The sequence below is a fragment of the Chitinophaga oryziterrae genome, from assembly GCF_009758125.1.
Classification (GTDB): Bacteria; Bacteroidota; Bacteroidia; order Chitinophagales; family Chitinophagaceae; genus Chitinophaga; species Chitinophaga oryziterrae.
The window spans coordinates 1,787,818-1,836,206 of sequence record NZ_WRXO01000001.1 but is presented as its reverse complement, the minus strand read 5'-3'; the positions used below and the strand labels follow the sequence as shown (position 1 = coordinate 1,836,206).

Below are 48,389 nucleotides of genomic sequence, written 5' to 3'. Positions count from 1 at the left end.
GCATTGATGAAGAGGATTTTAAGTTCAGGTATAACATCGTCTCTCCGCAACAGATAGATTATAAAATATTCTTAAAATCGAAGTGGCCGGAAGAAAAAATCCTGGCTATTCTTGCTGATTTCGGAGAAGATGAACCTAAAAAAGTAATAGAAGCTATCATGGATGGTGTAAAGATTACAGCGGAAGGAGAAGAGACAGAAAATAAATACTTAACTCAGTTGCGCATTTTATTACAATTACGTAGTTTAGACAAAAAATATACAGAGATGATATCAGTAGCTAGTTTTTTCAAAGAAGAAAAAGATTTCCTTTATATCAGAGGAAAGGAGATAGGTGAAGCCGAAGGAGAAAAAAAAGGAAAAAAGAAGGGCGAAAAGAAAAATAAAAAGAAAACTGCGTTAAAAATGAAGGAAAGAGGACTTGAGTTAAGTCTGATTTCAGATATTACGGAACTACCTATTAAAGCAATAGAAAAGCTTTAGATCACTATATCAATTGCTTTCTCCTACCCTTCGAAGCCATAGAAACACTTTAGCATCCGTATCTTTTTACGTCTCTTTCCTCCCCCTTGTAACAATTCCCCCTTTAATTGTTTAAATTCACTAAAAATACCCTGCTGGTATAATATTTGGTCCATGTTATAACTTATTAAACTACAACAAAATGAAGGCAATCTGGCACAATGAAGTAATAGCGGAAAGCGATAAAACAATTGTGGTCGAGAACAATCATTACTTTCCACAGGAAGCAGTAAACATGTCTCTGCTAACTCCTTCCAGTACCCATACTCATTGCCCCTGGAAAGGAGATGCATCTTATTACAATGTTACGATAGACGGTAAAGTAAACAAAGACGCTGCCTGGTACTACCCGGACCCTAAAGCAGCAGCAGCCGAAATAAAAGACCGCATCGCCTTCTGGAAAGGTGTGGAAGTAACCAGATAAACTACTAAGTATGAAAAAATTTGATGCGATTGTCATTGGCTCTGGCCAGGGCGGAACCCCGCTTGCTAAAAAACTGGCCAAAGCCGGCTGGAATACAGCACTGGTGGAGAAAAGATTTATCGGTGGTACCTGTGTGAATGATGGCTGTACCCCTACCAAATCAATGATTGCCTGCGCCAAAACAGCATATACCATCTCTCATAGCCAGGAATGGGGCATTACCGTCAGCGATTACAAAGTCAATCTCGAAAAGATCATAGAACGTAAAAACGAGGTGGTCAACAGCTTCAGGTCCGGCGCTGAAAGAGGATTGCAGAAAACTGAAGGATTGACAATTTTATACGGAGAAGCTGCCTTCACAGGTGATAAAACGCTGTCCGTAAAATTAAAGGATGGCAGCCAGGAAGAAATCAGTGCAGATTATGTGCTGATTAACACCGGCGCTCTACCAAAAATTCCGGATATAACTGGGATAGACACCATTCCATATCTCACCAGTACAACACTGCTGGACAATAAAACACTCCCCTCTCACCTGCTGATAATAGGTGGCAGCTATATCGCGCTGGAATTCGGACAAATGTTCCGCCGTTTCGGCAGTCAGGTGACCATCATAGAAACCAGCTCTCAATTGCTATCAAGAGAAGATGACGACGTGGCCGCCGAAGTAAAAAAGATCCTGGAAGCAGGCGGCATCACCGTACATACCAGCGCTAACATCAAAAAGATAGAACAGGCCGGCAATGACGTCATACGCATGGAACTAACTTCCGGCGGACAATCGCACATCCTCACCGGTTCTCACCTGCTGGTTGCTACAGGAAGAGATCCACAGACAAAAGCCCTGCAACTGGATAAAACTGGTGTCAGTACTGACGATAATGGATATATCAAAGTGAATGATAAACTGGAAACCGGCGTCCCTGGTATTTATGCTTTCGGAGATGTAAAAGGCGGTCCCGCATTCACACATATCGCTTACAATGATCACCTGATCCTGCTCAAAATCCTTGTGGATAAAAAAGAAGCTTCTATCAAAGACAGACCCGTTCCCTATTGCATGTTCACAGATCCGCAATTAGGAAGAATAGGCTTAACAGAAAAAGAAGCCCGCGATAAAGGCCTCAATATAAAGGTAGCATGCCTAAGTATGGAAAAAGTAGCAAGAGCCATAGAAACAGGCCATACTCAGGGCTTTATGAAAGCCATCGTAGATGCCGGCACAGATAAAATACTGGGCGCGGCCATTTTATGTGAAGAAGGCGGAGACGTCATGTCCGTACTCCAGATGGCCATTATGGCCGGCTTCACTGCCACCCAGCTAAGAGAAATGGTTTTTGCACATCCACTTTATACAGAATCTCTGAATAACTTATTTGCCACTATAGTAGATTAAGTTATTAATTTACTTCCGGGTAACAATCTGAGTATATAAATACCCAATAGCTTGCCTATGATACAACTTGATAATGTAAGTAAGTCGTTCGGTAGCGGCAAGACCGTAGTAAGCAATGTCTCTTTTACGGTAAATGAGGGTGAAATCATGGTATTACTGGGTACCAGCGGTAGTGGAAAAACCACAACATTGAGAATGATCAACCGCCTGACAGATCCCAGCAGTGGTAGCATTTATGTGAATGGTACGTCCGTCACCACACAGCAACCTGAAACCTTACGCAGAGGCATAGGGTATGTATTACAGAACAACGGACTATTTCCGCACTACACAGTAGCGGAAAATATCGCCATTGTTCCGGAGCTGTCCAACTGGGATAAAAAGAGAATCACTGACAGGACAGCTGTTCTTATGGAAAAGCTGCACCTAGCGGCTGATGAATACCTGCATGTCTATCCTCATCAGCTGAGTGGCGGGCAGCAACAGCGTGTGGGCCTGGCACGGGCACTCGCTGCTGATCCACCGGTATTACTGATGGATGAACCATTCGGGGCATTAGATCCGGTGACAAGGGCCAGTATAAGAAAAGAGTTCCGTAACCTGGATGAACTACGCAGCAAAACAGTGATCATCGTTACGCATGATGTACAGGAAGCATTTGAACTGGGCACATACATCTGCCTGATGGATAAAGGCATTGTACAACAGGTAGGCACACCTGCGGAATTATTATTTTCTCCGGCCAACGATTTTGTACATGCCTTTTTCGAAGAGCAACGTTTACTGCTGGAATTAAAAGCATTAAAGCTGACAACCATCCGTCAGTGGTTAAATAATACAACACATGAAAATGCCACATTAAATGGTAATAACTCCTGCTGGGAAGCTCTTGAACAAACTACAGAACACGATATCGTAACGGTGCAATTTGAAGATAAAATATCAACCATAAACACAAACGCATTGATGGATGCAGTAAAACAATATAAGCATGGGCTTCTTTGACTTTGTACAACAGCAATCAGGTAAGTTGCTGGAACAAACACTGCAGCATATCGGCCTTACATTTATCTCATTGCTACTGGCAGTACTGATTGGTGTACCATCAGGTATTCTCATCACCCGCAGGCAAAAGCTGGCGGGAACAATACTCGGTATCGCCGGTGTACTGCAAACCATCCCCAGCATCGCCCTGCTCGGTTTTATGATACCACTGCTTGGCATAGGCGCACAGCCTGCCATTGTTGCGCTCTTCCTCTACGCATTGTTACCAATTATCCGCAATACCTATACAGGCATTCAACAGGTGGACCCTACCGTGACAGACGCTGCCGTAGGCATGGGGATGAGCAAACGCCAGCTCCTGTATAAAGTACAACTTCCGCTTGCCATGCCGGTACTGCTGGCAGGCATCCGTACCGCTACCGTCATCAATGTAGGCGTAGCCACATTGGCAGCCTACATCGCTGCCGGAGGCCTGGGCGAATTCATTTTCGGGGGTATAGCGCTGAACAATACCAACATGATACTGGCAGGAGCTATTCCTGCTGCCTTATTGGCGATCATTTTCGACTGGCTGTTGTCGCTACTCCAAAAGCAGAACCTCCGTAAAGCGAAAAAAGGCCTGTACATCTTACCTTTTCTATTAGTTGGATTATCAGCTTTCTATTTATTACCCGCTGCATTCGGAACCAAGCTACAGGCGGGCTTTACACCGGAATTCATGGGTAGAAAAGACGGCAATCTGGGATTGAAAAAAACCTATGGATTAAATATCAGGACCGTCGTTATCAGCGACATGATCATGTACAAGGCTATTTACGAAAAGAAACTGGACGTCATCAGCGGAAGCAGCACGGACGGACGTGTAAAGGCCTATGACCTGATAGTACTGAAAGATGATAAACACATCTTTCCCCCTTATTATGCTGCCCCGATCATCCGCCAGGAAACACTCGATAAGTATCCGGAACTGACAAGTGTGCTGAATAAATTGTCTGGTATAATTAATGATAGTATCATGACGGAGCTCAACTACCGGGTAGATTACCTGAAGCAGGACCCGGCAGTGGTAGCGAAAGATTTCCTGGTAACCAACCACTTATGGCAACCGGAGAAACATGGCACTAAAGGAACTATTCATATAGGGGCTAAAATATTCGGAGACGGATATATACTGGCAAACATGTACAAGATGCTTGTGAATGGGTATACTGACATAGAGGCTATCACAAAAACGGGCCTGGGGGGTACAAAGATCGCTTTTGAAGCCCTTAGCAACGGTCAGATAGATCTTTACCCGGAATATACAGGCACCGGCCTGCTGGTCTTGTTACAGGCCAGTCAGCCCACTATAGATTCGCTCATCACCGATAATCAGAAAGTATATGACTATGTAGCTGAAGAGTTCTCCCGTAAATTTAATATCAGGTGGCTGGCGCCCATCGGGTTTAATAACACATATGCCTTAATGATGCGCAGGCAACAGGCCGCAACATTGAATATTACATCAATATCAGATCTTAAAAACTATTTAGTGCATCACTAACCACCAGGTATATGCAACTGAAAAATAATTTTGAAACAGTGAGGAAGCGCTCCATTCATATATGCGCCCCACTAAAAACGGAAGATTACGTAGTACAGCCAATAGTGGATGTAAGTCCGCCGAAATGGCATCTGGGACATACAACCTGGTTCTTTGAAACCTTTCTGCTAAAACCGCACCTTCCCGGTTATACAGAATTCGATCCTGATTACAACTTTGTATTCAACAGTTATTATGAATCCGTAGGTACCCGCGTAGTACGTACAGACCGTGGTAATCTCAGTCGCCCGGCGGTTGAAGATGTGATGCGCTACCGCGAATACGTGGATGAGGCCATGCATACTTTGCTCGACAATCCCGTTTCAAAAGAACTGGAAACACTGATCGTACTTGGATTGAATCATGAAGAACAACACCAGGAATTATTATATACAGATATCAAATACATTCTTGGACATAATCCGCTTTTGCCAGCTTACGATAAAAACAAGGCAGGTATTAAAACGGTTGAAGATAAGCGTGAAGATTTTCTGATCATGCCGGCAGGTATTTACCAGATAGGTCATGCAGGAGAAGGATTCTGTTTTGATAATGAGTTGTCCAGGCATTCTGTATACCTGCAGGATTATGCCATCAGCACACAACTGGTGACCAACGCCGAATACCTTGCTTTCATGGAAGCAGGTGGTTACAGCGACTTCCGTCACTGGCATGCAGAAGGCTGGGACTGGGTAAAAACGAACCAGGTAAAAGCCCCGTTGTACTGGTATCACGTGGATGGCCAATGGCAGCATTACACCTGGCAGGGCTTACAACCCATTACACCGGATGCGCCTGTTTGTCATATCAGCTACTATGAAGCAGCAGCCTATGCCGCCTGGAAAGGAATGCGTCTGCCAACAGAATTCGAATGGGAAGCAGCCGCGCCTGAACTATCGTGGGGACAACGGTGGGAATGGACAGAAAGCGCTTACCTGCCCTACCCCGGCTTTACAAAAGCACCCGGTGCTATCGGAGAATATAATGGTAAATTTATGATTAGCCAGATGGTATTGCGTGGAGGTTCAGAGGTCACTCCTCCCAATCACAGCCGTATCACCTACCGGAACTTCTTCCATCCTCCTTTAAGATGGCAGTTTACCGGTATCAGGCTGGCAAAACAAAACTTATTCATCTAATACAAAATTGTTATGGCAACCACCACCGTAATGAATCCGTTATTATGTAAGCGAGTTGCAGCACTACAGGACCCGCAGGAAGTCTTTTATCAGGATGTAGTACGCGGCCTTACAGCTACCAACAAGTATCTCGATTCAAAATACTTTTACGATACAAAAGGAGATGCTCTCTTTCAGCAGATCATGAATTGCCATGAATATTATCCAACTAATTGCGAGATGGAAATATTACGTGAGCAGTCTGCTCAGATCATTCAGCTTGTGCAGTCTTACGGCCGCCAGTTTGATGTGGTGGAGCTGGGTGCCGGTGACGCTACCAAATCAATACACCTGTTAGAACAGTTGTTACAGATTGATCCTGACTTCACATATTACCCTGTTGATATATCCGGTAACGTTATTCATCAACTGGAAAGATCATTGCCGGAGAAATTACCTTCCCTGCAATTACACGGATTAAATGGTGAATATTTCGAGATGCTGCATCAGGCGAATATACTTTCATCCAGAAGTAAGCTGGTACTGTGTATGGGCGGCAATATCGGCAATTTCACGCCTGCTGAAACGAAGAAATTCTGCAGGCAGCTGCGCAATTATCTGCAACCGGGAGATATCCTGCTAACAGGTTTTGATTTAAAGAAACATCCGCAGATAATACTGAATGCATATAATGATTCGGAAGGTATTACCCGCAATTTCAATCTGAATCTGTTACACAGGATGAACAATGAATTAGGAGCAGATTTTGACATCAGTAAATTCGATCACTACCCTACTTATGATCCCGGAACAGGTGCTTGTAAAAGCTACCTGGTAAGCCTGGAAAATCAGCAGGTCCATATCGGTACGCATACTTTCGACTTCGCCGTACATGAACCCATTTATATGGAGATCTCTCAGAAATATAGTCTGGCCGAAACAGAAACACTGGCATTACAGACAGGTTTTAAACCGGTCGCTAATTTCTTTGATGAGAAGAGATGGTTTGTAGATTGTGTGTGGTTATGCAGCTGATTAAAAAAGCCTCTTTTCACAAAGAGGCTTTTTTGTTATTTCCATGCTCCCAGCAATCTTCTTATCACTATGATCTCCCCGGTATGATAACTGGTATGATCCCCTATCAGTAAGGCCTCTCTCAGTAAATGCTGACCATCCCCATGCGGAAAAGGCGCAAACAGATCTGCATCCGGTGCTTCCAGTAAATGAATAAATGCTTTATTATCCTTTTTGATCTGATCAACCGCATGTTTCCAGGCAGCTTCATCCGGTGGCTCCGGGTCCTTTGGCCAGTATCCTTCCGGCCAGGAAGGTGATTTGTGCTTGGGATCACGGGAAAACTCCAGGATATCCCATTGGGTAATACGGATATGATCTACCAGTTGCCAGATGCTGTACGGCATCCCTTCCCGCACTACGCCACGTAATTTTGCAGGCAGCCCTTTTATTGCATCGTCGAAGGTAGCATGCGCATTCCCTCCGGCCAGTAATTCCTTCAATGATTTTACCAGTTCCTTGGTATTGTTTGACATGGAGATTTTTTTTCCTACCACGCTCAAGAAAGGTGCCAATGGAATTTAATTTGCTTACTTACCTACAAGTAAGTAATTTTACGCTTTATATATGCAGGATACAAAAGAAAGAATTATTGAGCTGGCCGACCGCCTGATCAGGACCAGGGGGTTTAACGCTTTCAGTTACAAGGACATCTCTGATCCCCTGGAGATCAGGAATGCTGCTATACATTACTATTTTCCATCAAAAACCGACCTGGGAATTGCTGTTATTAACCAGGAAATAGAAAAATTGGCAATCAATAAGCTATATTGGGCTACTTTTCCGGAAAATGAACAACTGCGACTCTTTTTTGATGTGTTCTATCAACGAAGTAAGCAGGGTTTTATATGCCTGATGGGCTCTCTTTCCCCCGATTATGAAACTTTACCGGCAGCAATGCAGGAAAAAGTGCAGCATATGAGTGAAGATGTGCTGGAATGGGTCACTTTGTGCCTGGAAAACGGGCGCAAAAAGCAACTTTTTCATTTTAAAGGAGATGCATATGACCGGGCATTACTGGTGGTATCCAACATGCTTTCCTCCCTGCTTTTAGCCAGGGTAATGGGAAAAGAAGTATTTGAAAAAATGAGTAATCAATTATTAAACGACCTTTTATAAATATTATATAGAATCAATGGAAACATACGCGTTAAAACGAGCGGTAATAACCGGTTTAGGAGCACTTACTCCAATAGGCAACAACGTCGCTGACTACTGGAATAATCTTATAACCGGTATCAGTGGGGCTGCCCGTATCACCAGGTTTAATCCTGAACGTTTCAGAACACAATTTGCCTGTGAATTAAAAGATTATGATCCAACCTTATGGCTGGACAGAAACGATATCCGCAAAACCGATCCGTTCACACAATATGCACTGATCGCAGCTCAACAGGCTGTTGATGATGCTAAACTGGATTTCTCCACAATGGACCCTTTTGATACAGGGGTGATATGGGGGTCTGGTCAGGGTGGTATGCAAACCTTCGAAGAACAGGTAAAGGAATATACATTAGGCGGATTCAATCCCCGCTTCAATCCGTTCTTTGTACCTAAGTTCATTACCAATATGGCTTCCGGTATGATCTCCATCCGTTTTGGACTGATGGGTATCAATTATACCACCGTTTCTGCCTGTGCTACTTCCAATACGGCCATTATGGACGCTTTGAACTATATCCGTCTGGGAAAAGCAAAAGTGATCATCACCGGTGGATCAGAAGCGCCTGTAACAGAGGCTTCTATTGGCGGTTTCTGTGCTATGAAGGCCATGTCTTCCAGGAATGATGATCCCGCTACTGCATCCAGGCCATTTGATGTGAGCAGGGACGGTTTTATCATGGGAGAAGGAGCCGGTGCGCTGGTGCTGGAAGAATACGAACACGCTATCGCAAGAGGCGCACATATCTATGCTGAAGTAGTAGGCGCTTCCATGACGGCTGATGCGTATCATATGACAGCGACCCATCCGGAAGGACTGGGTGCTTTAAGGGCGATGCAGAATGCATTAGGTGAAGCAGGATTGAAACCGGAAGATGTTGATTATCTGAATGGTCATGCTACTTCTACTCCGGTGGGCGATCTCAGCGAGATAGCAGCTATTACCAAATTGTTCGGGGAAGATCCTAAGCATTTGTCTATCAGCGCTACCAAATCCATGACAGGTCACCTGTTAGGTGCTGCCGGTGCGATAGAAGCGATTGCTGCCGTACTGAGTATCAAAAACGGCATCATACCCCCTACTATTAATACAAAAGAACTGGATAAAGCGATTCCGGCTACGATGCCTATCGTATTAGGAAAAGCTATAGAGAAGAAAGTGCGTGTGGCCATGAGCAATACCTTCGGGTTTGGCGGGCATAATGGTATTGTGCTGTTCAGAGAAGTAAACTGATTTTAGACAGATAGAAAAAGCCTGCTTAAAGCAGGCTTTTTTATTTCCCTTTTAAAGGCGTCAACAAGCCGGTTAGCCCGTTTATCTTAATCTCATATATCGTATTCAATAACATCCCCAGTTTGCCCTGTGGCATACCCTTCCGTTGAAACCATTCCAGGTAAGACACCGGCAGGTCGCAGAGCAGTACATCCTTATACTTGCCAAAAGGCATTTTCATGGTAACCAGTTGTTTGAAGATCTCAGGATCGGGTTGTGCTAATTCCATCGGACAAATATCCCAAAAAAAATCCCTACTTTTTTCCCCTTTTTAAAATCCGGAAAGTACAGCATTACGTATGTACCTAGGTTATTAGTATTTATCTATATCTGTTAAAGTATAGGCTAAAGAGACACAAGGGACAGTAAGCATTCATAATCAGCAAATTAGAAAAATAAAATAAATAATTGTGACTGCCTTGTTTTCAAGTAAGAAAACGAACAATTGTGATATGTTTATACCTGTACCTATTGCAAATAAGAGAATGTATTTCGTTTTGCAGTTTTGTAAACTTTTTGATTTAAACATCCCCCCAGAAGAGTGGTAATTCTAGAATGCCCGGTTACAACCCATTGTGGTTGTAACCGTTTTTTGTTTTACCTGTCGGGTATCGGAAATTAAACAGCGGTGTATGGAATACGGGGATACTGCCAACCCTAGAGAGCTATTAGACATAGTACAACAATATGTCAACACAGAAAAGCAACTGGTAACCAATGATATGGAACTGGCTGCCGGGATTCATATTCTCGGCAGAAAACTGGAGGAAGCGGAACTCTCACTAAAAGCAGCAGAACAACAACTGTTAAGATCCAGGCAACGCTACAATAATACGGTAGCAGAAGTAAAGGATTATGCCATAGTGATGCTGGACATCGAAGGCAATATCCTCAACTGGAACAAAGGCGCTGAAGTGATTAAAGGATATACTGCCAGCGAAATACTAGGCAGGAACATCAGATTATTCTACACAAAAAAGGACAGGGAAGAATATTTACCGGAAAAGCTGATTTCCATTGCTTTCAAAGAAGGGCGAGCGAAACACCGAGGCTGGAACGTACGTAAAGACGGCACTACTTTCTGGGGTACCGTTACCATCACTGCCATACGTAACGATGACGGTGATATCAGCGGATTTATAAAGATCACACATGATCTGACAGAGAAAAAACTGGCGGAAGAAAACAAGCGTTTATATATTGAACAACTGGAACTCAGGAACATAGAGCTGGAGCAATTCACTTACATTGCTTCTCATGATCTGCAGGAACCATTACGTTCCATTACCAGTCTTGTTGAAATACTCACAGAAGAATACACCGGCCAGCTGGATGAAAATGCCGGCAAATACCTGCGGTTCATTACCCAATCGTCCAATCGCATGAGCCAACTGATCATAGCCTTGCTTGATCATTCCCGTATAGGAAGAGAAAGAGTCCCGGAAAAGGTCGACTGTAATGAATTGATAGAAGCGGTAAAAGCCGACCTGCGCAAGGCTATAGAAGAAAGTAACGCAAGAGTGACCGTGAAAGACCTTCCGGTATTAAATGCATACCCTGTAGAACTGAAACTATTGTTTCAGAACCTGCTCAGTAACGCTATCAAGTTTAAAAAAGCTGATCAGTCACCCAGAATCCATATTGCAGCCTGCAAAATTGATTCCGGATGGCTTTTCTCCTGTTGTGATAATGGCATAGGAATGGAAGACCGCTACAAAGAAAAAATATTTGAGATCTTCCAGCGACTGCATAGTAAACAGTTGTATGAGGGCACGGGTATAGGTCTTGCACATTGCAAGAAAATCGTAACCCTGCATAATGGAAAAATCTGGGTGGAATCGGCCCCCGGGAAAGGCAGTCAATTTTATTTTACTATTTCAGCATAGATCGTATGAAGAAACTAAATTCTATCCTGCTTGTGGAAGACGATGAAGCTACTAACTTTATCAGTCAGATGGTCATTAAAAAATTAGATTGTGCTAACCATGTAAAGGTAGCCTGGAACGGGACCGATGCACTGGATTACCTTAAACAATGCGCCAATGCTGCCTGTCAGCAACCCGAATTAATTCTGCTGGATATCAATATGCCAGGACTTAATGGCTGGGAATTCCTGGATGAATATTCCAAACTGAAAGAGGACGAAAAAGGTAAGGTAGTAGTCGTAATGCTGACAACTTCACTGAATCCTGATGATAAAAAACGTGCCGCCAACAACCCGGCCATAGCTGGTTTCAGAAGTAAACCGTTAACGCCCGCCATGATGGAAGAAATACTTTCCCAGTATTTTTTCTCCCGATGATGATCACAGCCATCCCCTGTCCTTCCAGGCGGCTATAACAGAACCGGCTACACCACATTCTCCGAGGATATCCTCGAACTCCTCCATATCTGATTCCCAGTCAATCGCATAAGCGGCAAATTCATCACTGACAGGAATACGGTTGTACATTTTACCCGTGGTTAACAGATAAGCCACTTTCCTGAGCATTGCAGTGCCCATATCCCACTTTTCTTCCCGTTCAATGATCTGAACGAACTGACGGAACACGCGTTCAAATTTGCCGGCATTCAGGTGCAAATAAGCATGTGATACTTCTGTAGATAAAAAGATAAGATCGAAAATATCCTCATCCATATGCTCCCTGGTAATCCCGTCTGTAAAGGCAAGAGAACGGGGAGTCAGCAATGGCATGTATTCCGTGACGAACTTATAGTTAATTTCCAGTAGTGATAGCGGCACTTCTATTTTAGCTTCCAGCAGCGTGTCAATGATAGCCTGCGCCATGCTTTCAGAAACTTCGTCGGATAACTGGTTTATATTGACAACGTTATTCAACTGCACATAGGCCAGTGATGTTTTCCCATCTTCGTATACGGTGCGTATTTCATCCAGCTTACCTGTTTCATCATACCTGTAAATCTCTTCATACCTGTATTCTCCCGCACCTGGTGCAATCGCGATACAATCAGCCTTCAGGATCTTTCCATTTTCTGTTGTGTACTTTTCTATTGCACAAAACAGTGAATGCTGATCTTCTATGATACCTGTGATCATCTGCTCTTTAGGTAACCCTTTGTAAACAGGGATATTTCCCCTGCTGTTTACCGACAAGGACTGATAGATCATTTTTTCTCCGTTATTGTAAATAAAACGTTTGATGGCAGAAGGAATGCCAGTTTCCATACAGAACTCAACATACTCCACCACGTTATCACTATAGCTGTAATAACCTTCCCAGCTTACTTTACTTATCCGTTGACCAAAAGAAGTGTAACAGGGTAATCCATCTGCTGCAAAACCATAAAAATGATAATCACTGATTTCGCGGGAACGTGCTTCCGGAAAGAGTTTTTCTTCTGGTTTGAGGAAAAGAGGGGTACCATAATCTTTCAGATCGTATCTGAAACCGGGGATATATCTTTCAGTCTCTATTTTATCCTTGTATTGCTGGATGTGCTCAATTTCGTTAAATGCATGCTTCCATCTTGAGAGTAAGTCTTGCTTCTGTAGTTCCAGGTCCATCGTCGGCATTTTGAATAAAAATAATATTTTATATCATAAAATAAAACATTGGTGAGAATGTAATAATCATATTATAACTTTACTTAAACTAAGAGCAACCAAGTACACCACACTATACCTATGTCCCTAAAGAACCTTCGATTACTAACGTTGTCATATCTCCTTGTTATTTATAACATTGCGAATGCTCAAATGCCACTGCCCCGTCAAACGGGACAACTTTCCAGGGCTTCCATATGGGAGGCAGGACATCCCCGTTCCTGTGGAACGGACGTGATGCTGAAGACCTGGAGACAGGATGCCACCTTTGTAAAAAAGGAAATCGACATGAACAAAGCGTTGCGGCAACAGGCTGCAAGAGCCGCGGTTTATACGCTGCCCGTTGTGTTTCATATCATTAAGGATGATCCGACTACCATTACGGACCTTGATGTGACGAATGCACTGGACATGTTGAACCAGGCATACGGCAAAACCGGTGCATTTGCAGGCGGCAGGTCCGATACGCAGATCAGCTTCTGCCTCGCTAAAACAGATCCTTCCGGTGGATTAACGACTGGCATTCTGCGCACCAAATCGTACCTGACTGATTTTGATGCGGATATGGAAGGTGGTGACCTTACAGCGCTGGGTACATGGGACCCTGCCCGTTACATCAACATATGGGTAGTATCAGATATCAAGTCGGAGTTTATGCAGTCGTTTGAATGCGGGACCTGGACACGATTGAAAATGGCAGGCTATGCCAGTGCAGGAGGAGAAGTGGTGGTATCTGGACTAGGCGTGGATCTCCTTGCACATGAAATGGGACATTATCTCAGTCTGATTCACACCTTTGCCGCACAGGATTGTAAAAACGATGATTGTACCACGGATGGGGATATGGTGTGCGATACGCCTCCCGACAGATCTATTGCCGGTGGTTTTGCCTGCAGTAGCCCTGAAAACTCCTGCAGTACAGATACGCTCTCCGGATTTGCAACAGATGTACCAGACCTTCCGGATAATTTCATGGACTACGGTGGTGGTGTAGGTTGTATACTTTCCTTTACAGACGGACAGGGAACACGTATGCGCAATTTTATAGCGGGCAGTCTTCCGGGAATGGTGAGCAGTACCGTATGCACGCCACCGTGTGTTTCTGCGGCTGTAGCTACCTTTACAAAAGATATCGATTATCCCTTTATAAATGACATCGTTAACTTCACCAATACTTCTACCGGCGCTACCAGTTATGAATGGCTGGTAGACGATGTAGTTACCGCGACCACTACAAATTTCAGTTACCAGGTAACTGCAAAGAAGACCTATAAAATCACACTGAGGGCATACGCTGCACCAGGTTGTTATACAATGACACAGGATATGCTGGTAGTAAGCTGCGGCGTAGTATCGAGATTTTATCCTGATAAAAGAAAGATCGCTTCAAAACAAGGGATAGAACTGGATAGTGTACTCTTCACGAACCGCTCTATGAATGCCAGCAACTACCGCTGGTTAATGAGCAGTAATACCGGTATGGCAGAGCAGGTAGTAAGCACCAATACAGACCTGACATATGTATTCAAGACACCGGGTACTTACCAGGTACGCCTTATTGCTGATAACGGCAGCTGTTTTGATACTACCAATCCTGTAAATATCGTGGTAGATGATCCTACCGCAGATGGGGTGGTATATGTTACGAAAGTGGAATGTTATGATCAGAATCAATTGAAGATCTCTTTGTTCTTTAATAACTTCGGATATAAAACCATTCCAAAGAATACACCTGTTAGCTTTTATAACCGCGATCCAAGAACTGGTAGCGCCACCAAACTGGGCGCCTCATATTTACTACCATACGATATCAAAGGAAAATGTGCGTCCTATCTTGAGACGTATATCCTGAATGCGGGCAGTGCCGGACTGGATACGTTAGTAGCTGTGTTCAATGATGATGGTACTTCCAGTCCATTTGTATTACCCAATCCTTTAGATACGTTGATAGAAAGCAACTATGGTAACAATTACGCCTCTACTGTAAGTTTCAAATTCAAGGTACAGTTCTCTCCATCGGATTTGTACCTGGTACCTGATCAGATCGTAGCATTGACCCCCACAGCGAATGGTAATATGCTGGACGGCGAATGGTGGCCTATATCTCATGTAGATTGCGACCACTGTACATCTGCCAACTTTATCGCTCCTTACAGGAAAGACACCCTGTTTGTACAACAGGTGAAAATATATACTGATAATAATTGTTACGATAGTGCTTTTGTGACGATACATACTGCAACTGTAGATGATTATACCGTGAAAGTACTGACGACTGAATGCGCGAAAGGTGATAGTATCTACCTCACATATAACATCTGTAACAGTTATGCAAAAGGGAATATCCCACAAGGATTATCCCTGAATTTTTATGATGCTTCTTCTCAACAGCTGGATACTACCGTTGTAACAGCCGCGTATAGTTCAGGGTCTTGTGAGACTTTCTCACAAACCATTAAGAACAGTTCAAATGGCGGATTCTTTGCAGCAGTGAACAGTACTGCGGCATGGGCAGAAACAAACACCACGAATAATACGAATGCGGGTGTGTATATTTTCCCATCTGCATCTGTAGTACCTGCTGATACGGTTGTTTACAGAGGCGCAACATTCCCTGTGACTTTCCAGACGAATGCATTTGATCCTGTTACCATTGCATGGGAAACAGCGGATACATATACCATAAGTTGCACAGACTGCCTGATACCTGCTATTAAAATGCTGGACAGCGCTATTGTACCCGTAACACTTACCAGTCTGTATGGCTGTGTGTTAAAGCCTGAAGGTATTATTAAGTTAGTACCCCCGGATTATACTGTAGACATTACAGATGTGAAATGTTATGACAATACACATTCTATCGTCTCCTTTAAAATCTGTACCGCTAACGGATATGATAGCATTTACAAAGCGTTACCGGTCGCTTTTTATGACGGCGATCCGTTAAGTGATACGGCTCACCTGTTAAAACCGGTGTTTGTTACTGTGTTAACTGCGGATGCTGTTTGTAAGGACTATACACATATTGTCGGCTCTCCTGCCACAGGGCAGTTATATGCGGTAGTAAATGATCAGCATGTAGTAAAAGAAACACTGTATGATAATGATACGGATAATGCGGAAGACCTTCCTTTCACGGTCAACTTTGAACCATCCGTACAAGTGGTGAACAGACCGGGAGCCACGGTTAAATTATCTCCTGTAATTATGGGAGGCACTGGTAAGGTGTATACCTGGATGCCTATTGAAGGCTTATCCTGTGGTAATTGCCCTAATCCTACAGCGACCGTTACTACTTCCATAAAGTACCTGGTAGAAGTGAAGAACGAGTATTTCTGTACCGATACAGCGGATATTTCTCTACAGATGTTCACCACCAGCCGTTTTGTAGTGCCTTCTGCATTTACGCCTAACGGAGATGGCGTGAATGATGTGTTCTATATTATTGGCAGTAAGGATATCAGGAATATCAAGAGCTTTATAGTATTTAACCGTTGGGGAAATAAGATGTTTGAAACAAGTAACATTCCGGCAAATGACAGGAGCTATGGATGGAAAGGGACTGACGCAGCTACAGGCCCTTATATCTACTTTGCAAATGTGGAGTTCTCTGATGGAACGACGGAAATTATAAAAGGGTCGGTGATGCTGATAAAATAACTTAGAAAAGGCTCCTTCACGGAGCCTTTTCTTTACAGGAAGTTTTTTAATTCACATCCCAGAAGATTTTCGTGTCTCTTGTATCCTTAGCAGAGACAGCAGAATAATTGGCACTGTTGTATAATTGTTCTGTAGAAGGATAGAGCAGGCGCACCGGTGGCGTTGTAGCGCCGGAAGCAGATGCTGCAGCATACTGCAACACAGGATAACCGGTTCTTCTTAATTCTGCCCATGATTGTCCGGCCTGCAGGATGAAAAAATGGATCCACTTCTGGGTATAGATCTTCGCCAGTTTTTCGGTAGCAGTACCGGTATAAGCGATAGCCGGTTTTTCCAGGTAGCTGGTAACCGTGGCCGAAGATGGTGTTGTTAATACGGACCAGGTCCCGCCACCGGATCTCAGGATACGGGACTGATTGATACCGTAGTAAAAATCAACCGACTGTGTAACACCGGTTTCATAATCTGTCTGTGCGGTCCCTATCCCCCATCTCTCATCTGCTTCTGCTTTCAGGAAACTTACTTCGGAAGCAGTGAACATAACACCGGGTAAGTTATAATTATAGTAGAAAGTAGCGGAGTCGTAGGTAGCATATCCCCCACCCTCATAGTCCGCTGTTGTTCCGTTATAAGGGAAACCTTTGTATTCGCCGGAAGCATTGGTGTCCCAGTATACTGCTGTACGGGGATCATCATTAGCTACCATCAGCGTATCCATCAGGTAGGCAGGACCGAAGCTAAAGTCTTTGAATACATCATACAGATCACTTTTCAGACCACTGGGACTTTCCTGTAATTCTACATTGTAGGTATTATCGGAAATAAGTGGGTATATAGATGGATTATTGAGCATGGTCGTCACTTCTGTTTTTGCGGTAGCTTCATCATAATTTGAAATACGCATCAGCAGGCGAAGACGAAGTGAGTTCGCGTAACGTTGCCATTTGGAAAGGTCTCCACCGAGGACGATGTCCTGCGTCTGTAATTCTTTTGTTGTTACAGTCGACAAAGTAGCAGTATCGAAATAAGTATTCAGGTCTTTGAGTCCTGTGATGAGTGTATCATATACACTGGCGGCATCCTGGAAAGGAGAATTGCTGATATCGCGGGTAGCCGTATTCTGAGAACCTGCCTGGGAAAAAGGAATATCTCCCCAGAGATCTATCATCTGTGCCGTCTGATCATATAATACTACCTGTGCACATTTCAGGAACACCAGGTTGGCGGCTTGTTCTGAAGCAGACAATGCGGCGTAGGTAGTTTGCATTTCACGATAATTGCTCATGATACCAGGGCCGTTATAGTTATAATCCGTACCACTGGAACCGGCGTAGAAGTCTGTCCAGCGACCCTCAGAATAAGTCAGCGAAGGGATATACATTTCTGTAGAGGGAGCCGTAGCAACGGTTTGAGTATATAGTCCCAGCGTAGGCATGATGAAAGTATAGTAATCCCAGTAAGAAGGGTGGATCCTTTTATTCAGGTACATACCCGAAAGCAGTTTACCCAGGGAGCCAGCCGCTGTTTTTTCCGGGTTAAGGTAATCAGCATCTACCTTTTTTTTGCAGGAACTGAAAGTACCCGCCAATAAAAAGAGGGCGGTTATATTGATCAAAAGTCTTTTCATTTTTTTTGTTTTGTTGTTGATTAAAAACGTGCCCGCAGGCTTGCACCCAAACTCCTGGCAGGACCAGCAGTACCACCATCTATCCCCTGACTCAGCCAGGAAGAACCAACAGCTACTTCAGGATCCAAACCATGAGGTAATGTTTTATAGATGTAGAACAGGTTACGTCCAATCAGCGCTAATTGTAATCCCTGGAAATGCAGTTTTGAAACGATGCTTTTAGGCATGTTATAAGTGAGTGCTACTTCACGTACTTTGATGTAGCTGTTATTGAATACTGCCGCAGCGTAATCACCATTTGTTTCCCAGTCGAAATTATTCTCATAATACATGGCCGCGGTAATTACTTTGGTATTGGCAGTACCTGCGCTTGTTACTCCTTTGAGTATCACACCGTCGTTACGGGAGCCACCGGTAGTAGCTGTATATTCAGCATTTGCATCGCTCACTACGTTGTAGGCAATACCACCATGTGCTGCATCTCTGTATTGCAGGGTACTTTCATACATACCAGCGCCAATCTGGTAATAGGTAGGAATAGATACCAGTTTACCACCAAAGCGATAATCCAGTGTTACATCCAAAGCAAAGCTTTTGTACGTAAATGTGTTCGAGAAACCACCCACTATTTTCGGCATAATGTTACCCGCGTATTCGTAGGCATTTTTATTAGTGGTATAAATACCGTTATCATTCACCAGGACATTCCCATTTGCATCTTTTGTTCTTGGGTGTACATAGATATTACCTAAAGCATCTCCAACCTCAGAACGAACGATCAGGTAACCACCATCATAAGAAGCGCTGGTTAAGCTGGTAGCGTTATAAGAGAGGGCCGTCAGTTTATTCCTGTTGATGGCAAAATTGAAACGGGTATTCCAGGAGAAGTTTTTAGCGGTGACCGGTGTGGCACTGATAGCTGCTTCATAGCCATAGTTGGAGATATCACCTGCATTCACCAGTTTGGAAGTTGATCCTGTAGATGCTGCAGTACTGAGGGTCAGGATCTGGTCCATTACCTTGTTGTTATAATAGCTGAAATCTACTGTGATCCTGTTATGCAGTAATCTTGTTTCCAGGCCGAACTCCATTTCACGCTTCTTCTCAGACTTTAGTTTCTCATTTCCGAAATCACTGCTGTTTGACTGTTGATACAACAGGTTGGATTCGTTATAAGATACGGTAGACTGTGTATACATTACATTCGACTGGTAAAGGTTGGGGTGGTTACCTACAAAACCGTAGGAAGCCCTTAGTTTAGCATAGTCTACATACTTCGGCATTTTCACCACATCAGACAGGATGAAACCTGCATTGAAAGATGGGTAGAAATAGCTGTTAGCACCGGATGGCAATGTTGAAGTAGATTCGTAACGGGCAGTACCTTCCAGGTATAAGAAGCTCTTATAGTTGAGGTCCAGGGTACCAAAGCCGGCTACATCCAGTTGTTCTGCGCGGGCAGAAGAAGCGGACAATGCGCTGGCGGAGTTGGCCAGTGAGAACCAGTTCTCTGATACAAGACCATCCACTGTAGATATTTTATTGTAGGTATATTTTTGTCTGCGTGCGGTAAAACCACCTGTCGCAGAAAGACCTAAGTCTTTCGTTATTTTAGGGCTGTACACTAACAATGCATCGCCGTAGGTCACGTTGTTCGCTCTTGATTCCACACCATATGCACCGGTGTAACCCAGAGAGGCGGGTTGTGAGTTATATTCTTTATCGGTAGCATTCCAGCCGGTATAATCGCTCCCCACTCTACCCCTGAATTTCAGGTTATCCAGCAGACCCACATTTAAAGTAGCGCTGTTGATGAAGCGGTTCTGATTTTCATCGTAACTGTTTGTGAGGTTAGTCCATAAGTAGTCCAGCACGTTTGTCGCGCGGATATTATAGGCCAGTTTTTCGTCCTGATCATAACTGCTGTTATTGTAAGCAACATATTTATATCCATCGGAAGTTTTATATTTATTCTTATAGGTATTCATGTCATCGAAACGACTGAAGAATCCGCCATAAGAGCCGAAGATAGTATTCATGACATAAGCACGGTTATGGGTAAAGTTATTGTTGTAGGTAGATACGAGGTCTACGCTGACATTGTTACTTAACTTTAGTGTACCGTTGAAGTTGAAGTTGTTTTTATTCAGGTTCGTTCCCGGCATGATACCTTTGTAATCGGTGCGGGTATATGAGAAACGGAAACTTCCTTTATCGCCGGCATTGGATACGGCAACGTTCAGTGCAGAGTTGTAACCGGTTTCGTAGAAGTCCTTGTAGTTGTTCTTTTGAGCAGCGTAAGTTCTGCTGCTACCATCCCAGTACTTTACTGTACTGTTATCGAATTTAGGGCCGAACTGGTCGTAGGCGCGGTAGTAAGGATGTCTGGAACCGTCTGCATCTGTTATCCATCCCGTTGCGTCTGCGATACCGTTGGTAATGTTTGTCTGTGCATCATAACCAGGGCCGTATTCATTTTGATAATCCGGACTGGAAGCCAGTTTCTCCCGGCTGATGATATAATTCAATTCAACGCCCAATCCTTTTCCTTTCACACCTTTCTTTGTAGTGATCACCACCACCCCGTTCGTAGCTTCTGAGCCATAGAGCGCACTGGCGCTCGCGCCTTTTAATATAGTGAGTGTTTCAATATCTTCCGGGTTAATGTCTAAAGCACCGTTACCATCAATCCTTGAATTAGTAGTACCAAAAGAGCCGGAGGTGAGATCACTGTAATTCCTGATGGGCACACCGTCTACGACGTATAAAGGTTGTGTGCTCAATCCCACAGAAGACACACCTCTCACCTGTACAGAAACCGCGCTGGAAGCACCACCCGGAGCAGACACAATTTTCACACCAGCAGCTTTACCATATAAAGCGGATGCGAAATTCGAACTGCCTGTCTGGGTAAGTTCCTTTGCACTGATAGTGCTGACAGCATAACCCAATGCACGCACTTCTTTTTTAATACCCATTGCGGTCACGACCACTTCATTTAATCCTTTACTGTCCGCCGCGAGTTTAACAGTAATATTGTCTGAAGCAGGTTGTTCCTGCTTCAGGAATCCGATGTAAGAAAAAATCAGTATCGCATTTGATTTTGCCTGTAAATGAAACTTACCGGCAGCGTCTGTGGTAGCACCGTTCGTGCTGCCTTTCTCCTGAACATTTACGCCAATTAATGGCATTCCTTTTTCATCCTGAACAGTTCCCGAAATGGATCTCTTTTCCTGGGCTATGGCGGCATAGGTGCATAGCAGTGCCAGGACCGTACATACAATTAACGATCTTTGCATTTTGTTTGTTTGTGTTTAAGGCAATAGTTATCCCCCCGGCCTTATTGACCAGATCTTGATTTCAGTTCACTAAATAAATTACATGGGTAATTGGAAGAAAGTTACGTTTCTCTTAGATGTTATATCATAAGCTTATTGGTTGCATGTTCACTTGCAAAAAACCGTTGTTGTGTGCTAAAATTACAGGTAAGATTAATTGGCAGGATTCTGAGGTTAAACTTAGATAAAGTTTTTAGAATTAACAAAGTGTTAAGTTGAAAAATCCATTAATGGGAGGATTTTATCGGCGAGTGTTGGTATGAACAGGGCTAAGAATACTGTAGTATCCTTAGCCCTGTCTTTTTATAAAGCTATGGTCAATTCATACTGTTAATCAGCGCTACCAATGCAGTCGCTGAAACAGGAACAGGATTAAAGCTAACGGTGGTATAATTTAAGCTGCCTACGGGGGCTGCTATTGTTACAGCTTTCTTCTCGGCATAGAATACACCGCCGATGGAGGAAATTGCCAGGAAGGTACCCGACTGGCCAACAGGGATGGTATTCTGATAGCTGAGGAATCCTTCAAAACCTGCCGGAGGTGTAAAGATAGTATTGTAGAACTTAATGATCGTATTCTGACCTGTAGGTTTGAAATACAGCATAGAAGGCTCTTCCCCGCTATAGCTGGTCCCGGTTGCAGGATTGTAATTGGTCGTAAAATAAGCCAGTACGGTTGTTTTAGAACTCGAACTGCTGGCCAGGGCATCGCAGTTCCTCCATTTAATCAGGCTATCGAGGCGGAAATTGAGCGTACTGGTAGTACCGTCAAATAAGGCATATGCGGAACCGGGAGTAGTCACCTGCTGCCAGTCTATTCCTTTATTGGCACTCACCTGGGTAGTAACGGTTATAAACTGATTGATGTAGTCATACCCGGAAGTCGAAACGGTTACGGTGGTATCGCCGTCCCACATTGGAATTTGTTTGATGTCTACCTTGGCAGGAACCTGTACTTTTATGGCGCTGTCTGCTCTTAGCTTCAATGTGGTGGTACCTTGTTGGGCACGGACAAAGAATTCCCCGTAAGATACCAGGGCCTCTCCTTTGTTAGTCCCGGTTTGTCTGTCAGCAAAAATCATGTTGGCAGGGGTACTGATTTCCTTAATAGAAATCTGTACGCTACCAGATACAGGGCTGCCATCAGGTTTTGTCAGAGAGTTCTTTGAGATCGTATAAGTGCTACCGGATCTCGTTCTAATCACACTCTGGTCCTGTGTGCTGATGGTAAATGTTTCAAATGCAGGACCGTTTTCCCTCAGGAACTTGTGCAAGATCGCCCCGTCAGGATTGGGAGCTGCTGCGGCAATGCCACTTTTAAGGGATAGTGGATCGTTTTTCATCTGTTTGGAGCATGCGGCAAACAGTAGGGGCATAGCAATACAGCATGCAGCTACATACATGGATTTAGTTCTCATAGATTTTATTTAAAGATTAATAATGGGGAAACAGATTTTGGGTAATCACAATTATAGGTTTAAACACGAAATTAATTCCTTATGCAGCAATAATACGGCAGTCATGAAATGAATTTCAGGAATCAGGTCACTTTTAAAGATGCCCGTAAAGTATGTTTTGCTGTTTGCGAATATTAATCCATTATTTTCCAAATTCAAACCTGGAGGCAGGAGTTATCCTGATCCTTTATTCCGGCAGCAATAGCATTCAGGTTATGGTTTCATCCACACTAATTTCCAGCCACCATCATTCCCATTCTGTTGCTGCTTTACTACCACGTATACTTTTTTGTCAGCATTGTAATCACATGCTTTAAATAGCGCTTTATTGTAATTTCTCTTTTCAGTTGGTTTACCAAAGAGAAAGTCGCTGGGAGGTGTATCCTTTTCACCTTTGAGGGTATAATAAAACGCATCACAGTCATCCAGTGACTTTACTTTACGTGGATTTTTTCCTGCCTGTATTCTTTCGATATTATCAGCATCGTCGTTCAGGAGGAGGTAGTTATTTCCACCGGCACTCAGGTAGTTAAATGATTCCATTGGTGAAGGTTGATCCACCGCGTTCTCAAAATTTGTATAAGCATTATTGAAGGCTAAACTTCTCATCATATTCTTCCTGACATGATTTCTTGGTATTACATAATGCTGTAACTCTTCCTGCCCATCCGCGGCAATCACTGTAACAGTATAGTCCTCCATTTCAATTGAAGTATAGTAACCATAAGTATGTCCAAGGTCCGTTGACAGACCGGGGATGTGGGGGACGTTAGAACTGACTGACAATTTCTCATATACAATTGAAAAACTGCCATCTTCATTCGTAAATAAATTCTGTGGCATATCTGATCTGCTTTTGCCATTTGACCCTATATCAATTTTTCCTGATACAGATTTTTTGAAAGGATCTACAATCGACACGGATGCCGTTCTATCCTCTAACTCAAGCAACATCATCTTCTTAGAAACCGGGTTGTATCTGGCAACAGCTACTTCTGAAGGTTTTTTTGAGGTACCCAGACTTTCTGTTTCCAGTAAAGTATCTCCTTTTGTTAAAGTAGCCAGTAACAACTGACATTCCTTTCCTCCGGACGATTTGGTATTATACCCATATGCCAGCACGCTCAGTTTGTTTTTATCCAAAGCCATCATACCCTGATATTCCATGTATTTATATTTCTCTTCTGGCGACTTATAATATGCATGGCTAATCTCCTTGTTATCAGTATCAAATATTGAAACGACAATACGCTTGTTCCTGTCAGAGACGAAGCTGTTCATTGCTACTACCGCATAACCATTCCCTTCCGGCAATGCTTCTGAGAAAAAATCCGGTTCCGGTATATTTGCAAAGGCAACACCACCGAGCTTAAAGTAAGACACCTTTTCCAGCTCCCCGATTTTATCTACACTCTTTAATGCTCCTGTAACACCATCAATGATCAGTCGTTGCAGCACTACCTGATGGTTCTCAACAGCACTGACCAGAACCACCACTTCACCATTAATGTCAAACAACCCTTTGACTTTAAAACTGCTCCCCTTGCCTAATTCCGGATGCAGCTGTTTAGTCGCTTTAGCTTTGTATTTATCACTAAATACCCTGACTGTCAGGTTTTTTTTGGTCAGACTCAGATAAAACGTATTACCGTTCTTCATGAGTAATACACGCTGAATTCCAACGGATTCATCCTCAGCAAATACAGGGCTCTGAGAGATTGTTTTTAACTGTGCACTCGAGAATAGGCTCAGTAACAGTAAAATAGGTACGAAAAAACACTTCATAGTGGGGAAATTTGAATGGCGAAGCTACAAATAATTATGATTATTTGTCGTAATTAGCTGAGGATGATCACATTAGTTATTTTATCTATTTAACCGTTAGATACTAAAATAATCATTCTTAAAAAACAGAGACTCCTCTACTGTTGGCAATTGTATCAGGGACAGATGCTACTCTCAGGAGAAAGATTCAACTGATTTTCTAGAATCTCATGATCATTTAACCCGAAAAGTATTACTGTCGGGTAATACCCTTTGCGTAATTCCGGCTGATAAATGATGTAACCATATTCATGCAGTTGTTTAAGCGTTTTGGCAAACGTATTCTTGTTGCCTATATGACTGCCATTCATTAACGGGTCACGTGAGATTTCGAATAGTGGCGGAAAATGGTACTTATCCCAGGTGTTGAACAGTGCGATGTACAATGTAATGTGCCAGGGTTTCAGACGCTTATCCTTTTCTACGAGGCTGTAAAAATTCCGCATGTGACGAATATAATTCATCGCTTAGTTTTTTATGCAAATCAAGAACAGGTGCATGGGGTTCGGCCCCCCATAATGCTTCTACCTTTTATAATTGTCCCAATCAGGAGACCGGTTTTGCCTGAAAAGCCACCGAATGGTCCTTTTAATTGTATTCCCATTATTTTTTGTTTTTAAATTTTGAGTAATTATGCTACGCGGGTTAAATCAGAGTTAACTGTAGCTAATTGAGACAAAGTGGAGGTGTTTTTCAACAACTGGTAAGAGCCCTTTCCTTCCTTCAGTTCGTGTAACGAAATTAAGACCAATCTGTGTAAATTATCTACACAGACCCAACATTTAACAGAATTTTTAGTTCAAGTAGTATAGGACATCGGGAAGTCTCTATATGTAGAACATGGGTTGGATATAGGTTGAACATTCTTTGGTCATTTCCGAACCGACCAAAGAATGTTCAACCTATATCCAACGTATGTTCAAAGTATGTTCTACATATAGAGACTCCCCGGACACTCTCCGGACGAGACACTAATTACAAGCAAATGAAGATTCACTTCTATTTGTACTCTGAATAAAAAGAAGATCTATCCATCAACCGACACCTTTTAAGGCTATACTTTATCATGTCCGAATATTTTGACTCACTTCCGTTTTTTATCATCTTTAGTCACAAGGACATATTTTCTGAAAGCATGCTTCCAAGGCATCGCGATAATCGGCAGAGGCACTAATGCAAATACGAACGCCATCCCTTCTGCCGGTGAACCGGCCAGCTGGTTTGACATCCACAATGGATAAGCAACCAGTATTAACCATATGGTTTTATAAAGTATTTCCAGCATCACAATAGGAAGCATCCTGAGCGGATACAAGATGCCTAATAATGCCAAAACAGAATAAGATGCCCAAACGGCGAAGTTCATAGCTTCAGCAGGATCCCATGCCCCTTTGTGCGTAAAAATAAAGGTCCAGACATCCTTTCCCAGAAAAAGAGCCATCAGTACATATAATGATCTTAAAAGGTAAATCTTAATTCTGGGAACCCCTTCCCAACGGTCGTAATCGGGTCTGAAAATGTTTATCACGATGATGATTTATTTACGTTAATGGTATAAGATAAATATTATCAGTACCTTGTTTCATAGGGCGCCATCTTTTGCGCCAGGTCCTGTTTAGTCTTCTATTCGGAGATAGTTTACTTTTGTTGAACTATTGTATATCTTTTTCAGACGATTTATTCTCTTTCACGCCCATAATCAGAAGCCATAAGCTAACTGAAAATTCTCCGACAAAAGAAGGAATCATAATGTAAGGAAAAAGTGCGCTTGCAAAATTTGGTGAAAGAAACATGGCATAGCTGTTAATTATATAACATAAACCGGCGAGACCATAGAGTACTCCTAATATCCGGGGTAAAAATGTAGACTCAATAATAAGATAGCCAATTATTAAACAATAAAATCCAAAGAATACTAACCCTATAGCATAACCTTCCGCCTGAAGGTCAAGCGCATGATTTGACAACATTGCCAATTGATCAGGTTGAAATGATTTCAGGTATTGTCCTCCTCCTAAAAAAAGCAAAGGAGAAGCCTGATTCAGTAAGTTAACTGCTATAATTGCTGTTTGTATAATTACAAAAAAGATAGCAAGTGTGGCAAGATGTTTATTAACCTGCTTAAACAGAATATAAAAAATAAGTATACACGGAAGACCGATAATGAAATTAGTAAGGTCGGCAACAAAACCCAAACGATACAACATTTCAGATGTCTGAATGTTGTGAGCAGTTGCTATAGCATCGCCAGATACCCTTAATGCCTGACGAACGAATACTTCGGCGAAAAGACCGGTGCCAATAACGATCAGATAAAGTAGTCCTGCTATCCTTGCTAATTTTTTGTTTGTCATCATTTTATTTTATTCTGCTCTTTTGTAGGTATTATTTTATAGCACAAGGCGTTTCTTTTCGCTATAGCTGGTTGGTACTTAAAACTTAAGAAGAAACTAAGTAAGGAGAATGTCCCTATGCAATACAAATATATACAGATATACAAATATATGTATAAAATACTGCTATCCAACTAAAGCTATTTAAAACAGGATAAAAAAGGTAGTTCCGAAGAACCACCCGGATCAGTTATGCGTACGGTAATTAATGAGACTTTATCTTACAGGAATAAATATTCTTTATAAAAGTTCTGTATTGGAAAATTACCACAGCTTCTGATTAATCGAATAATTGTGCCATCCATACAGTAGCATTACCGCATTCAGGATCATCTTCTTTGTATTGCAGAATACGGAAATTATGGGCTTCAAGAAGTGACCGGTATCGATGTGTATCCAGTGAGCCGTGAAACAGGTTTGTTCCCCCGCTCATACCCCAAGCCTCTCCATGTTCTTTTCCCGATGTGAACAACAACACTCCCCTGCTATTCAAATGATTTTTGAAAATATTGAACATAGAGGGTTGATCTTCGGGGGAAAGATGGAAGAAGCTATTCCATGCAATAATGGCGTCAAATTTCTGGTTGAGTGAAAGTTGACGCATATCTGCCTGCACGAAATCAGCAGACGGAAGATTGTTCTTTGCAATGTCCAGCATGCAGTAGCTGGCATCAACCCCCACAACTTGCATTCCCTGGATTAGAAGATAATTCATTATAGGCATTCCTGTTCCACAGCCAAGATCCAATATGTTCGCTCCCTTGCCTATAATATCAATTAAGCTATCCAGGTAGGGTTTCTCCATTAATCCCTGATATCGGTTTTCCGAAAACCAGTTGGCAATAACATTATACGCCTCAAAAACATCCTTTCTTTCGTTTTCCATACAGTTGAGATGAATATAACAAATGTAAGATAAAAGCTAACCCTCAATTGCAATGTTGAGATCAAGTTGGAGAGCTATTACACATTAATAATATTAATTGTACAGAGCTAAAATTTGATTTAAGATATCTTACGTGCAAGCATTTAAAGTCTCCCATGCTCATTCTTTTGAATTTGTTTTATACCTTTGTATTCTCTTACACATGAAAATATATTCAGTACAACAAATCGGGGAATACCACATAAACCATTGTGAGGACTATCTCGTTATTGAGGAAATTGGCAGTAACAGGTTATTATGTGCAGTTATGGATGGCTGTACAATGGGCATTGACAGTTACTTTGCATCTACTTTAGTTGGGAAAATTCTAAGAAAAATAGCAAAGACCAAAGGCTATATGGAATTGTATGGTTTTGATAGTGTTGATGTTGATATTGAAACTATGCTGAAATCAATAATGAAGGAATTATTCTCTGAATTAAATATTACCAGGCAGCAGTTATTGTTAGATACTAAGGAGCTATTAACGACTCTTATCATTTTATTAGTTGATAAAAAATCTAATACTGGATCTGTAATGGTAATCGGAGATGGTTTAATAAGCATAAATGGACAGATTACAGAGTTTGATCAGGATAATAAACCAGATTATATAGGATTCCATTTAAGCGAAGATTTCCAAACATGGTATAGGAATCAAACACAGAAAGTTACTTTTGATGCTATTTCAGATATCAGTATTGCTACTGATGGAATAGCCATGTTTGAAAAACTAAATGATATACCTGTAGAAGAGGTGATTGACCCTATCGATTTTCTGATACATGATAAAAGTGGAGCAAATAATGAGGATATGCTGGAATTGAAGTTGAAACGACTGCAGCATGTATTCGGATTTAAGCCCACGGATGACTTAGCATTAATAAGATTGATTGTATAGCCATTATTACATTTGGCTTCTCAGAGAATAATGGATGAATAGACTCGGCCACTTCGTAATTGGAGTCTGACTATTCAACGACTAAATATTTTTTTTGAAGGTAGGATGTTGAAACTTAAAAAAATAATCCCTTATCAGTTCTGGACGATGAGCCAGATATCTGATAAATAAAAAGTAAAGCAGCTCAAATTGAGCTGCTTTACTTTTTATTTATCAGACAGGTAAAAAAGATGGGGATTAGGAAACCAACCTGGTTTTATTACAATTCTTTCTTCTAATAGCCTCTCCAGAGAATTGTTAATATCACCTTCCGAAAACGAATAACCATACTCTTTTTTTGATGATTCTAAAAATTCATGTAACCTTTGACTATCGAAACCATCACATCTATCGTCAGGCCCAAAATCTACATCAATTGAACTATTATCAAATTCAAAATAACAACCTCCGCCATGAAAATTAAAAAAATAACCTTCTTCCAAAACGCCTTCTTTAGGAATTATATTAATTCTTCTTGCTCCTAATAAAGATTCTCCATTAGTACTATAGCTTTCCTTCAACGTGTTACACATATACGTTGAACATGCTATGTAATCTTTTATTAGTTTTAATAATTCGTCTTCTTTATGATTCATTTTAATTATGGCTTTTTTTGAGCCTACAATGTTTATCTCCAGAATTAAAACAATCACAAACACCTGATAATTATTAAACGCTCTTCACTCAACAGGAAATAAATATGGTCTAGTACTCATACATTAGGATGAGGAAAGAGTTATCCGTCTTTCTTTTATTCAATCAATTAAAAATTATTTACAAGAAGCTTTAGGGGTCATTTTTATAAATTGATTTTATTATCCCTCAATCAAAATTAGGTCACCTAAAAAATAATTGAGGCAACCTAATTCACTGTTTGTGAATCTATTTATTTATGATAAATCGCTTTTGGCCTTTTCAAATTCTTTTAAGAATTCACCTGCAATCATATCAAAATATTGATCAGGAATATAAGATTCATCTATTCCTCAGCCCTAACGACAACACTAATCTATCCAGGGAACATTTTGGCTCTTATAACCACCATTCTCTGGTAATAAGGCTTCATAATCACATGCCGCAACTGCAGCCAAGTTTTGACTCCATAGCCAATTTAATATTCTTGTAGTTTCATCTACATAAAGGGCCTCTACAGTTTCATTTTTAAATTCCAAATATGTCAGATATCTAAAATATAGAAAACCATCGGGAAAATCTCTTTGTCTATATTCGTCAAAGTCTCCATTCTCCTCTATATATAATTTATAATCTCCTTTATCAACGCACGATATTTCATTAACTTCTGCATTAAGAAAAGAGCTGAATCTGCTTTTTAAATTTTCTTCAGACACTAAGCCTGAAACATAGATAGAGCAATTAATCATATGTCACTTTGTTTTATTGGCAGAAGCTCCTCTGATTGGAATCTGAACACCATTATCAAAGGGCCCTCCTTTTTTTATTACTGAAAGATCTACTTTCATGTCCAATATTTCTAGCAACCCATTTTTTACACTTCGTAAACCAGCGTCACCTGTAGTAATCTTACCCGTTTTAATTGCGTGCTGCATCGTTTTCCATTTGGCACTACCAACATTAGGTGTACCAAAAGCCTTCGAAATTAACTCATCAAATTGTTCCGGAGCTACTTTAATGGCTATATCTACATCAGAAGCCGCTGTAGCTGTGCCAGAAGCTCTGCTTCCCTGTACTACTACAATATCATTACTGATATCCCCAACAGTTGATTTCAAATATTTTGACATCGCACTAAAATCTTTCGCATTTATGCCTTGCGGACGAGGCATTGACGCAAACTCTCCTAAGCTTAATAATGTTCCAGTGACATTTGTAAATGCCATTATCCTACCTTTTTCATCAATTTTATTCCCTGCTAAATCTGTAGAATGTTGTGGGCCATTGATTATAGAGGTTCCAACAATCTTTGAATCATTAAACAAGTTATAAAATAGGCCATCTATTCCCAACGTAAAAGCATTCGCTAAGTTTCTTGTTGTATTATTCTGAGTATAATAACTATGCACTTTAACGCTTGTAGGAATTTTTGAAACCCCAGTAGCTACAAAACGAGGCTGATTAGCGATTCTATGTACTTCCACATCATGCTGAAGTTCCATTTTAGCCTTAATCTGATCCTTAATAATACCTATACAATGCTGACTAAATCTAAATTCAAAGACTTCTTCCAGAAAAATATTGCTACACTATAACGGAAAAAGCGCAGCCGATACGACTACGCTTTGATTTCGCTTTGTTCAAATGTTGCAAGATTAAATTTTCACAACACTACTCTAGCGAATACATTCGCTGGAGTTCGCCCATCCTTTTAATAATTTCATCCTTAATAGTATCCAATTCTACGCTAAAAGAATACTAAACTATCGTCTACAGCATTGCCCCTATCATCTTCAATGAACACATATTTTCCTATAAATTGATTAGATCTATCCCATAAGCCTATGGCGATTTCCAGTACGTATGTCTCTGTGTCTTCCTGAGAAAAGACAATTTTTATATCAAATTCTTTTAATTCAATTGTATTAAATGGTACCGGGACCTCTTCCTCCAGGAAAGCATTGTCTTCATTGTTTATACAATTATTATACTTTTCTTTAGCCTTAGTATAAAGTAAGGCTAACTCTTGTTTACTTATATCAATTATCATAATTCGAAGTCAATTTAGTGTCCTCCTATTTTGTCAAAGTAAATATGCCCATTCGGCAATGGATTACCATAAATCCGAATATCTCCGCCCTTTCCTAAGATTTTCACCTTGTATTGATATCCTGTCTCTTTAACTTCAGTTGCTGTTAACTTGATTATACCTTGTTGCCCTGTAGGAGCAACAAGGCCCTTTTCAATTGCGGCAGCAACTTTTTTCTGAAGAGCGGCATCCAATGAATTAAACACAGACGGTTTTACCCATCCCGAAGTCTTGGCCGGCTTATTGGTTCCAGCCGAATTAGTATTGCCTGAACCATTTTGACTCTGCCCATTGCTTTGACCAGAATTAGCAGTTGAATAGACTATCGCGGCTGTTTTCAATTCCAAACTTGCGGTAGTCTTTGCTACTTGAGTCTCTGCAACTAAAGAAAGCCGAGGAGATGTTCCACTACCTACCCCTTCTATCATTCCCGCATTTGCCCAAACATCTGAAGCTGCATTAAACCACTCCGTCTGTTCCGCATTTAATCCTAAACTTTCGGCACTCCTATGGATCAAACCCAGAGAACTTGCTCTAGACAAACCATCCATTGCTCCAAAAAGAGACCCTCCAAGGTATCCTAGATTCCTTTTAAAATCAGTTTTTATTTGGTCGCCGGTCTTTAGACTTATATCGAATTGGTTAATTGCATAGGAGACTTTAGAAACCTTATCATTATAGTAGTCTGTTAATAAACTCCATGCACCTTTTAAATAATCCTTAGGTCCAGGAGGATCTGAGTAATTCCCTAACGCATCGCTATATAATATTGGACTATTATTAAATGTGGCATATTCACTAATTCCAGTGATAGGTTCTGGATCTAAATTCCATCTCCTCCCAATTCTCGTATCATACTCCCAAAACTCTGCTGTATAGCTATTACCCTCTCCGCCTATTTCATCTGACTTCTCTTGCCCATTAAACCCATAACGATAACTACCAAGCGAATAACTCCTATCAGGCTGCAACATACCAAATGGGTAGTAGTCCTGTGCACTTAAAAGTTCTGCTTTGTAATAGTCGCCCTCCAGGACGGGTTTGTCCGTGATGGTGGCCAGTACATTCCCTAGGTGGTTGGCTAACTCATAGCGTTTGAGGCCTAGGTTATCCCAGATGGTGCTGGCGTCGGTGCCGACAGTAAGGTTGGGTTCCCAGATGCCAAGGCGGCTGGAGCCATAGAGCTGCTGCTCTTTCCAATAGAGGGTGGTACCACCGTCTTTGTTGCAGTAAACAGCTAGCGTATTGCCTTGTGCATCACGTACATACCAGGTTTTGTCTGTGACACCGGCATGGGTGTAAGCCTTGTAGATACGGTTACCAGACGCGTCATAACGATATTCCAAAGAACTCCCATCGGCTTTTGTGATGGTTTTGATTTTACCATAGACTGTCCACTGGATGTTGGAGATACCACCCTCGGTGTCTTTTATCAGATTGCCGATGTTATCGTAAAGATAATTGTTTGTTGATTGATTTGATATGTCTTCTGTGTAAGCATCATTAACAACGGAGTCCTGTACCTGGGTGAGGCGGTTACTGGTAAGGTAACCGGAAGCGTCACGGGGATAGATGTATTTCATGCTATCCATAGGAAGGCCCTTGCCGCTGGCTCCACTGCCATAACGTACATAGCTGAGAATGTTACCATTACCATCATACTTGACATCTTCTTTGAAAGGGAAGCCAATAGATGTCGTATTCCAAGTCGTATCACCAACTGTCAATCCGTGCTGACGCATCGCCGTTAAGCGGTTTAGCTGGTCATAGCGGTAGGTGTAGCCTACTGAGGAACCGGCATTGATATCGGATAGCGCAAGCGTGCTACGGCTGATGTTACCGTTGTAGAGATTGCGGCCCATTACATCACCCTGCTGAGGTGACCAATTCAAAGTAAGGGCTGTTTGGGACGCACCAATAGGCTGATAGTCACCGTTGAAGTAGTCCAGGGTGTAGGCGTAGGCATCACGGGCAACAACGGCACGTGGGGAGCCAACAACCCCGTCTTTACCCATGTCGTTAGTAGCGGATAGGTAGTTGCCGTTTACACCCTTCAACCAGCCTTGTAAGGTATAGGCATAGTCGAGACCCTGAACCAGCGCTGTGTTGCCTAATTCCATGCGGGAAAGAGGGCCATGCAGGTAGTAGCGGTAAGCTGCATCTGTTTTGGCATTCTCTATTTCCCAGCCATCGGAAGAAGTACTGTTGATACCCGTACGGGCTTTTATTAAACGATTCTCTGCATCGTATTCGTAGTTATAGAAGAAACGGTCTGCGGAACCCTGCTGGTAACGTACTTTGTTTACCTTCCCACTCACAAGGTCGTATTGATAGTCAATACGTTTGGTACCGAGGTCCTGTATCTGCTGCCACAGCGTTTTTACGTTACCGATCTGGTCGTAGCTGTAATAAGTAGCCTGCTGGGGACTACCCGCAGATGTTTCCTGGAAAGTAACCGCAGCAACGCGCTTGCGCAGGTTATCCTGAGAAAGACCAGCGTCTGCATAAGGCTCATCGTAATAAGTGCGGGTGATCTGTGCACTATCGCCACCTGAGTACAGGAATGAATACACATCATTTGAACTAAGGAATGGGTTAGCTGCCAGCGGCACAACAGCCAACTTCTCGCCTACTTCGTTAATTCGTCCCTGACCATCGTAGATGGTATAACTATAGCGATTGCTGCTATTGCCATTTATAGGTTTTTCTGCTCCGAATTCTGAGAATAGATTACTCTACCCAAATTGTCGTACCAGAAGCGACTGAGGCCACTGAACAAACCTAGTGGCGATTTAGCATCCTTAAACCATTTTGAGGTTAATTGGCTATACTTTTTATTTGCAACCTGCTATTTTGATCTTGATGGCTTCACTGATAACCCTGACATGCGCAATTGTGCGTCTAAAAAATCAATAAACCGTTCAAAAATCAGCTTAACCTCATTTATACCTGCGCCTTCTCCAAAATAATATACGGGAAGGGAACTTGGTCCATCAATAAGAAAATATGCCATTTGATATCCTTGATGCAACCAAAAAACAAACGCATTATCTGGCAAAAGCCCTAAATTATTATCATGCATAATTTCAATTGCGCCATCTTTAAGATCATATAATTCATTTAAAAAAACAGAAGATCCTCGCATAAAAGCTCCTGCCCCATTACCCATAACAAGTAAAAATTCCTTATAGATTAAAGGAAGTTCAATATTAAAGTATTTCTCAGCCTCGATAATATCAACCTTTGAGCAGGGAAAAAGTTCACAACCCTTGCCTTCTAAATGCTTAACAAGTTCCTGAATAGTATTCATATCTATTTTTTCTTCTTTATGCCATCTATAACATTTACTTCCACATTCTTAAATCTGTATCTTTAAATAATAAAAAATCAAATCCTTCTTTTTTCATTACGATGTTGAGATTTACAAATTGAAGCTAAAAAGGCTGCAGCATGTATTCGGATTTACCCCACCCGATGATTTAGCTTTGATAAGATTGATTGTATAGTCCGAAAAAAGATTAATGCTGATCAAATAAAACAAGATCCAATTCTCTTTTAATTGGCACTTTATTCTTCCATTCTTCTTCATCTATATTCATTAATTCCAGGTTAAAATGAAATTTATCAGCTTTTAACATAAGATACTCGCCTAAAGGAAAGTTACCGACTTCCCAATTATTCTTATATCCAATGAAACCAAATTCCAGTAAAAGTCTATCTAATGAGGAATAAATTTCATTAAATAAGTTATCGAATGATAAATTCTTCTTCCATAATTCCCGACTATAAATAGAACTGGTTGGAGATAACTCAATAATTCTTATTTCTAATTCTGATTGCAAGCTGTCAGCCGTTATAATCCAGGAGTAATTAACACGATCATCATACCACATGATTTCAAAACTGTATGGGAAGATGTCGCCATTTGCTTCTCTACGACAGCTATAAACAAAAAAAAGCCCATTTAAAAGTTCCTGAAATTTATCTCCATATGCATAGCTATGTCCAATTTTTATTTTCTCATCCTCTGTTTCAAGTTCGGCTACGATATAGCCAACGGTCTGAATGTTAAATTGAATTTTCATATTAATGATTAATGGGAGTTAATAATATTCATTATACCAGTTTTTAGCCTGTGATTTGTCCTGCATTTACACTTTTGCTTGCTTCATAGACAACAAAGATAAGCACACTCATTTCCTATTTGTTTAAAATATCCAGGTGCATTCATCCCTTATAAAAAGAGAAAAACGGTTCTAACAGGATTCCCCGTTAACACTTTCATGTGATAACATATAAATAATAGTCCTGAATGGCTCATAACCCGTCTATATTTACAAAGTTCGTATAACCTTATAATTCAGCAGATTGAATTCTTTTCTGACTATCTGTTTTCTATATTTCCTTTATACTAATTGCCCGGTAAGTAGTTCTTCATTTCCTTTGATATTACCACGAATGAAATTTTTTCCACGTTAAATACTGATGCACTGCCATCAGCAATTGTTATCCATTTTAAATACCTATCAACAATGAGAAAGACCCACTCTTTTCCCTCGGTCCTGCCAAAATTGCCCGGCTGGATACTGCTATTGTTCTTATTTACCAACGCACACGCACAAAGCGACGGACTGCCACGCGGCGCCTATCAGCTGCCTTATGCCCGTTATGAGGCGGATAACGGCACTTTAAGCGGTGGTGCTGCAATACAGCAATCACCGCAGTTCATCCAGACAGACATCGCATCGGAAGCCTCCGATCAGAAGTATGTAAGTCTGGCCGCTAATAATGCCAGTATTGAATGGACCGCCACACAATCCGCACAAGGTGTAAACCTGCGGTTTACCATGCCGGATGACAATACCGGGGCCGGTTTGACCGGCTCCCTGGGATTGTATGTCAATGGCACTAAAGTGAAGACGATTGCCCTTAGTTCCTATTGGGCGTATCAGTACTTCCCACAGGCAGATCCTGTACAGACGCCTGGCGGCAAAACGTTCATGCGCTTTGATGAAGTACACTTCAAACTGGACAATCCCATTAATGCCGGTGCTACCGTTGCTATCAAAAAAGATAATGGCGACGCCATTACTTATGGTGTGGATTTTATTGAACTGGAACCTGTACCAACTGCACTAACGCAACCTGCCAACTATTTGTCCGTTACAGCTTACGGCGCTGTAGCAGATGACCAGACAGACGATTTCGCTGCATTCAATGCCTGTATCGCCGCTGCTGCCGCGCAGGGTAAAAACGTGTATATCCCGGCGGGCAGGTTCCTGCTGAGTGATAAGCTGCCGCTGAATGTCAGCAACATGAAAATACAGGGAGCAGGTGTGTGGTATACACAGGTATACTTCTCTACCGACAAACAATTTTATGGTGGTATCATGGCCCGCGCCAGCAATGTGGAGATCTCCAATTTCTCACTGAATACCATCAACAATGACCGGCTGAAATATGATGAAGCCAATCCCCGTTTACCAGGAGAAATGTATAAGACCTACAAAGGTTTTATGGGTACTTACGGATCAGGATCACGTATTCATGATATATGGGTAGAACATTTTGAATGCGGGTTCTGGATAGCTGGTTACGACCCTCCATATCCTATTGATGTGACGACAGACCTGGTGATCTCTAAATGCCGTATCAGGAATAATTATGCAGATGGAGTGAATTTCTGTCAGGGTACTTCCAATTCCGTTGTAGAGCAATCCAGTGTCCGTAATAACGGCGATGATGGTTTGGCTGTATGGCCTGCTAATGCTGCCGGTAACAATCAGACCTGCCGGAATAATATCTTCAGATATAATACGATCGAAGATAACTGGCGTGCTGGTAGTATCGCATTGTTTGGAGGTACCGGTCATGAGATACATCATAACCTGATCAAGGATGGTGTAGCAGGATCTGCTATCCGTTTTACAAACGACTTCCCCGGGTTTACGTTTGAATATCCCGGAGATGTGATCAAGGTGTATGAGAATACCATGTCCGGTTGCGGTAGCAGCTATGACCTGTGGGACCAGAAACGCGGTGCTATAGAGTTCTATGCAGGTGGCAGCGGGATTTTTAATATGCAGTTTGATAACAATACTATTTTACGTTCCCAGCGTGATGCGATTCAGATTTACGGGAACGGTATTCATCACCTGGTATTTAACAATACCACGATTGATGGTACTGGTCTTGATCCTGTAGTACGCGATGTACCTGCGGACGTATATGGCGGATTTGGCCTGTATGTGCAGGCGGGTTCACAAACTGCTACGTTTAATAATCTGACAGTGACGAATGCGGAATCCGGTGCTTATATCAATAAAAACAACAGCTTCCAGCTTATCATCCAGAATATAAATATTCCTACCTCCGGTGTGAGTATCAAACCTGCCAATGATACCACGCTTACAACAGGACAAATACTACAGCTCTCCGCAGATATATTACCTGTGGACGCTACGAATAAGAATGTTACCTGGAGCAGCTCCAATACGGCAGTTGCCACTGTAGATGCCAGTGGTAAAGTTACTGCAGTAGGTTATGGTACAGCGATCATTACTGTCACTACCGTCAGTGGTAACTTTACGGCTACACGTAAAGTAACGATACAGCCCGGTGTGAATGTAGTAGCTACGACGCCTGCTGCGGCTGAAGGTGGTGCTGCCGGCGTGTTCACCATCAGTACCTCTTCCCTTTCACAAACTATCCATGTGAAATATACGGTTAGTGGTACGGCTTCCGGTAGTGATTATACAGCGAGCCCTCTTTTAAACGGAACGATTACGCTTACAGCAGCGAATCCTTCCGCTACTATCACTATTACGCCGGTAGATGATGTCAGTTTCGAAGGCCCTGAGACATTAAGGATATCTCTTACAAAAGACAGTACGTATAATCTTGGCGGTGATACCACTGCGGTGATCACTATTGCCGATAATGATAACCCGCCTTGTGTGGCACCTGTGATAGCACAGGTATCAGGTACCGCTCCTGTTATCGATCAGGCGATCGATGGTGCATGGGCGATTGCGCCGGTGAAGAATATCAGCAATGTAATACTCGGTTCCCTCCCTGCTGACTATGCCGGTAAATGGCGTGCATTGTACGATAATACGAACCTCTATTTACTGGTAGAAGTAAATGATGCCACTAAATATGCAGACTCCGGTGATAGCTGGTGGGAAGATGATGTAGTGGAAATATTTATCGATGGAGATAACAGCAAAGGTACTTCGTATGATGGTATCAATGATTTCCAGCTGGGCTTCCGCTGGAACGACAATACCATTCATGTGGGTGGTTCTTCTGTCAACAGGACAACCGGTATCAACTTTAAGCAATATGCTACCACTACAGGGTATAACCTGGAAGTAGCTATTCCATGGTCTACTATCGGCGTCTCTCCTTCTATCGGAAAATCATTAGGACTGGACATACAGATCGATGATGATGACAATGGTGGTACCCGCGATGCGCAGATTGCCTCTTTTGCGACCAATACAACCGCTTTCCAGAACCCTGCCGTATTTGGCACTGTATACCTGACTACCTGCAATGGTGCGGCTAATCAGCCCCCTGTTGTGAATGCCGGCACAGACCAGACACTGGCAGCGAATACAACGTCTGTAACACTGCAGGGCACTGGTAGTGATCCGGAAGGCAATGCTGTGACTTACAGCTGGGTGAAAGTTAGCGGTCCTTCCGTGACGTTTAGCAGTACAACAGTTGCTAATCCGGTTATTACAGGACTGACGAATAGCAGTACCTATGTGTTCCAGCTGACTGTCAGCGACGGTACTTTAACGGCCGCAGACCAGGTACAGGTAACTGTTGGTACGGTGAGCAATCCGAATGCCTTAACCGCTTATCCTGCGGGTACGATCACCGTGGATGGTAATTTAAATGAGAGTAGCTGGAACCTTTCCAGGTCCATTGCCAAAACCACGACTGGCTCCCCCAATAATACCGCCACTTTTGGCGTGTTATGGGATAATACGAACCTGTATGTTGGCGTGAAAGTACTGGATGCTTCGTTATACAGTGATTCTCCTGATTCATGGGATAATGATGCCGTGGAAGTATTCATCGATGCCAATAATAACAAGCTGAGTAGTTTTGATGGAAAGGATAACCAGTTCATTAAAGCGTATAACAGCAGTACCCTTTTCAGTAAGGTAGCGGTGACAGGTGTTCAGCATGCCTATGCTGCTATTTCTGGTGGTTATACGGTAGAAATCAGTATTCCGTGGTCACAGCTGGGTCTTACTCCCGCTGCCGGTCTGACGTTCGGGTTTGATGCGGGTTATGACGATGACGATAATGGAGGAGCAAGGGATGGTCAGGCAGTATGGACTGGTACGATCAATAATTATCAGAGTACCGCTGATTATGGTACCGTGGTATTATCGTCCGCTTTACCTGCGGCTTTAGCGGTAGCTGTTGTCAAAGAAATAGCACAACCTGATATGAAGATATTGCCGAATCCGGCTGTTGACGGACGTGCGAAAGTATTGATATCCGGGAATACCGCTAACGGGCATTTGTTTGTGTATGATCTGAATGGAAAACAAGTGTATACAACGAAAGCACAACCCGAAGTATTGCTGAATTTACAGCAGTTACCAAAAGGGGTATATGTAGTGAAATATGTTATTGGAGATAAGACCTTTACAAAGAAGTTGCTGATCCAGTAATGTATTGAGAATTTATAATATGATTGATACTTCCCAAAGGTGAACGGAAATAGGACGTTTCTATATAGCCTAAAGGAATTTATACAGCCTCATTAGTAATAAAATGAAGAATATCAATCTATTGTATATTAAAAAAGTCTTGCGATCTGATGATTGCAAGGCTTTTTTAATTCTATAAACCCCCGCTTGAAAAGCAATAAATTCCCGATTGCGCAAATGGATTTCCCGATTCGTCTACAATAAATGGCTCCCTTGTGCTTCTTTTGCACAATTCTTAACTGTAGTGAACAATTTACATATTTCTGTCATGAGACTTTTACTGACCACATCGATTTGCATATTACTCCCTGTTACGCTGTGGGCACAAAATACCGGAACCGTAAAGGGGAGAGTAAGTACTACCGATGATAAAGCAATCGCTTTTGTTAATGTGAGCATCCCTGCCCTGAAAAAAGGGGTTATCACCTCCGAAGATGGTACCTATCTTATTCAGGGAGTACCTGCCGGCGAATATGTATTAAGGATTTCACATATTGGCATAAAAACGCAGGAACAGCAGATCGAGGTAATTGCAGATACCTCTCTTCCTGTAAACGTTGTCATGTCCCGGAAAGCATCCCAGCTTGAAGAAGTGGTAGTGAATGCACAGAAAGGTGTAAATCAGAAAATAGTGGCCGTCGGGAAGCTGGCCGTGCCGGTAATGGACCTGCCTCAGGGCATTGCAATTGTAGATGAACAGGTAATCAAAGACCAGCAGGCCATGCGCCTGAGTGACGTGATAAAAAATATAAATGGCGTTTACCTGGCAACCGAAAGGGGCAGCACACAGGAGAACTTTTCTGCCCGTGGATATGCCTTTTCAAGTACCAATATGTTTAAGAACGGAGCCCGCGTAAATAGTGGGGCTATGCCGGAAGTAAGCGGACTGGAAAGAGTGGAAGTATTAAAAGGAAGCGCTGCCATTTTATATGGGAATGTTTCTCCCGGTGGTATTTTAAATATGGTTACCAAACAACCTAAATTCTATAAAGGTGGAGAAATATCCATGAGGGTAGGTAGTTATGGATTATATAAACCCGCCTTTGATGTTTATGGTCCTCTTAATGCCAAACTGGCCTACCGGTTAAACGGCACATACGAAAAAGCAAACAGTTACCGCGATGTGGTACATTCAGACAGGTATTATATCAATCCATCTTTGTTATATAAAGTGAGTGATAAAACGGAAATAGTACTGGAAGGCGATTACCTCTATCATAAATTTACACCGGACTTTGGCATCGGGTCCATAGATAATAATAAGATTCCTGATGTATCCCGCTCCGCTTTTTTTGGTACATCATGGCAATATGCGAAAACGCAGCAAACTACCGCTACCGCCAGCATAAGACATCATTTCAATGATAACTGGAGCCTCAACGGCTCTGCTTCTTATCAGGAATACAGCAGGGATTATTATTCCACAGAACGTATTCAGTTTAAGGCCAATGGCGACTGGGCAAGACCTTTAAATAAGACCAGATCTGTGGAAGATTATTATGCTGCCCAGGTAAACCTCAGCGGGAAGTTTAATACAGGTAAAATTGCACACACTTTACTGGTAGGTGCTGATGCCGACCGCTACCTGAACAAAACTTATACCTATGTTCAGCCTACCATATATGATACGCTGAACCTGTTTGATCCCAACAAATTTATACAACGTACCGGCATTCCTGCTTATCGCGACAGCTCACTTGCAAGCATACCTACCAATCGCTTTGGCGCCTATGTGCAGGACCTCATCTCGATCAGTGAAAAAGTGAAAGTACTGGCAGGTATCAGGTGGTCTTTCCAGGAAGCACAGCCTACTACCACGACTTACTATACTAAAAAAGACAGTATTGGTAGAGGGATGCCTAAAACAGATAAAGCCTTTTCTCCCCGTGTAGGCCTGGTGTATAAACCAATTAATACAATGGCTGTATTTGCCAGTTATGCCAATTCGTTCACACCTAACACCGGAACGGACATCTACAACAATGCCTTGAAACCATCTATCATTGACCAGTTTGAACTTGGTATTAAAAATGATTTCTTTAAAGGCGCGCTCTCTGCCAATGTAACAGCTTACCGTATCGTGAATAATAATTTTACACAAATGGCTTTGTTCAAAGCAGATGGTACTGAAAATACCAATACCTCTGTGAAGGAATCAACGGACCAGCAAACGATCAGCGATGGTGTAGAAGTAGATTTGTCGGGCCACCCGGTTAAAGGTCTGGACATTATTGGCGGATATAGCTATAATAATATGCGCTACACAAAAAACGAGAATAAGAAAGGCAATTATGTTGTAGGACAACGTCTTGTCAATACCCCTGCACATACGGCCAATCTTACCGCCTTTTATACGTTTTCAGATCGCGGGTTAAAAGGTCTGAAAGTAGGCGCAGGCGCCTATTATATTGGAAAACGTATCGGTGGCTGGAACAATACAATTGGCCAGTCGTATACATATGACAGACAGATCCCCGTAGATGGTTTTATCACGATAGATCTGAACGCAGGTTATACCTATAAGCATTTTGCAGTGTTGGCTAAAGTATCAAACATTACAAATACTTATAACTATTATGTACACGAGAATTATAGTATCAATCCCATTCCACCCACACAACTATCAGTAACAGTATCCTACAGGCTCTGATCCGATGGAATAAATATTTGAAGAAGGCGTCTCAATTACTTTTGAGACGCCTTCTTTTTTGTATATTGCAGTAGTGTCAGATGTACATTTAATAAATATTTCCACTATGAAAAGACTGTTATTCCTTCTTTGCATTGTTAGTTGTCGTGTATTTGCCCAGGATATTTCAATAAGCTCTCCGGATAACAGGATTACCATTCACGTAAATACAGCGGGTGTTTTAGAGTATAGTATCAGTAAGGATGCGACTCCGCTGATATCTCCTTCTTCACTGGGTTTTGAGTTTAAGCATGAACCGGCAATGGGCGCAGATATGTTAGTACTCGACACGATCACTCGTTTAGTAAACGATACATGGACGCCTGTAGTAAAATCCAAACATGCCAGCATCAATAATAATTATCGTGAGATGGAGATCAGACTAAGAGAAAAAGGTGGTTTAATGCGCCGGATGGACCTCTTTTTCAGGGCTTATAATGATGGTATCGCATTCCGGTATAAGCTATACAGAAGCAGGAAAACAGGTAACCGGGAGATAACGAAAGAAATCACCGGTTTCAGGTTTGCCGGTGACGCAAAAGCATGGATAGCAGAATATGGGGGCTATTCAACTTCACAGGAAGGATTATTTAATGCACGCCCGCTTGATTCTGTGAACGAGCATACCATTGCAGGTTTACCGATGCTGATAGAACTGAACAAAAACAGTTATGCAGCTATTACAGAAGCGAATATCAATAATTATCCGGGATTCTATTTAGGTAAATCAATTGGCTTAACGACCAAACTGGCGCCTTTACCGGGTGAATCTGAAGACGGCGTAAAAGTCCGCTTTTCAGATACACTGTTTACTCCCTGGCGTGTGATAATGCTGGCTGAAAAACCAGGCGATCTGATCGCCTCTGAGATCATTCAGAACCTGAATGATCCCTGTGCGATTGAAGACCCATCATGGATTAAACCGGGTATGAGCGCCTGGGACCATTGGTGGAGCGGCGAAGTGAAAATGGACATGCCTACTATCAAAAGATATATAGACCTCGCTTCACAGATGGGATGGCCTTATATGCTGATAGACTGGCAATGGTATGGTACATTTAATAAGCCGGAAGCGGACATTACTAAAACAGCCTCACAGCTCGATATGTCTGAAATACTACGATATGCGAAAGAGAAAAATGTACGTTGCTGGGTGTGGTTGTATAATACAGATGTAAACAGTAATAATAATTTTGAAGCAGCCTTTCCTGTATATGAGAAATGGGGAATTGCAGGTGTGAAAATAGATTTTATGGATAGAGATGATCAGGAGATGGTGAACTGGTATCATGATATCATAAAAGCGGCAGCCAGACATCATCTCATGGTAGATTTTCATGGGGCTTATAAACCAGATGGCATCATCCGCACTTATCCTAATATGATCACCCGGGAGGGTGTGATGGGCGAAGAATATTCCAAGTTCTCTCATAAAGTTACACCCAGACACAATGTAACATTACCCTTTACACGTATGCTGGCAGGACAAATGGACTATACGCCCGGCGGGTTTCTCAATGTAACCCCTAAAGATTTTAAACAGCAAACGCCTACGCAGGTAATGAATACCCGCTGTGCAGAGTTATCCAAATTTGTGATCTACGAGAGCCCTTTTACTGTATTCTGTGAAGATCCTGAGCATGTGACCGGACAACCGGGAGCTGACTTTCTACGGCTTGTGCCCACTGTATGGGATGATATTAAAGTACTGGAAGGTTATCCCGGTGAATATATCGCGTTGGCTAAACGAAGCGGGAATGACTGGTTTATAGGAGCTATGACCAATGAATCTAAAAGGACGCTGACAGTGCAACTGGATTTTCTGTCTGCCGGGAATTATGAAATGGAGATATGGCAGGATGCGAAAGATGCCGGAGAACAGCCTGCACATCTGACAAAGATCAATAAAAAAATAAAAGCGGGGGAAAAGATCAGGATCGATATGAAAGAAGGTGGTGGTTATGTGGCAAGGTTGCGGGCATTATAACTTTTCCAGCTGCCGGAGATAATCATATTGCAGATCCTCATGCTGCGCTGAAATAGCTTTTTCGATCTTCTTAAGTTGCTGCTGATACAGATTAGATAATGCAAGGCTATCATTCACCTTAATACCGGATTCTTTTACTTTGGTACAGAAATACAGTAACAGTTCTATTTCGGCCTGTTTAGAGCCGGTATATTTGATCTGTTTATTAGTATTACGGAGTATTTTCCTCAAGTGTTTCTTGATGTAATAAACATGACCTCTGCCCGGTTCTGCTGCAAACTCGGTATCCATGTTTTCTTTCACCGCTTCAATATAGCCTTGCAGGTTATGCGACTCGAACAGCAGGTAAGAAAGCAGTTCTTTGTTATCTTTCTTGAATTTCGCCAGTCGCAGGCATAGCTCTACCAGTTGGGCAGGAGGCACCACATTTAACTCTTTCTTTATTTCGGTAAGACCGGCAGCTTTCATCAGGAATAAAAATCTACCAAAGCACCAAAATAAGCATCGTTCCATCCTTCTACGATATCATCATATGCTTCATCAGGAATGTTGGTATGCCTCAGTTCTGCATCCGTTCCTTTTTTGCTGGGATGCAGGATGATGGTAACGATAGATGCTTCTTCCTGTTCTCCGAAATACCATTCCTGCACGATCTTTTTATCGTTCTCGAACTCCAGGTTCATACCGGTGATGCTTTCGCTCCACAGGGAAAACTCAGAGCCTGCTACGTCAGACATCTCTGCAGGTTCGCCTGTCCACAGCTGGATGGTAGCCGGGTTGGTCAGTGCTTTGTATATATCTTCAGGTGGCGCCGGAACCACAAAATGTTTCTTATAATCCTTCATACTACTATTGATAAAGCGCAAAATTACCCCAATTTATTGAAATATGACGCCGCTTCTTCTTTCCATTAACACCGTATCCCGCCAGATGCCGTTCATTTGCCCTATCCTTTCCCTTCTTCCTACCAGCCTGAAACCGTGTTTCTCATGCAGTCGGATACTGGCGGTGTTCTCCGGGAAGATACCAGCCTGTAAGGTCCAGAAATGCTGTTGTTCGCTCTCTTTTATCAATGTTGCCAGTAATTTGCTTCCTACCCCCTGCCCCTGGGCTTCCGGGTGAATATAGATACTGACCTCTGCCACACCGGCGTATACCGCCCTTGCAGATACCGGGCTGAGGGCTGCCCAGCCCAGAATGCGATCATCATCTTTCAAAGCGATCAAACGGCAGGTTTTGACATGCCCCCTATCCCACTCTTCCCATGTTGGGGCTGTTGTCTGAAAGGTAGCATTACCGGAGGCAATGCCTTTCCCGTAGATATCTTTTACCTGCGGCCAGTGAGTTTCTTCCAGGTTACTTATTCTTACTGAGGTAGTCATTGTAGCTTTTCTTTATAAATTCGTAGAGGTCGTAATCAGTGGCATCTTTCATAAAATCATAGGTAGGATGGTATTGTTCCATGAATAAAGAGAGCGTGTCCCCGTTCAGATTGGTGAGCTTGTTTACAATCTCCCGCGAGTATTTATAATTCACAAATTCATCGTGTTCGTAGTTTATTAACTGCTTCTTAAATTTCGACTTCTTGTTATTCTTTTTGATGGAGAGAGCTTTGTAGAGTTGATGAATATCTACGGCTGTTATTTTATAGACTTCGTACCATTTAGGTCGCCGGAAACCAAAACTCTTTTCATATTCTTCATGAAAACGTATCGAGTCTCTCTTATAATTGCTACCCGCTATTCTAACCGCCTGCAATTGAATCGACTGCCTTACCATGATATGATTATGGATTGTTTTTCCAGCGGCCATTACGTAAGCAGATTGCAGGTATCCTAATGTTCTGAAGAAGATGGTATCTCCTGTTCTGGCAGGGATGGAGTAGCGCCCGGAGGTATCGCTGGTGGTGATTACACCGGAGGTTTTGTTGGTGATGGAGACACTTGTAATAGGGATGCTGTCTTCCCCTCTTACAATTCCTTTTAGCAGATGCTGTCCTATGCTGCTCATTGCAGGCAGTAGACATATAAGGGTCAGCAGTAATTTCTTCATGGAGACCGGTTTTCGGATCCTAAGTTAATAATTTTTATGAGGTGTAGTCCCGGTCTTTATTTAACAATCCCAGCGACGATCAATACTGGTAAGTGCTGGCGCACTCATAAATCCACTCTTCTGATTGATGATCCCATTCGGATCAGTAAAATGGTTGGTCAAAATTGTATTAATGCGATTTCTCAACGTTACTTCCATAATTCCCAATAGTGGGTGAAAAGCCTGCGCTATTTTCAAATTCGCTTTATACAACCTGATTGCTTTATGCTTATTATTTTCGGTAGCTGCTAAATATCTGTCTATACGTTGAGCAGACAGGTATAGGCTTAATTTGTTAAATCGCATTTTTAGAAAAAATTTTGAAGATTCTGGGAATAACATTAAGTTAGTGTCATGACGCTTGGTAAAGCCTCTTGCTGAAAAGCAACGTAACTAAGTTTATGATTTTTAAAGGGTCGCTTTTGTGACCCTTTTTTCATTTATGACAACCTTCTTAGTTTTTGGATTAACGAACAGAATAATTTATTATCTATATATCAAATATACATTCTATCATTTAGAATTCCATTTCCTTTTATACAAAATCAAAATTGATTGATCATTACATAAAGTCACTTGGAGCACACCATTTTGGAGGAAGCCTTATGATTATTAATTCTGAGGCAGCAAAAAAATTAATTGATAAGTACTTTTCAATAATAGTTCCCCATAAAAAAACCGCCTCAGTATTACACTGAGACGGCCTTTTCTATTTTTCATTTTTCTATTTTACGCTTTGCAACCACTCATCCGGTATAGGCTGAATCTTTCCGCCATTAACCCGGTATTCCAGTTTAAGGGTGTAACCACCACCACCTTCAACGAACTTAATTTCGAAAGGGTGTAAACCTTTCTGCAAAGCTATCTGTCCGCTCTTTTGCA

The 48,389-nt window shown here is 42.1% G+C and carries 39 protein-coding genes and 1 pseudogene (1 of these 40 running past the window's edge); 16 read left to right on the top strand and 24 right to left on the bottom strand.

The features are described from left to right. The 7 genes and pseudogenes from GO495_RS07575 to GO495_RS07545 form a co-directional block, all read left to right on the top strand. Nucleotides 1-482 (top strand): annotated as a pseudogene (locus GO495_RS07575) (hypothetical protein); the annotation flags it as partial. 181 nt (nt 483-663) lie between these two features. Next, the gene (locus GO495_RS07570; RefSeq protein ID WP_157299063.1) at nt 664-945 is read left to right on the top strand and encodes a DUF427 domain-containing protein; all 282 of its coding nucleotides are present in this window, start codon (nt 664-666) and stop codon (nt 943-945) included. A gap of 10 nt (nt 946-955) precedes the next feature. After that, on the top strand, nt 956-2,341 hold the full coding sequence (locus GO495_RS07565; protein WP_157299062.1) for a mercuric reductase: 1,386 nt from the start codon (nt 956-958) through the stop codon (nt 2,339-2,341). Nucleotides 2,342-2,398: 57 nt separating this feature from the next. Then, nucleotides 2,399-3,346 (top strand): ABC transporter ATP-binding protein, encoded by a 948-nt coding sequence (locus tag GO495_RS07560; protein ID WP_157299061.1) that lies wholly within the window; start codon nt 2,399-2,401, stop codon nt 3,344-3,346. Next, a complete protein-coding gene (locus tag GO495_RS07555; RefSeq protein WP_157299060.1) occupies nt 3,333-4,889 on the top strand; it encodes an ABC transporter permease/substrate-binding protein in 1,557 nt (518 codons plus the stop codon). Before GO495_RS07560 ends, GO495_RS07555 begins: the two co-directional genes overlap by 14 nt. 11 nt (nt 4,890-4,900) lie before the next feature. Then, entirely contained in the window at nt 4,901-6,067 is a 1,167-nt protein-coding gene (egtB, locus tag GO495_RS07550; RefSeq protein ID WP_157299059.1) for an ergothioneine biosynthesis protein EgtB, read from the top strand. 12 nt (nt 6,068-6,079) lie between these two features. Beyond that, on the top strand, nt 6,080-7,081 hold the full coding sequence (locus tag GO495_RS07545) for an L-histidine N(alpha)-methyltransferase (RefSeq protein ID WP_157299058.1): 1,002 nt from the start codon (nt 6,080-6,082) through the stop codon (nt 7,079-7,081). 35 nt (nt 7,082-7,116) lie between these two features. Here GO495_RS07545 and GO495_RS07540 read toward each other — a convergent pair whose 3' ends face one another. Continuing rightward, the gene (locus tag GO495_RS07540; protein ID WP_157299057.1) at nt 7,117-7,596 is read right to left on the bottom strand and encodes a DinB family protein; all 480 of its coding nucleotides are present in this window, start codon (nt 7,594-7,596) and stop codon (nt 7,117-7,119) included. Between the two features lie 91 nt (nt 7,597-7,687). On the opposite strand from GO495_RS07540, the gene GO495_RS07535 reads away from it, so the two are divergent. Continuing rightward, on the top strand, nt 7,688-8,239 hold the full coding sequence (locus GO495_RS07535; RefSeq protein ID WP_157299056.1) for a TetR/AcrR family transcriptional regulator: 552 nt from the start codon (nt 7,688-7,690) through the stop codon (nt 8,237-8,239). Between the two features lie 16 nt (nt 8,240-8,255). Then, nucleotides 8,256-9,515, top strand: coding sequence for a beta-ketoacyl-ACP synthase II (fabF, locus tag GO495_RS07530; RefSeq protein WP_157299055.1), 1,260 nt, complete (start codon nt 8,256-8,258; stop codon nt 9,513-9,515). A 40-nt stretch (nt 9,516-9,555) separates the two neighbouring features. On the opposite strand, the gene GO495_RS07525 is transcribed toward fabF, so the two are convergent. Next, nucleotides 9,556-9,783: a DUF3820 family protein gene (locus GO495_RS07525; protein WP_089786169.1), complete on the bottom strand. Its 228-nt coding sequence runs from the start codon at nt 9,781-9,783 to the stop codon at nt 9,556-9,558. A 403-nt stretch (nt 9,784-10,186) separates the two neighbouring features. Here GO495_RS07525 and GO495_RS07520 point away from each other — a divergent pair, with 403 nt between their 5' ends. Both GO495_RS07520 and GO495_RS07515 read left to right on the top strand, forming a co-directional pair. Beyond that, on the top strand, nt 10,187-11,440 hold the full coding sequence (locus GO495_RS07520; protein ID WP_240915166.1) for a sensor histidine kinase: 1,254 nt from the start codon (nt 10,187-10,189) through the stop codon (nt 11,438-11,440). A 5-nt stretch (nt 11,441-11,445) separates the two neighbouring features. Further along, nucleotides 11,446-11,856, top strand: coding sequence for a response regulator (locus GO495_RS07515; RefSeq protein ID WP_157299054.1), 411 nt, complete (start codon nt 11,446-11,448; stop codon nt 11,854-11,856). Between the two features lie 3 nt (nt 11,857-11,859). Here the strand turns inward: GO495_RS07515 and GO495_RS07510 are convergent, their stop codons facing one another. Further along, nucleotides 11,860-13,080 carry a hypothetical protein gene (locus tag GO495_RS07510; RefSeq protein WP_157299053.1) on the bottom strand — a complete coding sequence of 407 codons (1,221 nt, stop codon included), beginning with the start codon at nt 13,078-13,080 and terminating at the stop codon, nt 11,860-11,862. A 192-nt stretch (nt 13,081-13,272) separates the two neighbouring features. Here GO495_RS07510 and GO495_RS07505 point away from each other — a divergent pair, with 192 nt between their 5' ends. Beyond that, complete coding sequence (locus GO495_RS07505) at nt 13,273-16,779, top strand: M43 family zinc metalloprotease (RefSeq protein WP_170302641.1); 3,507 nt, start codon at nt 13,273-13,275, stop codon at nt 16,777-16,779. A 46-nt stretch (nt 16,780-16,825) separates the two neighbouring features. Here GO495_RS07505 and GO495_RS07500 read toward each other — a convergent pair whose 3' ends face one another. The 8 genes from GO495_RS07500 to GO495_RS07465 form a co-directional block, all read right to left on the bottom strand. Then, complete coding sequence (locus GO495_RS07500; RefSeq protein WP_157299051.1) at nt 16,826-18,406, bottom strand: SusD/RagB family nutrient-binding outer membrane lipoprotein; 1,581 nt, start codon at nt 18,404-18,406, stop codon at nt 16,826-16,828. 20 nt (nt 18,407-18,426) lie between these two features. Next, a complete protein-coding gene (locus GO495_RS07495; RefSeq protein ID WP_157299050.1) occupies nt 18,427-21,705 on the bottom strand; it encodes a SusC/RagA family TonB-linked outer membrane protein in 3,279 nt (1,092 codons plus the stop codon). Between the two features lie 356 nt (nt 21,706-22,061). Continuing rightward, nucleotides 22,062-23,162 carry a hypothetical protein gene (locus GO495_RS07490; protein ID WP_157299049.1) on the bottom strand — a complete coding sequence of 367 codons (1,101 nt, stop codon included), beginning with the start codon at nt 23,160-23,162 and terminating at the stop codon, nt 22,062-22,064. Nucleotides 23,163-23,414: 252 nt separating this feature from the next. Further along, the gene (locus tag GO495_RS07485; protein ID WP_157299048.1) at nt 23,415-24,986 is read right to left on the bottom strand and encodes a hypothetical protein; all 1,572 of its coding nucleotides are present in this window, start codon (nt 24,984-24,986) and stop codon (nt 23,415-23,417) included. A 155-nt stretch (nt 24,987-25,141) separates the two neighbouring features. Then, the gene (locus tag GO495_RS07480) at nt 25,142-25,489 is read right to left on the bottom strand and encodes a hypothetical protein (protein WP_157299047.1); all 348 of its coding nucleotides are present in this window, start codon (nt 25,487-25,489) and stop codon (nt 25,142-25,144) included. Nucleotides 25,490-26,109: 620 nt separating this feature from the next. Next, the gene (locus GO495_RS07475) at nt 26,110-26,466 is read right to left on the bottom strand and encodes a hypothetical protein (protein ID WP_157299046.1); all 357 of its coding nucleotides are present in this window, start codon (nt 26,464-26,466) and stop codon (nt 26,110-26,112) included. Nucleotides 26,467-26,677: 211 nt separating this feature from the next. Beyond that, nucleotides 26,678-27,379 (bottom strand): DUF4386 domain-containing protein, encoded by a 702-nt coding sequence (locus tag GO495_RS07470; protein WP_205691213.1) that lies wholly within the window; start codon nt 27,377-27,379, stop codon nt 26,678-26,680. A 319-nt stretch (nt 27,380-27,698) separates the two neighbouring features. Continuing rightward, nucleotides 27,699-28,304: a class I SAM-dependent methyltransferase gene (locus GO495_RS07465; RefSeq protein ID WP_157299044.1), complete on the bottom strand. Its 606-nt coding sequence runs from the start codon at nt 28,302-28,304 to the stop codon at nt 27,699-27,701. 202 nt (nt 28,305-28,506) lie between these two features. Between GO495_RS07465 and GO495_RS07460 the strand changes: the two genes are divergently transcribed. Further along, nucleotides 28,507-29,244, top strand: coding sequence for a protein phosphatase 2C domain-containing protein (locus GO495_RS07460; protein WP_157299043.1), 738 nt, complete (start codon nt 28,507-28,509; stop codon nt 29,242-29,244). Between the two features lie 206 nt (nt 29,245-29,450). On the opposite strand, the gene GO495_RS07455 is transcribed toward GO495_RS07460, so the two are convergent. The 7 genes from GO495_RS07455 to GO495_RS07425 all read right to left on the bottom strand — a co-directional run bounded on the left by GO495_RS07455 (nt 29,451) and on the right by GO495_RS07425 (nt 36,090). Beyond that, a complete protein-coding gene (locus GO495_RS07455; protein WP_157299042.1) occupies nt 29,451-29,936 on the bottom strand; it encodes a DUF6896 domain-containing protein in 486 nt (161 codons plus the stop codon). Between the two features lie 351 nt (nt 29,937-30,287). After that, entirely contained in the window at nt 30,288-30,665 is a 378-nt protein-coding gene (locus GO495_RS07450; protein WP_157299041.1) for a hypothetical protein, read from the bottom strand. A 3-nt stretch (nt 30,666-30,668) separates the two neighbouring features. Next, nucleotides 30,669-31,418, bottom strand: a complete 750-nt coding sequence (locus GO495_RS07445; RefSeq protein ID WP_157299040.1) for a nucleotidyltransferase domain-containing protein — start codon at nt 31,416-31,418, stop codon at nt 30,669-30,671. A gap of 245 nt (nt 31,419-31,663) precedes the next feature. Further along, complete coding sequence (locus tag GO495_RS07440) at nt 31,664-31,966, bottom strand: hypothetical protein (protein WP_157299039.1); 303 nt, start codon at nt 31,964-31,966, stop codon at nt 31,664-31,666. 14 nt (nt 31,967-31,980) lie between these two features. Continuing rightward, nucleotides 31,981-34,626, bottom strand: coding sequence for an RHS repeat domain-containing protein (locus GO495_RS07435; protein ID WP_157299038.1), 2,646 nt, complete (start codon nt 34,624-34,626; stop codon nt 31,981-31,983). 227 nt (nt 34,627-34,853) lie between these two features. Beyond that, nucleotides 34,854-35,315, bottom strand: coding sequence for an SMI1/KNR4 family protein (locus tag GO495_RS07430; RefSeq protein WP_157299037.1), 462 nt, complete (start codon nt 35,313-35,315; stop codon nt 34,854-34,856). Nucleotides 35,316-35,523: 208 nt separating this feature from the next. Continuing rightward, a complete protein-coding gene (locus tag GO495_RS07425) occupies nt 35,524-36,090 on the bottom strand; it encodes a hypothetical protein (protein WP_157299036.1) in 567 nt (188 codons plus the stop codon). 447 nt (nt 36,091-36,537) lie between these two features. Here GO495_RS07425 and GO495_RS07420 point away from each other — a divergent pair, with 447 nt between their 5' ends. From GO495_RS07420 to GO495_RS32050, 3 genes are all read left to right on the top strand, one after another. Continuing rightward, complete coding sequence (locus GO495_RS07420; protein ID WP_157299035.1) at nt 36,538-40,701, top strand: sugar-binding protein; 4,164 nt, start codon at nt 36,538-36,540, stop codon at nt 40,699-40,701. A gap of 307 nt (nt 40,702-41,008) precedes the next feature. After that, on the top strand, nt 41,009-43,390 hold the full coding sequence (locus GO495_RS07415; protein ID WP_157299034.1) for a TonB-dependent receptor: 2,382 nt from the start codon (nt 41,009-41,011) through the stop codon (nt 43,388-43,390). A gap of 106 nt (nt 43,391-43,496) precedes the next feature. Then, the gene (locus tag GO495_RS32050; RefSeq protein WP_205691212.1) at nt 43,497-45,416 is read left to right on the top strand and encodes a glycoside hydrolase family 97 protein; all 1,920 of its coding nucleotides are present in this window, start codon (nt 43,497-43,499) and stop codon (nt 45,414-45,416) included. On the opposite strand, the gene GO495_RS07405 is transcribed toward GO495_RS32050, so the two are convergent. The 6 genes from GO495_RS07405 to GO495_RS07380 form a co-directional block, all read right to left on the bottom strand. Further along, on the bottom strand, nt 45,411-45,884 hold the full coding sequence (locus tag GO495_RS07405; protein ID WP_157299033.1) for a hypothetical protein: 474 nt from the start codon (nt 45,882-45,884) through the stop codon (nt 45,411-45,413). The two genes, GO495_RS32050 and GO495_RS07405, sit on opposite strands and share 6 nt — an antisense overlap. Then, complete coding sequence (locus GO495_RS07400) at nt 45,884-46,261, bottom strand: SRPBCC domain-containing protein (RefSeq protein WP_089786143.1); 378 nt, start codon at nt 46,259-46,261, stop codon at nt 45,884-45,886. Before GO495_RS07400 ends, GO495_RS07405 begins: the two co-directional genes overlap by 1 nt. Before the next feature lie 33 nt (nt 46,262-46,294). Then, nucleotides 46,295-46,798 carry a GNAT family N-acetyltransferase gene (locus tag GO495_RS07395; protein ID WP_157299032.1) on the bottom strand — a complete coding sequence of 168 codons (504 nt, stop codon included), beginning with the start codon at nt 46,796-46,798 and terminating at the stop codon, nt 46,295-46,297. Beyond that, nucleotides 46,773-47,468, bottom strand: a complete 696-nt coding sequence (locus tag GO495_RS07390; protein WP_157299031.1) for a carboxypeptidase-like regulatory domain-containing protein — start codon at nt 47,466-47,468, stop codon at nt 46,773-46,775. The genes GO495_RS07395 and GO495_RS07390 overlap by 26 nt, the downstream gene beginning before the upstream one ends. Nucleotides 47,469-47,528: 60 nt before the next feature. Next, nucleotides 47,529-47,813, bottom strand: a complete 285-nt coding sequence (locus GO495_RS07385; RefSeq protein ID WP_157299030.1) for a hypothetical protein — start codon at nt 47,811-47,813, stop codon at nt 47,529-47,531. 418 nt (nt 47,814-48,231) lie between these two features. Then, nucleotides 48,232-48,389, bottom strand: partial view of a family 20 glycosylhydrolase gene (locus GO495_RS07380; RefSeq protein WP_157299029.1) — the 3' end only. The gene runs 2,122 nt beyond the window's last position; 158 of the gene's 2,280 nt are visible here — the last part of the coding sequence; the start codon falls outside the window, past its right edge; its stop codon occupies nt 48,232-48,234.

Bases quoted from the DNA above. Each gene is read 5' to 3' on its own strand.
- GO495_RS32050 (WP_205691212.1), top strand. From the start codon at position 43,497: ATGAAAAGACTGTTATTCCTTCTTTGCATTGTTAGTTGTCGTGTATTT.
- GO495_RS07480 (WP_157299047.1), bottom strand. From the start codon at position 25,489: ATGAATTATATTCGTCACATGCGGAATTTTTACAGCCTCGTAGAAAAG.
- GO495_RS07485 (WP_157299048.1), bottom strand. From the start codon at position 24,986: ATGAAGTGTTTTTTCGTACCTATTTTACTGTTACTGAGCCTATTCTCG.
- GO495_RS07525 (WP_089786169.1), bottom strand. From the start codon at position 9,783: ATGGAATTAGCACAACCCGATCCTGAGATCTTCAAACAACTGGTTACC.
- GO495_RS07385 (WP_157299030.1), bottom strand. From the start codon at position 47,813: ATGCGATTTAACAAATTAAGCCTATACCTGTCTGCTCAACGTATAGAC.
- GO495_RS07545 (WP_157299058.1), top strand. From the start codon at position 6,080: ATGGCAACCACCACCGTAATGAATCCGTTATTATGTAAGCGAGTTGCA.
- GO495_RS07415 (WP_157299034.1), top strand. From the start codon at position 41,009: ATGAGACTTTTACTGACCACATCGATTTGCATATTACTCCCTGTTACG.
- GO495_RS07390 (WP_157299031.1), bottom strand. From the start codon at position 47,468: ATGAAGAAATTACTGCTGACCCTTATATGTCTACTGCCTGCAATGAGC.
- GO495_RS07500 (WP_157299051.1), bottom strand. From the start codon at position 18,406: ATGAAAAGACTTTTGATCAATATAACCGCCCTCTTTTTATTGGCGGGT.
- GO495_RS07570 (WP_157299063.1), top strand. From the start codon at position 664: ATGAAGGCAATCTGGCACAATGAAGTAATAGCGGAAAGCGATAAAACA.
- GO495_RS07440 (WP_157299039.1), bottom strand. From the start codon at position 31,966: ATGATAATTGATATAAGTAAACAAGAGTTAGCCTTACTTTATACTAAG.
- GO495_RS07515 (WP_157299054.1), top strand. From the start codon at position 11,446: ATGAAGAAACTAAATTCTATCCTGCTTGTGGAAGACGATGAAGCTACT.
- GO495_RS07445 (WP_157299040.1), bottom strand. From the start codon at position 31,418: ATGGAACTTCAGCATGATGTGGAAGTACATAGAATCGCTAATCAGCCT.
- GO495_RS07565 (WP_157299062.1), top strand. From the start codon at position 956: ATGAAAAAATTTGATGCGATTGTCATTGGCTCTGGCCAGGGCGGAACC.
- GO495_RS07520 (WP_240915166.1), top strand. From the start codon at position 10,187: ATGGAATACGGGGATACTGCCAACCCTAGAGAGCTATTAGACATAGTA.
- GO495_RS07450 (WP_157299041.1), bottom strand. From the start codon at position 30,665: ATGATTAATTGCTCTATCTATGTTTCAGGCTTAGTGTCTGAAGAAAAT.
- GO495_RS07420 (WP_157299035.1), top strand. From the start codon at position 36,538: ATGAGAAAGACCCACTCTTTTCCCTCGGTCCTGCCAAAATTGCCCGGC.
- GO495_RS07400 (WP_089786143.1), bottom strand. From the start codon at position 46,261: ATGAAGGATTATAAGAAACATTTTGTGGTTCCGGCGCCACCTGAAGAT.
- GO495_RS07490 (WP_157299049.1), bottom strand. From the start codon at position 23,162: ATGAGAACTAAATCCATGTATGTAGCTGCATGCTGTATTGCTATGCCC.
- GO495_RS07465 (WP_157299044.1), bottom strand. From the start codon at position 28,304: ATGGAAAACGAAAGAAAGGATGTTTTTGAGGCGTATAATGTTATTGCC.
- GO495_RS07560 (WP_157299061.1), top strand. From the start codon at position 2,399: ATGATACAACTTGATAATGTAAGTAAGTCGTTCGGTAGCGGCAAGACC.
- GO495_RS07475 (WP_157299046.1), bottom strand. From the start codon at position 26,466: ATGGCTCTTTTTCTGGGAAAGGATGTCTGGACCTTTATTTTTACGCAC.
- GO495_RS07430 (WP_157299037.1), bottom strand. From the start codon at position 35,315: ATGAATACTATTCAGGAACTTGTTAAGCATTTAGAAGGCAAGGGTTGT.
- egtB (WP_157299059.1), top strand. From the start codon at position 4,901: ATGCAACTGAAAAATAATTTTGAAACAGTGAGGAAGCGCTCCATTCAT.
- GO495_RS07555 (WP_157299060.1), top strand. From the start codon at position 3,333: ATGGGCTTCTTTGACTTTGTACAACAGCAATCAGGTAAGTTGCTGGAA.
- GO495_RS07540 (WP_157299057.1), bottom strand. From the start codon at position 7,596: ATGTCAAACAATACCAAGGAACTGGTAAAATCATTGAAGGAATTACTG.
- GO495_RS07535 (WP_157299056.1), top strand. From the start codon at position 7,688: ATGCAGGATACAAAAGAAAGAATTATTGAGCTGGCCGACCGCCTGATC.
- GO495_RS07395 (WP_157299032.1), bottom strand. From the start codon at position 46,798: ATGACTACCTCAGTAAGAATAAGTAACCTGGAAGAAACTCACTGGCCG.
- GO495_RS07505 (WP_170302641.1), top strand. From the start codon at position 13,273: ATGCCACTGCCCCGTCAAACGGGACAACTTTCCAGGGCTTCCATATGG.
- fabF (WP_157299055.1), top strand. From the start codon at position 8,256: ATGGAAACATACGCGTTAAAACGAGCGGTAATAACCGGTTTAGGAGCA.
- GO495_RS07425 (WP_157299036.1), bottom strand. From the start codon at position 36,090: ATGAAAATTCAATTTAACATTCAGACCGTTGGCTATATCGTAGCCGAA.
- GO495_RS07405 (WP_157299033.1), bottom strand. From the start codon at position 45,884: ATGAAAGCTGCCGGTCTTACCGAAATAAAGAAAGAGTTAAATGTGGTG.
- GO495_RS07460 (WP_157299043.1), top strand. From the start codon at position 28,507: ATGAAAATATATTCAGTACAACAAATCGGGGAATACCACATAAACCAT.
- GO495_RS07470 (WP_205691213.1), bottom strand. From the start codon at position 27,379: ATGACAAACAAAAAATTAGCAAGGATAGCAGGACTACTTTATCTGATC.
- GO495_RS07510 (WP_157299053.1), bottom strand. From the start codon at position 13,080: ATGGACCTGGAACTACAGAAGCAAGACTTACTCTCAAGATGGAAGCAT.
- GO495_RS07495 (WP_157299050.1), bottom strand. From the start codon at position 21,705: ATGCAAAGATCGTTAATTGTATGTACGGTCCTGGCACTGCTATGCACC.